Origin of the sequence: Kitasatospora sp. NPDC058190, from assembly GCF_042883685.1 — a bacterium.
GTDB lineage: Bacteria > Actinomycetota > Actinomycetes > Streptomycetales > Streptomycetaceae > Kitasatospora.
The window spans coordinates 1-49,323 of sequence record NZ_JBHVVI010000072.1; the positions used below are offsets into that span (position 1 = coordinate 1).

Genomic DNA, 49,323 nt, shown 5'->3' on the forward strand with positions numbered 1-49,323 from the left:
CCAAGCACACCTGCTCGAACTCCTCAGCATTGACGAAACCCGACCCCGCTGGCTGGAGACCTAAAACCCCATGTGCGAAGTCCGGGACTAGCCGGTCGTCGTTCGCAGCGGGTGCGCGGTCGGCGTGCGCCACCGACCGCCGTTCCGACCGCCGTTCGCAATCCGTGAGGACGCCGCAGCACCTCCCGGCGGGCTCGGCGCGCTTCGATGGACGGGTGGATTCCAAGCCCTCCGGTGCCCTGCGCCGCCTCGGTCGTCGGCTCGACCGTCAGCTCGACCGCCCGCTCCCTCCCCCGCCCGCGTTCCTGCGGCGCGGCCCGTTCCGCGACGGCGTGTTCACCTCGCCCTTGCACGAGCCGCGCACCGCCGTCGTGCTCGGCCGGTGGCTCGGGGCAGCCCTGCTGATCTGCTTCCTGACCGGCCTGACCAGCCGCCTCCTCCAGGACCGGCCGCACTGGCCGACGACGTGGCTGCCCTCCCGCCCGGTGAACGGGTACCGGATCACCCAGGGCCTGCACGTGATCAGCGGCACCGCCGCGATCCCGCTGACCGGCGCCAAGCTGTGGACGGTCCACCCCCGGCTGTTCGCCTGGCCGCCGGCCCGCACGGTGCCGCACGCGCTGGAGCGGCTGGGCATCGCGGTGCTGGTGGCGGCCGTACTGCTGGCGCTGTTCACCGGGCTGCCGAACACCCTCCAGTGGTGCCCCTGGCCGTTCCCGTTCCGTCAGACGCACTTCTGGCCGGCCTGGCCGGCAACCGGCGGTCTGCTGCTCCACCTGGCCGCCAAGGCACCGCTCATCGACCGGCACTGGCGCGGGGAGCGGGCCCCGGCAGTGGCCGGACGCCGGGGCTTCCTGGTCGCCGTCGGGGCGGCCGTCGGCGCGGTGACGCTCACCACGGCCGGGCAGACCGCGCCCTGGCTCCGGGCGGTGGACCTGCTGGCCCCGCGCCGCCCGGGCCCGGGTCCGGGCGGTCTGCCGGTCAGCCGTACGGCCGCCCAGGCCAGGACGGTCACCGTGCCCGCCGACTGGCGGCTGGTGGTCGACGGCCCACGGCTGTTCCGCCTCACCCTTGCCGAGCTTCCCGAACTCCCGCAGTGCGAGGCCGAGTTGACGATCGCCTGCGTGGAGGGCTGGAGCGTGAGCGCCCGGTGGGGCGGAGTCCGGGTGACCGACCTGCCGAGCGGTGGCTGAGGTCGAACCCGTACCTCGTCGGTACCCACAAGCCGGGCTCCGTTGACAGTGCCACGACAGGCTCCTAGCGTGACGCAGTCGATTACCCGCGAGTAGGGATTGTTGATGGCCGAGCCCCGCCCGTACGGCCTCGTCCTGTTCGGTGCCACCGGGTTCACTGGCGGGCTCACCGCCGGGTACCTGGCCCGAAGCGTGCCCGAGGGCTGCCGCTGGGCACTCGCCGGGCGGGACGAGCGCAGGCTCGCCGCCGTCCGGGCGAGGCTGGCGCGGATCGACCCGCGCTGCGCCGAGCTCCCGCTGCTGGTGGCGGACGCCGCGGACCGCGGGGCGTTGCGTGACGTGGCCGGCTCGGCCCGGGTGGTGGTGTCCACGGTCGGCCCGTACCTGCGGCACGGCGAGCCGCTGGTGGCGGCCTGCGCGGACACCGGCACCGACTACGTGGACCTCACCGGCGAGCCGGAGTTCGCCGACCGGATGTACCGCCGCCACCACGAGCGGGCGGTGGCCACCGGCGCCCGGCTGGTGCACGCCTGCGGCTTCGACTCGGTGCCGCACGACCTCGGCGTGCTGTTCACCGTCGAGGAACTGTTGCGCCGCGGCGGCCCGGCTCTTCGCCGAGGGCTTCGTCCGTGCCGGCGGCACCATCTCGGGCGGCACCTTCGCCTCGGCCATGACGGCCTTCTCCCGACCGCGGGCGACGGCCCGGGCGGCCCGGGCACGCCGTGCGGTCGAGCCCGGGCCGGAGGGACGGCTGGTCCGCACCCCCGCCGGCCGACCGCACCGGTCCCGGGCGGCCCGCGCCTGGGCGGTACCGATGCCCTCGATCGACCCACAGGTGGTGTCCCGTTCGACCGCCGCACTGGACGAGTACGGCCCGGACTTCGGCTACGCCCACTACGCGGCGGTGCGACGGCTGCCGGTCGCCCTCGGCGGAGTCGCCGCGGTGGCGGCGCTCGCCCTCGCCGCCCAGCTCCCGCTGCTGCGCCGCGCCCTGGGACGGCTGCGCAGGCCCGGCGCCGGACCGAGCGAGGCGCAGCGGGCCCGGTCCTGGTTCGCCGTCCGGTTCGTGGCCCGGGCGCAGGACGGCCGAACGGCGGAGCGGGCCTGAACCTGCTCCACGTGGTGATCGGGGTCTTCCTGAAGGATCCCTACCCCCGCTATTACACGGGGAGCAGCGCTCCGGCGTTCAAGCCACCCCGGTCGTAACACATGCCGCCCCCTGGATCCTCGCCCTGATCTGCGCCTCCCTCGGCCGGTGGACGCCGGCCCGGCTGCTGGTCCTGCTGGGAATCCTCGTGCGGATCGGCGCCGCGCCGGCGTTCGCCCCCGCCCGGCTCGGCGACGAACGGTTCGACGGGACCCCGCTCTTCCTGCTGGTGGTGCCGTTCGGGATCGTGGCCGGCATCGTGCTGCTTCTCGCCCCGCCCGACGCCGTCGACCTCTCGCCACGAGGCCGCAACGAGACCGTGCTCACCGCCCTCGCCCTCGCGGTGCCGCTGAGCGCCTTTGCCGTCCTCCGGAACCAGTATCCCTTCACCTCCTACGTGCCCCGCGCCTTGAGCGACCTCGAGCACACCGTCGCCTGGCCGGTCGCGGTGCTGAGCCTCGCCCTGCTGCTCCACCTCGGCGCCCGGCGCCCCGACCGTCTGCGCACCGTGGGCATCGCGCTGGCAGCCCTCCCCCGGGCAGCCATCATCCCCACGATCTCCTACCGCGTGATCACCCCGCCCTACCTCTGGATACGCTCGATCCGCTACTACCTTCCGGGCAACATCCGGGTCGTCCTCGTCGTCCTCACCGCCGCCACCCTGCTGGCCGCCCTCCGCCACGTCCTCCGCCGCTCCCGCCGCACCGACCCACCCGGGCCTGCGTGACCGGGAGACCATCGAGGGCCCGGTCCGGCAGATGGGTGTTTGCTGGAGGTATGCCGTTGATCGTCGGTACCTCGGGTTGGCAGTACGACGACTGGCGCGGGGTGCTCTACCGGGAGGGGACGCCCAAGCGGCGCTGGCTGGAGGAGTACGCCGAGCGGTTCGCCACGGTGGAGAGCAATGCAGCCTTCTACCGCCTGCCCTCGCCGGACACCTTCGCCGACTGGCACGCCCGCACCCCCGAGGGTTTCGTGTTCGCGGTGAAGGCCAGCCGCTACCTCACCCACATCAAGCGCCTGCACGAGCCCGCCGAGCCGGTCCAGCGGCTGCTCGCGGCGGCACAAGGGCTCGGGGAGCGGCTCGGCCCGGTGCTGCTCCAGCTGCCGCCCACGCTGCACGCGGACGCCGAGCTGCTGGACGGCTGTCTGGCCGCCTTCCCGGCGGGCGTGCGGGTCGCCGTCGAGCCGCGGCACCCGTCCTGGTGGACGCCGGAGATCCGTGCGGTGCTGACCGGCCGGGCCGCCGCACTGTGCTGGGCGGACCGGGAGTCCCACCCGGTCACCCCGCTGTGGCGGACCTGCGCATGGGGCTATCTGCGCTGCCACGCCGGTCGGGCTCGGCCCCGGCCACGGTACGGCCGGCAGGCGCTGGCCGGCTGGGTGGGCCGAATCGCCGACAGCTGGGCGGACTCGGCCGACGTTCACGTGTACTTCAACAACGACCTGGGCGGTGCGGCGGTGCTCGACGCCAGCGCGTTCGCGGCGGCCGCCACGCGGGCGGGCCGTACCGTGACCCGGACACCGTAGGGAGTGGACGATGATCCGCAGCCGAGTGATCGTCTCCGGCGAGGTGCAGGGGGTTTTCTACCGCGACACCTGCCGTCACGAAGCAACCGCGCACGGCGTGCGGGGCTGGGTGCGGAACCTGCCGGACGGCACCGTCGAGGCCGTGTTCGAGGGGAATCCGGCCGCCGTCCAGCGCCTGGTCGAGTGGACCAGGCAGGGGCCGCCACTGGCCATCGTGGACCGGGTCCTCGTCCGGGAAGAACAGCCCGAGGGCCTGACGGGCTTCGAGATCCGCGCAACGCCCTGGCACGGCTGAGCGCCCTCCGGAGGTCGGAGACCGGCGCTTCTGCGCCGCGACCACCCGCTCCACCGCCGTAACCCGCGCCCCCGCCGCCGCGCTCGCCTACACCACCTCGACCCGCCCGCCGGCACCGCCGCGGGTCGCCCTCGCCGGCCCGGCCCGCTGACGCCCACGAACCCCTTGGAGGACGCCGTGTCCGAGGCCACCGCCTTCGGCCACGCGGACGCGATGATCGAGAAAGCCTGGGGACGCCCGATCGCCGAACTGGAGAAGGCCGCACCCCGTCTACCCGTCGAGGACCCGATGCTGCGCTCGGCCGTGCACCACCGGTCCCACCTCGTCGTCGTCTCCAACTCCGCTGCCTTGCACCAGGAACGGCTACACGCCCTCGCCCGGCCCGGTCACGTCCCCGCCTTCTACGACCTCGACCAACCTAGGCCAGGCAGCGAGATGGCTCGCCACCGATCTCGGTGGCGGCCAGGTCCGCCGCTGGACCTCCTGGCACCGCTGGACCACCCTGGCCATGCTCGCGCAGGCCTTCCTCGCGGTCACGGCCGCCATCGAACGGACTGGTACGACGCCACCGCCAGGGCTCACCCCGCTGACGCGCAGCAAGATCCGACGCCTCTTCACGGCATTCACCACCCAGCCCGCCCGCGGCCTCGCACACCGACTCCGTTGGTCGGACTGGCGACGACGACACCAAGTCCGCGCCCGCACCAGCCACTACCGGCGACAGGCCGCCCAACAGCCGTGATCAAGATCTACAGCTGGAGTATCGGACTGGCGCACTGCCGTTATTCGTGCGCTGCCGTATTCCAGTGGCGGCCACCGACGGGAAGCCTCCAGATCCTCTGAAACCGCCCCTGACTGTCAGTCCGGAGCAGCACCATTGGTCCATGACCGCACTCAGCTCCGTTGAGCGTCTCGCCGACCACGTCCGGACCGTCCTCGGTGATGGCCCGTTCCCCCCGCCCGGTGGTTGGACCCACATGGGCGTGGTGATCTGCGATGCCAGCTTCCAAGCGCGACGCAAGTACGAGCTGCAGATCCGGCCACGGCTCCTCCAGCTCGGAGCAGCGTGGCCCGACGCTGCCACGGTCCGTGGCTTCCAGGCGCGACTCACTACGGAAGATCTCGCCGTCGCCATGAACTTCAACAGCCCCCGTAGGGTCGCGACAGCCCACGACATCACCGATCTACTTGCTGCCAACGGAGTTGATACCCGCGATGACCTACATGCATGGCTCGGAGACCAGGCCAACCGAGTCGCCCTTCGGGAGGTGAAGGGCGTGGGGCCGAAGACCGTGGATTATATCGGCAATCTCGTCGGCCGCTCGCACGTCGCCGTGGATATACATCTACGCACGTTTGCCGCGGAGGCCGGCATCTCGAACCTCGGTTACGAGGAATTGCGAGCCGTGTATGAGGGGACCGCCGCCGCCCTCGGTCACGATCGTGGCGGACTGGAGCACGCCGTTTGGCGGTTCAAATCGCAGACCCCCTAACCGCATTGATCGGATACCCTGACCGGATTGTCAGCGTGCCGAAGCAGATAGGGCGAGGTCACACCAGCCAACCGGTTCATACGCCATACGCCCCAGCCCTCTCACAGCACCCCAACCCCGACGGCGGAACCCGCGCACCGCCACCCGCCTGGCCGTTTCACACTCATGCGCCATCACCTGGTGGATGGGGATCATCCGCTGGTGCTATCGGCTGCTGCGCCATTGATCCGCGCTGCCCGACATGAGGTGGGACTCCCAGGCCCAGGCGGTGATCTCGCTGCGGTTGCGGGCTCCGAGTTTGTTCTGGATCGCGGCGAGGTGGCCCTTCACAGTACTGACGGAGATGAAGAGGGCGGCGGCGATCTCCTGGTTGGTGCGCCCCCGGGCGACGGCGCGGACAACGTCGGTTTCCCGGTCGGTGAGCGGGGGGTTGGGCTGACGCGCGGAGGAGGTCTTGGTGCGGGCGAGGTCGCGGAGCAGGCGCAGGGTGATCGACGGGGAGATCAGGGCGTCCCCGACGCTGGCGGCCCGCACGGCGGCGGTGAACAGGGTGGGGTCGCCGTCTTTGAGGACAAATCCGAGGGCTCCGGCCTGGAGGGCGCCGTAGACGTACTCGTCGAGTCCGAAGGTGGTGACGATGACGACCCGCAGCGGGTCGGCGATGCCCGGGCCGGCGAGTGCGCGGGTGACGTCGATGCCGTCGAGGAGGGGCATGCGGATGTCGACGAGGCAGACGTCGGGCCGCAGTTGGCGGGCGAGGGCGACGGCCTCGGCACCGTCGCGCGCTTCCGCGACGACGGTGATGTCGGGCTCGTCCTCCAGGATGAGACGCAGGCTGGTGCGGATCATGGCCTGGTCGTCGGCGACCAGCACGCTGATGCTCATCGGTGGTCTCCGGCTTGCAGGGGCACAGTGGCGCGGACCGACCAACCGGCACCGGGCCGCGGACCGGCGTCGAGCGTACCGCCCAGTGCCTCGACGCGCTCGCGCATGCCGACCAGGCCGTAGCCGCCGCGCGGGGAGGAGCGGATCGGGGGGTGCGGCGGAGCATCGTCACCGATCTCGACGGTGATGTCCGTACGGTCCTGGGCGATGGTGACGGTGGCCGCGCGGGCTCCGCGGGCATGGCGGGCGATGTTGGTCAGGGATTCCTGAACGACCCGGTACACGGTGGCGGTGACCACGGGTGGCCAGGTCGGAGCCCCGGTGGGCAGCCGGAGGTCGACGGCCGGTCCGTGCTCCTCGAACCGGCGGACCAGGTCGATCAGTTGCTCCGGCCCCGCGGTGACGGCAACGCCGTCCTCCGCGTCGCGGAGCAGTGCGACCACCCGTCGCATGGCATCCATGGCGTGGGTGCCCGAGCGCTCGATGTCCGCCAGGGCGGCGCCGAGGTGGTCGGGCTGCTTGCGGAGCATGATCTGGGCGGCATGGGTGTGCATCACGATTCCGGACACGTGGTGGGCGACGACATCGTGCAACTCCCGCGCCAGGGCCAGGCGTTCGTCTCTCCGCACCGCCTCGACGGTGGCCTGGCGGCGATGCTCCAGGAAGCGTAGGACGAGCCCCGTTCCGAGGCCGACCAACCAGCCCTGGACGCCCACGTGGAACGAGCCGACGGCAGCTGAGGTGGTGACGGGCACGCCCTTCGAAGCCATCGGCGAGTACCCGGCCGGTGCCTGGTTCCACGGCGTCATGTTCGACGCCAGGCAGCGGGGAATCACCCCGACCGGCGGCGAGGCCGTCCTCAGCATCGCCTTCCTGCTGCTCATGGCGCTCGCCGCCCTCGTGATGACCCAGCTCGTGCTCACCAGGAGGAGCCCGTCATGACCGCGCCCAACGTGACCATCACCGATCTGACCGTCACCTTCCGGCGCGGACAGGTCCGCGCCCTCGACGGCATCAATCTCCGCCTGCCCACCGGCATGGTCGGTCTGCTCGGCCCCAACGGAGCCGGCAAGACCACCTTCATGCGGGTCCTGACCGGGGCGCTGCTGCCGACCTCGGGCACCGTCGCGGTGGACGGCACCGAGCTCACGTCGCGCAGCCAGCGTCGAGAGGTCAAGGCCACCACCGGCTACCTCCCCCAGGAGCTCGGCCTGTACCCGGACTTGACGGCCAGCCAGTTCCTCGACTACATGGCGCTGCTCAAGGGCATCACCGACCGGCGCGCCCGCCGCGCCCGCGTCAAGGAGGTCCTCGAACTGGTCTCGCTCAGCGATGTCGCCAACCGGAAGGTGAAGGGCTACTCGGGCGGCATGAAGCGCCGCGTGGGCATCGCCCAGGCCATCCTGAACGACCCCCGGCTGCTGATCGTCGACGAACCCACCGTGGGACTGGACCCCGAGGAGCGGCTGCGGTTCCGCAGCCTGCTCGCCAGGCTGGCCGGCGACCGGACGGTGCTGCTCTCCACCCACATCGTCGACGACATCGTGCAGACCTGCCCGAACGTCGTGGTGATCGAGCGCGGGCACGTCGCCTTCCAGGGCGCCATCGGCGACCTCGCCACCCGTGCCGAGGACATGGTGTGGCACCTCACCCAGCCGGCCACCGCCGTGCCGCCCACCCTGCCCACCGTCAACGTCACACCCAGCATGACCGGCACCACCTACCGGGTCATCAGTTCCGGTGCGCCCGCCCCGGACGCGGAACGCGTCAGCGCCACCGTCGAGGACGGCTACATCGCCCTGATGCACGACACCGCCCCGGAGCGGGCCCAGCACCCCGGCCCCAACCTCCGCGCCGTCTGACCCAATTCCCGTCAACACCCAAGGACCAGCAGATGCCCCACCAGCCACTCACCGCCGTCCTGGCCGCCGCCGACACCACCGGCTTCCACCCCGGCCCCGCCTTCTTCGCGTTCTGGATCCTCATCATCGGCGCCATCATCGGCGGTCCCATCTACGTCGTCCACCTGATGCGCAACCGCCGCAACCGCCGTTGAGCACGCCTGAGCACACGGCGGTCGGCGCCTCCACGCTCCGACTGTGCGACCAGGTCTCCTCCGCGCGCTTGGGCCACCGCCACGCTGCCGGAGGCGGTGATGGCCTGGCGGTAGGTGCGGTCCACGACGTCGTCGGCGCCGAACACGCCCTCGATGTTGGTCCGGGTCGAGGGGGACTCGACCTTGAGGTAGCCCTCGGCGTCGAGGTCCAGCCGACCCTTGAACAGCTCGGTGCGCGAGTCGTGGCCGATCGCGATGAACAGACCGGCGACGTCCAGCTCCGCCAGGATGCGCCTCAACGACCTGCTCAGCGCCATCCCGATGCTGGACCGCAACATCGAGCAGGCCGCCGAGCAGCACCGGGCGATGGTCCGGGCCATCCTCTCCGGCGACGACGACGCCGCGCGCCGCGCCACCGAGGACCACCTCGCCGCCACGGCCGCACTCCTCCGGGGCTTCCTGGCGTACCCTCCGGCCGCGAATTCCGGGATGCCATAAGTCGACGGAAATGATTATCCGCCAGTACTTTCCGCCGCGCATCGAAATGATCATTCGACTTCGTTATCCGATTCACAAACACTTCACAGAATTCGGGTTGTCAGCCCGATCGCAAGCATGTGCAAGATGATGCCCGTTTGCCACCCGTGATCGCCCTGGAGAGTATTCGCCGTGAGCTTCCGCACCACCGATGCCGGCCTGTCCGACCGGGACATCGCCCTGGTCAAAGCCAGTGTGGCCGTGGTGGAGCCGCATGTCGCGGATCTCCCGAGGTACTTCTACGACAAGCTGTTCCGCCGCTATCCGGGAGTGCGTGAACTTTTCCCGCCGAACCTGGACGTCCAGCACGACAAGCTGGTGCGGGCACTACTGCTCATTGTCGATCTTGTCGACGATCCGGCGTATCTGGCGCGTTTCTGTGCGGATCTCGGGCGGGACCACCGGAAGTTCGGAACGTTGAGCGCCCATTACCCGGCGGTCGGCGAAAGCCTGCTCGCCACCCTCGAACACTTCGCCGGCCCGGCCTGGACGCCGGACATCGCCGCCGCCTGGACCCGGGCCTACACCACCGTCGCGGACGCCATGGACCAGGCCGCCACGGCCGACGCCGAGGTACGGCCGGCGGTGTGGGAGGCGCGGATCGTCCGACACGTCCGACGCGGCCCGGACCTGGCGGAGATCACCGTGCGGACCGACCAGCCGTACCGGTTCACCGGCGGCCAGTTCGTCAGCCTGGAGACCCCGTGGTTCCCGAAGATCTGGCGCTACTACTCACCCGCCAACGCCGCCCGGCCCGACGGCACCCTCACCTTCTACGTCCGAGCTGTCCCCGGCGGCGTCATCAGCAACCTGCTGGTGTTCCGGGCGGAGGTCGGCGACGCCCTCCGGCTCGGCAGGCCGCTCGGGGACCTGGCGATCGATCCGGCCTCGACCCGGGACGTGGTGTGCGTCGCCGGCGGCACCGGGATCGCGCCGATCCGCGCGCTGATCGAACAGGCCGTCCTGGACGGGGCGGAACGCCGGGTCGAACTCTTCGCAGTCGCCCGCACCGGCGATGCGCTGCACGCGGCGGAGGACCTCCTGCGGCTGTCCGAACGGCACCACTGGCTCAGCGTCCGGGCCGTCCTCACCGACGCCGACCGCCCGCTGCCCGAGTTGCTGGCGCAGTGCGGGCCGTGGCCCCGGCACGATGCCTACCTGTGCGGGCCCGGCCCGATGATCATCGACTCCGCCCGGGTTCTGCACCGCGGGGGCGTCCCGGTCGAACGCATCCACCACGACCCCTTCGTCCGGCCCGACCTGTTCCAGGCGTAGGAACCGGCTGGCGCCCTCCCCGCCCGACACCAAAGGACCGCCGGTGGGCGGACCGGTCGGATGACCGGGCCACACACCGGCGGTGTCGTTCAGTGGGAAGGATCAGTCGTCCGTCTCGTCGTACCGGCCGTGGCCGAGGCGGCGCAGGTCGAAGGGCCAGATGCCGCGCCCGAAGGTGGCGGCGTAGAGCTTGCCGTCGGGGCCGAGCTTGAGCTGCTGCACCGAGGTGGCGGGCAGGTTGCGGCCGAGGACGTGCCAGTCGGTGGTGCCGGGGGCGCGGTAGAAGGCGGCGAGGTCGGCGCCCAGGGCCAGGCCGTCGTTCGGCAGGATGTGCGCGGGTCAGGACGACCAGGCCGGGTCTACCCGCCGGTGCGGGTGCCGTGATGCCACCCTGCGTCAACGCGGTGCCTCATGCCCGCGTCCGGCCGAGGAGGAGCACGGCACGTGGACCTTCGCAGTCGGCATCCCCTCACTCAGCGGCCGCAGGCGCACCGTGCGCCGCGGCGGCTTCGAGGACGCGTGGACCGCCGGAGCCGGCGGTGGGTGCGCACGGCAGGTTCGGCGCAGGCACCCTCGAACAGGGCGCGCCCGGCCGATCGCTCTCCGATGGAACGATCTCACCAAGGGCTGATGACCGGCCGGTTCGTCCCGTCAAAGGGCTGGCGGATGGCTCCACATGGGCGGACGGACTGCCCGTGCGCGGCGGCGGGGCCGTCAGCGCAGCCGGACGGGGGCGAAGCGGACCGGGGTCCCGGGGGTGGCCTGGGCAGCGGCGGGGAGGGCGGCGGTGGGGACCACGCCGATGACGGGGTAGCCGCCGGTGGTCGGGTGGTCGGCGAGGAAGACCACCGGGCGGCCGTCGGGCGGCACCTGGACGGCGCCCAGGACCATGCCCTCACTGGGCAGTTCACCCTCGCGGGCGCGCTCCAGCGGCGGGCCGTCCAGGCGTAGGCCGATCCGGTTGCTGGTCGTCGAGACGTGGTAGTCGGAGCGCGCGAGGGCGCCGAGGGCCCCGGCGGTGAACCAGTCGTCGCGCGGGCCGAGCATGAGCGGGAGGACCAGCCGGGCGGGCGGGGCGGCCCAGGGCAGCACGTCCACCCCGGCCGACGGGCCGACCGGCTCGCCGAGCGGCAGGCGGTCCCCGGCGGACAGCGGCGCGGGGCCCAGTCCGGAGAGCAGGTCGGTCGAACGGCTGCCGAGGACCGGGTCGGTGGCGATGCCGCCCGCGAAGGCGAGGTAGCTGCGCACCCCCCAGGTCGCGGAGCCGACGTCGAGCCGCGCCCCGGCGGGCAGCCGGACCGGGGCGCCCCAGGCGGCGGGCCGACCGTCGACCCGTACGGCGCAGGGCGCCCCGGTCACGGCGACCGTCACCGGCCGGTGCACCCGGAGCGCGCAGCCGAGCACCGTGGTCTCCAGGGCGGCCGCCCCGGCGGGGTTACCGACCAGCCGGTTGGCCAGCCGGTGTGCCGACCGGTCGAGCGCACCGGAGCGCGGCACGCCCAGGTGGGCGTGGCCCGGTCGGCCGAGGTCCTGGACGGTCGTCAACAGGCCCGCGCTGATGACGGTGACGGTCACGGCTCCCCCGGGAACGTCCTCTCCTGTCACGGCTTCTCCGCTCGCGGCTTCGGACACGGCTCCCCCGATCATGCTTCCTCGATGACGAACCGCACCCGCGTCCCCGGGACGAACAGGGCGGCGGGCTCGCGCGCGGCGTCCCACAGCGCGGCCTCGGTGCGACCGATCAGCTGCCAACCGCCCGGGGACGAGCGCGGGTAGACGCCGGTGTACGGTCCGGCCAGGGCCACCGAACCGGCCGGCACGGCGCTGCGGGGCACTGCCCGCCGCGGGACGTGGTACCGGTCGGCGAGGCCGGTGAGGTAGCCGAAGCCGGGGGCGAACCCGCTGAAGGCGACGCGGAATTCGGTCGCGGAGTGGATGCGCGCGACGGCGTCCTGCGCGACGCCCCAGAGCACGGCGACCTCCGAGAGGTCCGCGCCGTCGTAGCGGACCGGGACGGTCACCACCGGGCCGGTCCGCTCCGGGGCGGGCGGCACGCGCCAGGTGGCGAGTTCGGCGGCCAGGGCGCGCGGGTCCGCCACCCCGTCGAGCAGCACGGTCCGCTCGGCCGGGACGATCTCCTCCACCGGCGGCAGCCCGGACACCGCGCGCCTGCGCAGGATTTCGGCGTGGAAGGCGGCGGTCCGGTCGGCGTCGGCGAGCTCGACCAGCAGGGCGTGCGGGCCGACCCGCAGCACTCTCATGCGAACGCCTCGACGCGCACCCCGGCCGCTCGCAGCGCCGTCCGGACGCGGCGGGCGAGGTCCGCGGCCCCGGGGGTGTCACCGTGCAGGCACAGCGAGCGGGCGCGCAGCCGGATCCGCTCGCCGGTGTGTGCGGTGAGCAGGCCGTCGCGGGCGATGCCGACCGAGCGGCGGACCACGGCGTCGGGGTCGTGGACGAGCGCGCCCGGTTCCCGGCGGGAGAGCAGCGTGCCCTCCGGGGTGTAGGCGCGGTCGCCGAACGCCTCGGCGACCACCGGCAGTCCGGCCCGTTGGGCCGCCTCGTGCAGTCGCGAGCCGGGCAGCCCGAGCACCGGCGGCGCCGGCGTTCCGGGGAGGGCCAGGCGCACGCCGCGGACCACCGCCGCGGCCTGTTCCTCGTCGTGCACCGTGCGGTTGTAGAGCGCGCCGTGCGGTTTGACGTAGGCGACCTCGACGCCGGCTGCCTGCGCGAACACCTTCAACGCCGCTATCTGGTAGGCGATTTCGTCGACCAGCTCGTCCGGGGGGACGTCCATCGCCCGCCGCCCGAAGCCGGCCAGGTCCCGGTAGGAGACCTGCGCGCCGATCCGCACCCCGCGCTCGGCGGCCAGGGCGCACACCCGCCGCATGGTGGACGGGTCCCCGGCGTGGAAGCCGCAGGCGACATTGGCGCTGGTGACCACCGACAGCAGGGCGGCGTCGTCGGTGAGCGTCCAGCGGCCGAAGCCCTCGCCGAGATCGGCGTTCAGGTCGATCACCGGCTCCAGCGCGGCCGCCGTCCCCGCCCGGCCGCCCGTCACTGCCGGTCTCCCGGGAGGTGCCCGGCTCCCGCGACGTCCTCGGTTCCCGGGGCCTGCCCGCGCTCCGCCATGGCGCGGACGATCACCGCGCGCGCGTCGTCCAGGTACCTGGTCAACTCGACCTCGGCGTCGTCGATCTCGCCGGACTCCAGCAGCCCCGCGAGGGCCTGGTTGCGTCGCAGGAACGGTTCGTGCAGCGCGCGTGCGGAGGGGACGGCGGCGAAGGCCAGGCGCAGTTCCGCCATCAGCCGCGTCATGCACTCGTCGATCCGCCCGCTGCCGGCCAGCCCGGCGACGGCCTGGTGGAAGTGCAGGTCCGCGGTGCCGACGGCGGCCCAGTCGCCCAGCAACTCGGCTGCCTCCGCCCGCGCGAGCGCGGCCCGCACCGCGGCCAGCCGTTCCGGCGCCGCGCTGTGCAGCGCGCGCACGCCGGCCATCTCCAGGGCCAGGCGCAGCGTGTAGATGTCGGCGACGTCCGCCGGTTCGAGGATCCGGACGAACACCCCGCGATTGAGCTCGTGGACGACCAGGCGCTGGTCGGCCAGCTGCCGGAACGCCTCGCGGAGCGTGTTGCGCGACACCGCGAGCGCGTCGCCCAACGCCTCCTCCGACAGGCGCGTTCCGGGGGCGAGCCGGCCCTCGGTGATGTGCTCGCGCAGCACCTCGGCCACCCGCTGGGCGGCACTGGCCCGTTCGAGCCGGCCCCGGTCGGCCGCGAGTGCGTCGAAAACCCCGGTCAAGTCCTGCCTCCTACCGCCCCACGTTCCGTCAAAAGCGGAATCATCCTGAACTCTTGTCGGATTGTTCCACAATCCCCTAGCCTCTCGGCAATCCCCCGCGAGGTCGCGGCCCACCAGGCCGGAACCTCCCGCGCCTGTGGCGTCACAGATGACCGCCTACACCGCGTGGACCCCTCCGAAAGGCGGCCAGGAACATGATCGTTCTTGTCGGCATCCTCATCGTGGTGGCCGGATTCGCCACCCGGCGAAATCCGCTCCTCGTTGTCGGCGCCGCCGGCGTCGTCACCGGCCTGCTGGGCGGACTCAGCCCGGTGAAGGTCCTGGAGACGTTCGGGACGGGCTTCGCCTCCAGCCGCTCGGTGACGCTCTTCGCCGTCACCCTGCCGGTCATCGGCCTCCTGGAGCGCCACGGCCTGCAGGACCAGGCCCGCACCCTGATGAACCGGCTCGCGAAGGTCAGCGCCGGCCGCCTGCTCGCGTGCTACCTGGTGATCCGGCAGCTCGCCGCCGCCCTCGGGCTCACCGCGCTCGGCGGACATCCCCAGGCGGTGCGGCCGATGATCGTGCCGATGGCGGAGGCCGCCGCCCAGCGCCGCCACGGCACCCTGACCGAGAAGGCCCGCGAACATCTGCGCTCCTTCGCCGCGAGCGCCGACAACGTCGGCCTGTTCTTCGGCGAGGACTGCTTCCTCGCCATCGGCTCGATCCTCCTGATCACCGGCTTCGTCAACGCGACCTACCACACCAGCCTGGAGCCGGTGCAGCTCGCCCTGTGGGCCATCCCCACCGCGATCTGCGCCACCCTCATCCACGGCGTGCGCCTGCTGCGCCTGGACACCACCCTCGCCCGGGACCTGCCCGCCGCGTCCGGCACCCTCACCGCCCCCCGCCCCGCCGGCACCGTCACCGTGGAGGACAGCAAGTGATCAAGGTCGAATGGCTGTACTGGCTCGTCGGCGCCGTCTTCCTCGCGATGGCCGTGCAGATGGCAGCCGACCGCAGCAACCCCAAGCGGCTCGGCAGCGCCGCCTTCTGGGGTCTGTTCGGCGCGAGCTTCGTCTACGGCACGTGGGTCGCCGACAAGAGCGCGCCCGCCGCACCCCTGGGTGCGGCCGTCCTCGCCATGATCTGCCTGGGCGGCCTCGGCTTCACCGGCCGCGGCAGGCCCACGACCACCACCCCCGAACAGCGGGCCGCCTCCGCCGCCCGTCTCGGCAGCCGACTGTTCATCCCGGCACTCACCCTGCCGCTGGTCGCGCTGACCTGCGCCACCCTCCTCAAGGACGTACACCTCGGCGGCGGCCTGCTGCTCCAGTCCGGCAGCGAGGCCCTGCTCGGGCTCGGCATCGGCACGCTCGTCGCCCTGGCCGTCGGCCTCGCCCTCACCCGCGAGCGCAACCCCGTCGTCGCCCTGCACGCCGGCCGCACGCTGGTGGAGGCCATGGGCTGGTCACTGCTGCTGCCCCAACTCCTCGCCGTGCTCGGCTCGATCTTCCAGCGCACCGGTGTCGGCACCCAGGTCGGCAGGATCACCACCCACTTCCTCCCCGACGGCAACACGTACGCGGCGGTGGCGCTCTACTGCCTCGGCATGGCCCTGTTCACCGTCGTCATGGGCAACGCCTTCGCCGCCTTCCCCGTCATGACCGCCGCCATCGGCTGGCCCGTCCTGATCACCCAGCTGCACGGCAACCCGGCCGTCATCCTGGCCGTGGGCATGCTGGCCGGCTTCTGCGGCACCCTCGCCACCCCGATGGCCGCCAACTTCAACCTGGTCCCGGCCACCCTGCTCGAACTCAAGGACCAGTACGGGCCGATCAAGGCCCAACTGCCCACGGCAGGCGCTCTGTTGGTGTGCAACATCGCCATCATGTCGCTGTTCGCGTTCTGACCACCCGTATTCCGGCCACTGCCGTTCCAGCCACCCGCATTCCGAACACCCCACCAGAAAGGCCCTGCCCGCCCATGACCCGGGTCCTGCTCACCGGCTTCGAACCGTTCGACGGCGCCACCCTCAACCCGTCCTGGGAGGTCGCCCGCCTCGTCGCCGACGAGCCGCCCAAGGGGCTGGAGGTCACCCCCGTCCGGCTGAGCTGCGTCTTCGGGCGGGCGGCCGAGGAACTGCGCACGGCGGTGCACGGCAGCGACCCTGACGTCGTGGTCTGCCTCGGCCAGGCGACCGGCCGCCCCGACATCAGCATCGAGCGCATCGCCGTCAACATCGACGACGCGCGTATCCCGGACAACGCGGGCCGACAGCCGATAGACCGGCCCGTCGTCCCGGGCGGCCCCGCCGCCTACTTCGCCACCCTGCCGGTCAAGGCGTGCGTGGCCGCCGTCCGGGAGGCCGGCCTGCCGTCCTCCCTGTCCCACAGCGCCGGGACGTTCGTCTGCAATCACGTCTTCTACGCCCTGATGCACCTGCTCGCCACCGAACGCCCCGCCGCCCGCGGCGGCTTCGTCCACGTGCCCGCCCTGCCCGAACAGGTCCTCGACCGGGCCCAGCCCTCCCTGCCCGCCGCCACGGCGGCCCACGCCCTGCGCGCCCTGCTCACCGCCTCGACCCGCCCCACCGACCTGCGCACCCCGGAGGGGACCACCCACTGACGCGCCGAGCGACGGCCACGCCCCCACCCCGGACAAGGAGCAGCCGCCGCCCGTCCACGCCCGCATCCCTCCCGGCACCCGGGGCCCCACTACTCATGACGCCGACCACCCGCAACTCCCCCAGTCAGCACAGGAGTAGACGCAACCTGTCGGTCCGCCCGCCTCGCCGCCATCCTCGCCGAGACCGGCGCTCCGGCCACCGCCTCGGTCACCCAGGCCTTCGCCACCGACACCGCCGGCCCGCACCACGAGCCTCTGAGTGAAGTCCCGGTGAACAGCGGCGGCCCGCCGGTCGAGCAAAGGCAGACTGCTAGCCAACTCTTGTGCGGAACCATGATTTTCCATGCAGGTTCGAACTACGGTCCTCCCTGCCACGAGCCGTACGGCGATCCCTCGGGCGCGCCGAGCCATCCCCTGGCCGGGTGCCACCAACGGCTCCGGAATCCGCTCCACTCCCCAGGGAAGGCCCCATGAACCGACTCCTGGCCCATGGCCGCCGCTTCGGCGCGCTGCTGGCCACCGCGCTCGCCGCCGCCAGCGTAGTGGCCGGGCCGACCACCAGCGCCCACGCCTCCACCGCGCTGCCGACGCCTGACCACGTGGTCATCGTGATGATGGAGAACGAGGACTACACCTCCATCATCGGCAACACCGCCCAGGCGCCCTACATCAACTCGCTGGCGCAGCAAGGCGCGTCGTTCAGCGACTCGCACGGGGTGTGGCACCCGAGCCTGCCGAACTACTACGCCCTGCTCTCCGGCTCCACCCAGGGCCTGACCAACAGCACACCCCCGCCGGTCGGCTCGATCAACGCCGACAACCTGCCCAACGAGCTGGCCCAGCACGGCTACAGCTTCGGCGACTACTCGGACGAGGCGACCCCGGCCGCCTGGCTGCGCTTCGCCGACCTGCCCGGCACCGCCACCGCGCCGAACCCGCTCGACAAGTGGCTGCACTGCCCGTCCCCGACCGCCGGCCAGGACTGCGGCTTCCCGACCGACCCGACGGGGTACGCCGCACTGCCGACGGTCACCTTCGTGCACGGCAACCAGTACGAGTCGATGCACGACGGAAACATCCTGGAGGGCGACACCTGGGTCAAGAAGACCCTCGGCGGATACGCGGCCTGGGCGAAGACCCACAACAGCCTGCTGGTCGTCACCTGGGACGAGGACGAGTTCACCCCGGCGAACCACATGCCCACCGTCTTCTACGGCGCCGACGTCAAGCCCGGCAGCTACGGCGAGACGATCAACCACTACAACGTCCTGCGCACCGTCGAGGACATGTACGGCCTGCCGTACCTGGCCAACTCCGCCGCTGCCGCCCCGATTTCCGACGCGTGGGGCTCGACCACCTTCGGCACCGGCCGCGGCCCCGGCCCGGTCGGCGGCTACAACAACTGGTGCCTGGACGACAAGGGCGGCTCAACGGCCGACTTCAACCCCGTCGAGCTCTACCCCTGCACCGGCAAGGCCAACCAGTCCTGGACCATGCCCGGCGACGGTACCGTCCAGGTCTTCGGCAAGTGCCTCGATGTCCTGCACAGCGGCACCACCGACAGCACCCCCGTCCAGCTCTACCACTGCAACGGCGGCGGCGCCCAGCAGTGGATCGCCCAGGCCGACGGCACCCTGATGAACCCCCAGTCCGGCAAGTGCCTGGACGACCCCGGATCCAGCCTCGCAAGCCCCCAGCTGATCATCTGGGACTGCAAGGCCTCGGCCAACCAGATCTGGCGCCTCCCCGCCTGATCCTGGCAACCCAGGAGCCACTGTCAGGAGAGTTGCGTGGTGGCCCGCCCCGCGAACAGGAGCGGGCCCCCTGCGAGTTGCGCCCCCGACGCACGCCCCGCCGACGACGGTCAGGCCGCGTGCCGTGGCGTCGGCGAGGTATTCGTCGACATCCCGGCGCGGGTCGACGATCACGGCCTGGCCGGTGGTCTCGTCGGCGATCAGGTAGGAGGCCTGGGAGAGGCAGTCTAGGTACTACTGGCTGAAGATCACGGGATTGTCTCCTCGTCGGGGTCTGGCGGGCTGACTACACACTGAAGCTTACCCCCGGGGGTATCTAATCCGACCGGGCCGAGGCAGGCGCGGCCGGCCAGGCAACCCCTCCTGGGCAGCGCCTGGCGCCGGGCGTGGTCACGGATGCCGTGACACCTCCACCGGTATATCCACCAGCATGCGACCTCCAGGGCCGATACGGGCCGGGGCATCGACGAACAATTTCGATAATACCCCCGGGGGTACTATGGTGGGCGTCGAGGGGAAACCGGCCGCCGCCGGACCGGGCACCAGCTCGTACGGGCGGAGCCGAGGAGAGGCCCGCGCCACCGCCACCGCCCGTACGGGCTCAGCGACGCGAAGATCGCGGCACCCCCGACGCGCCGGACCGCAGCGGTCCGGCCCGCACCACTGGAGAAACGCATGCCCCAGCTGCCGCCCGCCCCCGGGCAGACCACACCCGTCCAGGCCCATGAACTGGCCCGCACCGGCGCCGCCGTGCTGCTCGACGTCCGCGAGGCCGCCGAGTACAGCGCCGGACACGCCCCCGGCGCCCTGCACCTGCCGCTGATCGGCCTGGCCGCCGGAGTCGAGCTGCCGCCCGAGGCCGCCGACCGGACCGTCCTCGCGATCTGCCGCTCCGGCAACCGCTCCCAGCGCGCGGCCGAACTGCTCGCCGCGCGCGGCGCCGAGGTGCTGAACGTCGCCGGGGGCATGGGCGCCTGGGCACAGGCGGGCCTGCCGGTCACCACGCCGCACGGCGGCACCGGGCGCGTCATATGACCACGCTGATCCTGGCGCTCGCCGCCGGCGCTGTGGTCGGACTGGCACTCGGCGGGCTCGGTGGCGGCGGCAGCATGCTGGCCGTACCCGCCCTGGTCTACCTGCTCGGCTTCTCCCCGGCGCTGGCCACCACGGCGAGCCTGGTGATCGTCGCGGCCACCTCACTGACCGGGCTGCTCGCCCACGCCCGGGCCGGACGGGTGCGCTGGCGCACCGGCGCGCTGTTCGCCGCCGCCGGACTACCCGCCGCCGCGGCCGCCGGGGCGCTGTCCGCCCACCTACCGGGCACGCTGCTGACCGGCGCCTTCGCGGTGCTGGCGGCGCTCGCGGCCTGGCGGATGCTGGTGCCGCCCAAGGCGGAACAGCAGGAACGATCCGCCGCCGGACCTGGCCGCTCCACGGCGGCCGGCGCCGGACTCGGCGCGGTCACCGGACTGCTCGGCGTCGGCGGCGGCTTCCTCGCCGTGCCCGCCCTGGTCTCGGTGCTGGCCTTCACCATGGCCGAGGCGGTCGGCACCAGCCTGCTGGTCATCACCGCCAACTCCCTCGCCGCCCTGCTCCCCCGCCTCGGTGCGACCGGCTCGATCGACTGGGCCGTCGCCGCGCCCTTCACCGGCGCCGCGATCCTCGGCGCCTGGGACGGCAAACGGCTCGCCGACAAGCTCAGCGGACGCACGCTCCAGCGGGCCTTCGCGATCGCCCTGCTCGCCGTCGCCGTCCTGATGCTGGTCACCACCCTGAGCTGACCGGCTCTCCCGTCCCCTTCCACTTCCCCGGCCAGGGCCGCCCGGTCGCGCCGGTACCCCATCCCGAGAGGACCCCCGCTCCCATGACCACGTCGCTGACCGTCGAGCAGCTCAAGCCCCGCCTCGGACAACTCACCCTCATCGACGTCCGCTCCCCGGCGAGTACGCCGGCGGCCACATCCCCGGCGCCCTGAACATCCCGCTCGACCAGCTCCAGCGCGCCCTGCCCGCACTGCGCTCCGCCGCCGGGAAGACCGAGCTCGCCGTGGTCTGCGCCGCCGGACAGCGCGCCCAGACCGCCTGCCGGCAGCTCGCCGAGGCAGGAATCACCGCCCTGGCGGTCACCGGCGGAACCAACGCCTGGACGGGCGCGGGCCACATCGTCGCGCCGGAGCCGGAGCCCGCGAGCTGAGCAGCCGTGCGGCGGGCGGCGTCCAGATCGCGGTCGGCGATCACCAGCTCCCGGCCGCCGGGGAGCCCGGCGACGACCCGGGCGGCGACGCGGCCCATCCCACCAGCTCCGCCGAGGGCGAGCACCTTCATCGTCGTCATCCCTTCCGCTGGTTGATCGAGGTCAGGACCGTCTGCATCGCGTCGTACTCCGGCCCCAGCCATTGATCTATCGTTTTATGAACGACCGTAGCACTAATGAACCATATGCGGTGGCGCCCAAACCCCCGGTGGTCACCGCCCGGCTGCGGCGGGCACCGCCTCCTCCTCCGGTGCGGCGGGCTCCGGCAGGGTGCGGAACAGCGCCCAGCTCAGCACCGGCATCGCCACCAGCGGCAGCAGCGCCGTCCGCAGCGAGGTCGCGTCCGCGAGGGCGCCGATCAGCGGGCTGACCAGGCCGCCGACACTGACTGTCAGCCCGAGCGTGATCCCGCTCGCGGTGCCGATCCGGCTGGGCAGGTAGTCCTGCCCGAGCGTGACCTGCAGCGAGAACGGCACGTACAGGCCCGCCGAGGTGAGCGCCACGAACAGGTACAGCGCCGGGCCCGGCACCAGCAGCACCCCGGCCACTGCCACCGCCCCGACCAGGTACGACCAGCGCGCGACCGCGACCCGGCCCCACCGGTCCGCCAACGCGCCGCCCAGCACCGAGCCCACCGCGCCGCCCGTGTACAGCACCACCAGCGCGGCGGTGCCGGCCGCCGTGCCGCCGCCGAGGCGCTGGGTGGCGAACAGGGAAAGGAAGGTGCTCAGGCCGACGAAGGCGATCGAGCGGCACACCACGGCCAGCGACAGCTTCACGAAGGAGGCCCGGTCGTCTCGGCCCACCTTCCGCACCGCGCCCGCCCCGGCGACCCGCCGCCGCGCGAGCTCGCGCAGCACCGGCAGGCACAGCGCGGCGCCCGCCAGGGCCGGCAGCGCGAGCAGCGGGGTCAGTCGCAGCCCGCCGGCCTCGACCACCACGGCGACCAGCAGTGGCGCCGCCGCGAAGCCCAGGTTGCCGCCCAGCGAGAACCAGGCCATCCCCCGGTGCCCGGCCCCCTGCCCGACCGAGCGGGCCACCCGCGCCGACTCCGGGTGGTACGCGGCCACCCCGACGCCGGACAGCGCCACACAGGCCAGCGTCGGCCCGTACGAGCCGCCCACCCCGCTGAGCCCGATGCCCGCGCCGGCCAGCAGCGTGCTGACCGGCAGCAGCCAGGGCAGTGGCCACCGGTCGGTGAGCGCCCCGAACAGCGGCTGCGCCACCGAGGACAGCAACGAGGCGGCCAGCACCACACCGGACACGGCGGCGTATCCGTAGCCGCGCTCGGCCACCAGGAAGGGCACCAGGGCGGCCACCGCGCCCTGGTAGACGTCCACGCAGGCGTGTCCGACGGACAGCAGCGTGATCGCCGAGTTGTACGGCGATACGGTCGGCTTCCCCGACTGGTTTTCTGACGGTAGTTTCAGCACCCCGCCATGCTGGAGTCCGCACCCCTTGTCGGACTTCCGATAATCTGCCAGCCAATGTCGAAGATCCGCCACGATCCCGTCGCACCGACCCGCGCCCAGCTGCTGCCCTCCGGCACCGGGATCGACGCCCACCGCCACGACGACCACCAGATCGCCTACGCCGCCCGGGGCGTGGTCGCGATCACCACCGACGCCGGCTCCTGGGTCGCCCCCGGCCACCGCGCGCTCTGGATCCCGGCCGGCACCATCCACTCCCACCAGGCGCACGGCGAACTCGAACTCCACCTCGTCGGCCTGCCCGCCACCGAGAACCCGCTCGCCCTCGACCGGCCCACCGTCCTCGCCGTCGGCCCACTGCTGCGCGAACTGATCGTCGCCTACACCCGCGCTCCCGAGGACGACGGCCCCGAACGCGCCCGGCTGCGCGCCGTCCTGCTCGACCAGCTGCGCGCCTCACCCCAGCAGCCGCTGCACCTGCCCACCCCGACCACGCCCCTGCTCCGGTCACTGTGCGAGCTGCTGCACGCCGATCCCGCCGACCGCCGCACCCTCGCCGAACTCGGCCGGGCCGTCGGCGCCAGCGACCGCACGCTCTCCCGGCTGTTCCGCGCCGACCTGGGGATGACCTTCCCCCAGTGGCGCACCCAGCTGCGGCTGCACCACGCGTTGGTGCTGCTCGCCGAGGGGCAGCCGGTCACCGCCGTCGCGCACCGCTGCGGCTGGGCCTCCGCCAGCGCCTTCATCGACGTCTTCCGCCGCACCTTCGGCCACACCCCGGGCCACGGCGGCCACACCCCGGGCGGCCACCCGGCGCGCTGAAAGCTCCGGTTGTCCGTGCCGGGTGGCAGGCTTGGGGGCATGTGCGGCCGCTTCGTCTCCACCACCACACCCCAGGACCTCGTCTCGCTGCTCGGAGAGCTCCGCTGGGACCCGGCCGAAACCTTCGCGCCGAGCTGGAACGTCGCCCCCACCGACCCGATCCCGGCCGTGCTGGAACGCCTCGACCGGGACACCGGCGAGCTGCTGCGCCAACTGCGCCCGCTGCGCTGGGGCCTCGTCCCTTCCTGGTCCAAGGACCCGTCCGGCGGCGCCCGGATGATCAACGCCCGCTCCGAGACCGTCGACACCAAGCCCGCCTTCCGCAAGGCCTTCGCCTCCCGCCGCTGTGTCATCCCCGCCGACGGCTACTTCGAGTGGCGCGAGGTCCCCGCCACCGCCGACCGCAAGAAGTACAAGCAGCCGTACTTCCTCAGCACCGGCGGCGTGATGCTGATGGCCGGCCTCTACGAGTTCTGGCGCGACCGCACCCGCGCCGACGACGACCCGCTCGCCTGGCTCGCCACCGCCACCATCATCACCACCGACGCCACCGACTCGGCCGGCCGCGTCCACGACCGGATGCCGCTCACCATCGCCCCCGACGACGTGCCCGTCTGGCTCTCCCCCACCCACACCGACCCCGCCGAGCTCCACCACCTGCTGCGCCGCCCCGCCGACGGCGCCCTGCGGGTGCGCGCCGTCCCACCCACCGTCAACAGCGTGCGCGCGCCCAACGGCCCGCAGCTGCTCGACACCGCCCCCGATCCGCTGGGCCTGGCCGACTGACTCCCCTTCAGGGATTCCACTGACAGCCCGTTCGGTCGGCACGACAGTGGGCGGGCGGCGCCGAACGCGGGGGTGGGGGCGCCGAAGTGCTGATGTCCATGCGGTCTTCGGGGTAGCCGTGGAGCGCGCCGAAGCGGGTGCTGGCGGACCGCCAGTTCCCTGCGCCGAATTCCCGCGAAGATCGCCGCCCGACTGCGTCCGTCAAGCGAGCGCAGCGGACGGCCAGGCCCCGTGCAGCGCGTCGATCAGGTCTTCACGTACGTCAGCGCCGTCGTATCCCTGGAGTGCGGGCGGCAGCGCGCAGGCCTCCGGTCCCACCGCCCACGGCCGGGTTTGCTGAATCGGCAAACGGCCTCGCCTTTTCAACGAGGGCTTCCGCATGATCGACGTCGGGTCGACGAAGACGGCGGAAGGGCGCCGTCCGGGGGCACCGCCGACTCACGATCCTGGAGGAGACGCATGTCGCAGCACGTCACGGAGATCACCCACCGGCTGGTCCCCTCGCCGGGAGGCCGGATCCACCTCGCGGAGCAGGGCGCCGGACCGCTGGTCCTCCTCCTCCACGGCTTCCCTGAGTCCTGGTACTCCTGGCGCCACCAGCTGCCGGTCCTCGCGGCTGCGGGATACCGTGCGGTCGCCATCGACGTCCGCGGCTACGGCCGCTCCTCCAAGCCCCTCGCGACGGACGCCTACCGAATGCTCGACTTGGTGGAGGACAATGTCGCGGTGGTCCACGCCCTGGGCGAGGAGTCGGCGGTGGTCATCGGCCACGACTGGGGCGCGACCATCGCCGCCACCTCCGCCCTGCTCCGCCCCGATGTCTTCCGCGCCGTGGGGCTGCTGAGCGTTCCCTACACCCCGCCCGGCGGGCCCCGCCCGAGCGACGTCTTCGCCCGGTTGGGCGGGGACGAGGAGTTCTACGTCTCGTACTTCCAGGAGCCGGGCCGTGCCGAGGCCGAGATCGAGCCCGACGTGCGCGGCTGGCTCGCGGGCTTCTACGGGGCCCTGTCGGCCGACACCATGCCCGCACCCGGCGCCCCCGATCCACACTTCGTCAGCAACGGCGGAACGCTGCGCGACAGGTTCCCGCTCGGCCGGCTGCCCGCCTGGCTCGACGACAGCGACCTCGACGTCTACGCCGGGGAGTTCGAACGCACCGGTGTGACCGGAGCACTCAACCGCTACCGGAACATGGACCGCGACTGGGAGGACCTCGCCGCCTTCCACGGCGCCCCCGTCACCCAGCCGTCCCTGTTCGTCGGGGGCAGCATGGACGCTTCCACAACCTGGCTGGCCGACGCGATCAAGGCGTACCCGACCACCCTGCCGGGGCTGGTCTCCTCCCACGTCGTCGACGGCTGCGGCCACTGGATCCAGCAGGAACGCCCCGCCGAGATCAACCGGCTCCTGACCGACTGGCTCGCCGCCCTACCCGTCTGACCTGCCCGCCCTCACATCCCGGTGAAGGGCTGCCGATGCGCTGTGAGGCAGCCCTTCACCGGGTGAGCGCCGCTCCCACGTCCGATCGGCCACGGCCGGTCGGACATGGGAGCGAGCCGCGTGCGGACAGTCCGCACCCACCGAGCGGGTGCTTGCCGTGGTCCCGGGCGTGGGTCCTGGCCGGCTCGCCCTCGTGGACGACCTGGCCCGTGGTCGCGGTGGTACGGAGAGTCCGGGTTGTGTGCGTCAGGACCGGCGAGTCAGGCCGGTGCGTTTGACGGTGGCCAGGAGTGGGGTGGTGTCGAGGGTGGTGATCCCGTTCAGGGAGCCGACGGTGGTGATGAGGAAGCTGTAGAGGGCTTCGAGGTCTGCTGCGGCGAGGGCGATGAGGAGGTTGGCGGGGCCGGTGGTGGCCGCGGTGAACCGGACCTGTGGGTGGACGCTGAGAGTCTTTGCGGTCTGCTCCAGGGCGCCGGGCCGCACGTTGATCCACAGCAGGGCTTCGGCGTGTGCGCCGAGCAGCGTGAGGTCGACCTCGGTGGCCAGGCGCAGAGCCTGGCCGCGTACGAGTGCATCGAGGCGCCGGCGGGCGGTGAGCGCGGTGGTCTCGGCGCGGCGGGCGAGGTCGGTGTAGGTGGCACGGCTGTCCTCGGTCAGGGCCGTGATCAGGGCGGTGTCGATGTCGTGGGACGTGGGCGGCGTGGGCCGCGTGGGCGGCGGGTCGGGGGCGAGCCGGGCCGTTTCCTCGCGGGTGAGTAGGCCGGCGGTCCAGTGGAACGCGGTCGGGAAGACGCGTAGCAGGGTGTGGGCGGTCCAGGAGTCGACGGCGTCGGTGGCGGGCAGGTCGCGCAGCAGCAGCGCGTTTCGGGCATCGGGGCCGTCGAGGAAGAAGATCGCGGAGATCTCGTCGCCGCCGCCGAGGATGTCGACCCAGAGAGTGTCGGGGCGGCGGGCGAGAGCACCGGCGACCTGGCGGATCTTCTGGGGGCGGCAGCGGATGCGCAGGGCCATGGGGATCAGGTGGGGGAAGTGCGCGGGGTTGCGGACGGCGGTGGCGCGCAGGGTGCCGTCGGCGTACAGGGGGGTGGCGCGGCGTACGACGGTGCGTTCCGACAGGCCGAGGCAGCGGCTGATGTCGCGCCAGGAGGCGCGGGGCGAGGCGAGGAGGGCGGCCACGATCCGGCGGTCCGTCTCGTCGAGCATTTGGCGCATGATCTGCATGGTAGGCCGCGTTCGTGGCGTGTTTCTGCCCGAAGAGCCGCCAAATCTGGGGGAAAGTGCTGAACTCCCCTACAACGGTCTGGTCAGCGGATGCGCGGAACAACGGTGGGCCGGTCGCCTGTCCGGCCCACCTGTCCCGTGGCCCGCTGCGATCCAGAACGTCGAGCTGATGCGGGAGCAGACCATGACGGAACACGGTGCCGATCTGTTGATCCGGGCCGCGGCGGTTCACACGCTGGCGCCTGGCCAGGGCCCGCAGCGGGCGCTGGCTGTGCGGGGTGATCGCATCGCCGCCCTCTCTCCCGACCCGAACGGTCTCGACCACCTGGTGACCGCGCGCACCACGGTCCACGATCTGCCCGAGGCCGCCGTCCTGCCGGCCTTCGACGACACCCACACGCACCTGATCTTCGCCGGGCTCGGCGCGCACGACGTCCCCGTCCACCAGGCGCGCACCATCCCCGAGTTCCTGGACCTGATCCGCCGCCGGGCCGCCATCACCCCCGAGGGCCAGTGGATCCGCACGACCACCAACTGGCAGGAACTCAACCTGGCGGAGCGGCGCATGCCCACCGCCGCCGAACTCGACCAGGCCACCGACCGCCACCCCGTCCTGGTCAAGCGCGGCGGCCACAATGACGTCGTCAACACCTACGCACTGCGCCTGGCGGGCATCACCGAGGACACCCCCGTCCCACCCGGCGGCGTGATCGGGCGCGACGCCGACGGCCGGCTCAACGGCCGGCTGATCGACAACGCCCTCGGGCTGGTGGAGCGGTTCGTTCCCGCGCAGGACCGGGCCCAGCGCATCGACGGGCTTCGCCTGGCCAGCAGCCAGTACGCCGCCACCGGGATCGGTACCGTGCGCGACTGCGCGGTCTCCCTGGAGGACTACGCGACGTTGCTGGCCGCCCGCGAGGCCGGCGCACTCAGCACCCGGGTCCGCGCCCTGATCGCGACGTTCGGCCTGACCAGCGCGGCGCAGGTGGAGGACCTGCTCGACGCCATGGAGGACTGGCGTTGCAGCGCCGACCCTTGGCTGCGGGTGTGGGGGGTGAAGTTCGGCTTCGACGGCGGGTTGGAGGCCGCGGCGACCGAAGAGCCCTACGCCTGCGACCACGCCTTCTCCGGAACGCTGACCTGGGAGCCCGACGCACTCGTCGAGGCGGTCGAGGCCGTCGTCCGCCGCGGTTGGAAGGTCGGCACCCACGCCTTCGGCGACCGCGCGGTGCGCGTCCTCCTCGACGTCTACGAACGCGTTCTGCAACGCATTCCCGGCCTGCCCGCCGGCACCCTCGTCCTGGAGCACGGCGGCCTGGCCGGCTTCGAACAGCGCGCACGCGCCGCCGCTCTGGGCATCCCCGTCACCATCCAGCAGCCGCTGCTGCACGACACCGCTGAGGTGGAACTGGGCTTCTGGGGCCCGGAACGCGTCGCCGCGGTCTTCCCCGCCCGGGGCTGGCTCGACCAAGGCGCCCTGGTGACCGCCGGATCCGACTTTCCCGTCGGCCGGTTCGGCGCCATGCGCTCGGTATGGGGCATGACGACCCGCCAAACCGTCATCGGGGTCCAAGGGCCCGAGCACGCCATCACCTACGACGAGGCCATCGCCCTGCACACCACCAACGCCGCCCGCCTGCTCGGCGAGGACCACCTGCGCGGCGCCCTCACCCCCGGCCGCCTCGCCGACCTCACCATCTGGGACCGCGACCCCGCCCACTGCCCCGCCGACGCCCTGCGCGACCTCAACCCCACTCACACCCTCCTCGGCGGCCTGCCCGTCCATCACCCCGAGCCGATCAACTGATGCCCGCCAGCTGATGCAGGGCACAGGAGTCGCAACCGGGCCGGGTGCCCATCAGCACCCGGCCCCGGTCCCGATCCGACCCGCCCGCTCGCTCGCTCGCCGTCAGCGCTGGCGCACCGCGGTGAAGCCGCAGACGGGCGTACAGAGGGTGACGATCCCGCTGTAGCGGTAGGTGGTCCGCCCCCGGGAGATGCTGTGCACGGTCAACTTCTCCCGCAGGGTCGGCTGGTGGCAGCGCGGGCAGGCCGCGGCGACCGGCTTGCCCCAGGGGCGGTTCGGGTTGAGCTTGGTGGCCGCCACCAGCATCAGGACCACGGCGAGGCCGGCGCCGCCGAAGCCGACCACCCGCCACACGCCGTTCGAGGACTCCCGGCGGTCGATCATCTCGTCGTAGCTGTAGGTGCCCCCGCCACCGTGGTTGGACCAGATCCGGCACTCGCTGTCCCGGGTCATGGTCTTGCCGTCACAGGTCGGGGCACTGGTCGGGTCGGACTTGCCGACCACCAGCGCCAGGAACAGGCCGAAGGCGGCGAGGAGCCCCAGCACCACCAACGCCGTCGTCCGGCTACGGCCGTTGTGGAGGCGCGTGCGTTCTTTCACCGCCGTATCGATCACAGCGTGCGCCATGTTGCTGCCGTCGACCGCCACCACATGTCTCCTGTTATTCGCGTTCTGTGCCCACATGTTCCCCCGGTCGGCCGGGGTTGACCCGAACCCACCATGATCTGGGCGCTTTCGCAGGGGACTTGGCGATTTCTTGACCTCTGATCGCGCCTCCGCCGGACCAGCGGTCAGCCCTGCGACGCCACCGAGGCCAGATAGGCCTCCGCCTTCCCGGGGTCGAGGAACCACTCCTCCAGGTCCGCCGGGCCGTCGAAGGAGTTGGCGAACCGGTCCGCCACGGCCGGGACTTGACCGCCCGCGACGAGCAGGTCGAGGACGTGCGGGGGCGGCGGCATGAGCATCGCGTTGGTCCAGGCGGTGGTGACGCGCCCGCAGGTCGTCCAGAATCGGTCGAAGGCGGCCTGCTGGAAGTCCCGGTCGAAGGGCTTGTCGCCGTGGGTCAGGATCGCCTCCAGGTAGGCGGCGGCGCACTTGGCGGCGTTGTTGGAACCCTGGCCGGTGATCGGGTCGTTGGTGACGACCACGTCCGCGACGCCCAACACCGACTCGCCGCCCGGAAGTTCGCCGATCGGTCGGCGGACCGTCGGGGTGAACCTGCCCACCAGGGTGGCGCCGGAGTCGGTGAGCTCGACGCCGGAGCGGGCCCGGTCGTGCTCCCAAGGTGTGAAGGTCTTCATCAACTCCAGCGTCACCCGTAGGTGTTCGGCCGGGTCGCGGAGCCCGTCGAAGGCGTCCGCCGGGCCGCCCGGGACGGCCTCCCAGAGCACGGCGTCACAGGGCCCGGCGGCGGTCAGCACCGGCATGACGAACAGCTCGCCGATGCCGGGCACCACGTTGCAGCGCACCGCCGGGAAGTCGTGCTCGGGGCGCGGCGCGAGTCCGTACACATAACTCGCGGCCAGCGCCCGTTGCGGCCGCGTGTACGGGGACCGCTCCTCGTCGCGCTCGAACAGCGAGGCCAGCGAGCCCTTGCCGGCCGCGACCAGCACCAACTCGTACGAGCGGGCGAGGTGTTCGAGGTCGGCGGCGCTCACCTGCCGCAGTTCCACCCGGCCGCCGCGCTCGGCGAACAGCTCCAGCCAGGCGGACATCTTCAGCCGCTGGTCGACGGACTGCGCGTAGGCCCCCAGCTGCCCGACCCAGTCGATCACTCGCGCCGACTCCGGCCCGGAGACCGACACGCCGACCCCCTCGATCCGGGGCGCCTGCTCGGCCCACCGGTCCAGGCCGAGGGCGCGCTCGGTGCGCAGCGCGGAGTCGAACATGCACTGAGTGGACAGCACCCGCCCGTCCCGCACCTCCTGCGCGGTGCGGTCGGTCAGCAGCGTCACGTCGTAGCCGTGGGACTGCACCCCGAGGGCCAGTTGGAGGCCGGACTGCCCGGCGCCGACGATCAGAATTCTGCGCATCGCCCCTGCTTTCTTGGTGGTCCGTCCGGGCCCGGCCGCCCACCCCGCCCGGTTGCCAGTGGTCTGGATATCAGTCCTGGGCGCCCGCGTCCACGGCGCCGACACGCCTGGGTGACACCGATCCCCCGGGGCGCCCTCGGGATGTCGATTTGAAAAATTCTTCAAGTTCATAGAGGGTGACCTGTCGCCGACAACCCGCGCCGACGGCCCGGGCAGCACAGACAGGACACCAGAGCGAATGAGCGACAACCTCCCCCCGTGCCCCTCGTGCTCCAGCGAGTACACCTATGAGATGAACGCCCTGATGGTCTGCCCCGAGTGCGGCCACGAGTGGGTGCCCGCCGAGGGCGGCGCCGAGCAGGCGGCCGGCGCCGGCGAGCGGGAGATCCGGGACGCGGTCGGCAACGTGCTCAGCGACGGCGACACCGTGACCGTGGTCAAGGCGCTCAAGGTCAAGGGCAGCGCCTCGGGCATCAAGGCGGGCACCAAGGTCCGCAACATCCGCCTGGTGGACGGCGTGGACGGCCACGACATCGACTGCCGGATCGAGGGCTTCGGCGCGATGCAGCTCAAGTCCAGCGTGGTGAAGAAGGTCTGAGGCCGAAGCCCGAACGGCTGAACGGCCGTACGGCTGCCCAGCTCGGCGAGTTCCTCCGGACTGAGCCAGAACGTGCCCTGCCGACAGGACACCCCCTGCACCACCGGCTCGGCGTCCTCCCGGTCCGGGTAGGCGCAAAGCGGGCCGGCGCCTGTGCCCGCGCGTTTCGCGCGGGCACAGGCCCTCGTGGGTCACCCCGCTCTCGTGCCGTTCCCCGGCCGTCCGGACGACCCGGCACGGGCCCCGGAGCCATCACGTTCGACTACATGTCGATCGGTTCGCCGTCCGTCAACGGCGTCACCGGTTGGACCACGGCTCCGTTGGGGCGCTGAGGCCGTCCGGTGCGCCGGTCCACGGGGAACGGCAGCGGGGCCAGGGGGTGGCGGCGGATGTGCCAGGCCTGGTAGGCGATCAGGGCCAGGAGCACGGCGCTCAGCGCCGCGGTGCCGCCCGCCGTGCCCCAGCCCAGGCCGCCTTCGGACGCAGGCTTGGTCAGCGCGTCGCCGCCGGCCGCGCCCAGGGGGCGCGTGAGGATGAACGCCAGCCAGAACAGCACCATCCGATTGATCGACGTCAGGTAGTACGCGGCCACGATCAGCGCCATGACGCCCACGATGGCCAAGAAGGCGTTACGAAAGCCCAGGCCGGTGTCGTCCGAGAGCCAGTCGCCGCTCGAGGTGCCCAGGGTGTTGGAGACCAGGATCGCGATCCAGTACAGGATCTCGCCGGTGCGGCTGGAGATGTTCTCCACGTCGTACGTCTGCCCGGTGCGCCACCAGACGAGGAAGACCAGCGCCAGCACGGCGGCGAGGACCGTGGCGCCGGAGGCGTAGCCGATGCCGTCAGGGGCGCTGCCGTGGCCGAATCCGCGGTTGAGGAAGTCGGACACCTCGGTCCCGACCATGCTCGTGCCCAGCACCACCGACCAGTACAGCGCCGGGTGGAACCGCTCCGCCCGCACCTGGGCCACCACGACGACCAGGAAGAACGCGAGGAAGAGGAGCGCGGTGGTGACGTAGCCGAGCCGGAAGCTGATGCCGAGCAGGTCTCCGGCGGACTCTCCGAGAGTCACGGCAACCGTTTTGAGCATCCAGAACAGCACCGTCACCTGCGGGAGCTTGCGCAGCACCATGGTCATGCCGTCCAGCGGCGCGTGTGCGCGAGTGTTCCAGGTCATCTGCCGTCCGTCCGTTGGCCATCAGCATCGGGCGCGCCATCGTGCAGGCGCCGACGGATCCGCCGGGCCGTTTCCGGCCGGTGGCGGCCGATCGCCACTCGAAGGAGCTGCTCGGGAGGACCGTATGGAGTGCCGGCTCTTCGTCGACGGCGGCCTCAACCGCGGCACGGGTCCGGGAGCAGGTGATCCGCACCGCTGCCTCTGCGCGACCGGACGGTTACCCATCGCTATGATGTCGATCATGTTCATTCTTGAGCTGACCTACATCGCGCCGCTCCAGCGCATCGAAGCGGCCCACCCCGAGCACGTCGCCTGGCTCGACTCGCACTACGCATCCGGCGTCTTCATCGCATCGGGCCCCAAGGACCCCCGCGATGGCGCGGTCATCGTGGCGGTCGGTGTCGACCGGGCGCAGATCGAGGACATCGCCAAGGGCGACCCGTACTCGGTGGCGGGGTTGGCCGAGTACACCATCACGAACTTCCGCGCGATGCGGACGTCGCCGGCGCTGGAGGAGTACCGGCACCAACGGCCGGCGTAACGGGACGCTCCGGGTCTCAACCCCTGCCGTTGCCGGGCGCGAGCGAACTGGTGACCTCGGCGGTCGCCTCCGGGGACGGCTTGACCCGGTCACCGCTCCCGGCGGACGGCGAGCAGGGCCGCGTCGTCCGTCAGCCCGGCGCCGACGTACGCCCGCACGTCCAGGAGCAGCTCGTCCAGCAGGGCGTCCGGCTCACCGTGCGGCAGGGCGGCCAGGCGCTGGGCGAGCGGGTAGAACCGGCTCGCCGCGTCCCGGGCCTCGGACACGCCATCCGTGTACAGCAGCAGCAGGTCGCCGCGGTCGAAGGCGAGCGACCCGGCGTGGTAGTCCCCACCGACCAGGCCGAGCAGCGCCAGCGGGGGTGCGTCGACGGCCGGTTCCACCGGGCTGACCTGACCGTCATGGCAGAGCAGCGGCGGCGGGTGCCCGCAGTTGACCACGACCGCCGGTCCCGGTGTGTCGGGGATGCTGACCAGAACCGCCGTGACGAACTCCTCGCTCGCCGGACGACGAGCGAGCGCCGAGTCCAGCCGCCTGGCCACCTCCGCCAGGTCCGGCTCGGCCCGCGCGGCCTCACGGAACACCCCCAGCACGTCGGCCGCGGTCTCCACTGCCGCCAAGCCCTTGCCGCACACGTCGCCGAGGAACAACCGCACCCCGTACGGGGTCGGCATCACCTCGTACAGATCCCCGCCGATCCGTGCCTCGGCCTCCGCCGCCACGTAGCGCACCGCGACCACCAGCGGCCCCATCCGCCGGGGCACCAGGCGCAGTAGGGCGCGCTGCGCGGCCTCGGCGACCGTGTGGACCCTGGCCAGCTCCCGCTCCTGGGCCGTCACCACCACGACGTTGACGCAGCTGAAGAAGGTGACCATGACCACTGTGGCCGCCGCGGTCGCCATCACGACATCGGGCACGTCGGTGTCGAAGGCCGCCATGCCGACGATGATCGCGCTGGCGACCACCCCGGCCGTCAGCGGAACCGCGGCCCGGCGGGCGCCCACACCGGCCAGTACGGGGAGGGCCGCGAGCATCGGGGCGAACGTGATACCGGGCCCGCTGGCGAAATCCAGCGCCACCGCGGCCGCGACCAGCACATAGCCGCCGATCGTGACCCGGTGCGACCACCTGGGCAGGAATCGCGGCGAACGCCACGCTCTCGTGTTCGAGACATCAGCCACCGGACTGCCCTTCTGTCCCGGCGTCCCCACAACCGCGTCGTTTTCCCCACTCCACAGTTAAGCGCCTCTCCCCTCCTGGATCGACCGGCGGCGCCACATCGACACCTCCGGCGCCGCCTTGTGGACGGGGAGACCGATCGGCGGGGACGCCGCTCGCGGTCGGCCCGGTCGCGGTCGTCAGCCCTCGGCGGGCAGGGCCTGCTGGGCCCAGATGATCTTGCCCTCCTCGGTGTAGCGGGTGCCCCAGCGCTCGGTGAGCTGGGCGATGATGTACAGACCGCGCCCGCCCTCGTCGTCCCGGGCGGCCTGGCGCAGGTGCGGCGAGGTGTGCCCGGTGTCGGAGACCTCGCAGATCAGGCTGCGGTCCCGGATCAGCCGGACCCGGATCGGCCCGGGGGCGTACCGGATCGCGTTGGTGACCAGCTCGCTCACGATCAGTTCGGTGGTGAACACGAGCTCCGCCAAGCCCCATTCGTCGAGCCGCCCGGTGACCAGGCGACGCGCCCGGGCGACCGCCGCCGGGTCGGGCGCCAGCTCCCAGTCGACGACCTGCCCGGTGCCGAGCCGGCGGGTGCGGACCAGCAGCAGGACGGCGTCGTCGTCCACCGGCCCGGGCAGCAGAGTCGCCAGCGCCTCGTCGCACAGCCTCTCCAGCGGCTGGCGGAGCCCGGCCAGCGTCTCGGTGAGCCCGCGCCGGCCATCCACGGCCTGTACCAGGCCGTCCGTGTACAGGGCGATCAGGCTGCCGGCCGGCAGGTCCAGCTCGGCGCGCTGGAACGGCGAACCGCCCAGCCCCAGCGGCCGCCCGGCCGGCAGCTCCGCGTAGCGGACGCCGCCCTCCGGGTCGGCCACGACGGGCGGCGCGTGGCCTGCCCGGGCCAGGCTGCACCGGCCGTTGACCGGGTCGTACACCGCGTACAGGCAGGTCACGCCGCCGCGTGGCCTGCGCGGGTCGTCCTCCTCGCGCACCACGTCGTCCAGATGGGTGAGCAGTTCGTCCGGATCCAGGTCCAGTCGGGCCAGCACCCGGATGCCGGCCCGCAGCCGGCCCATCGCGGCGGCGGCCCGCACGCCGTGGCCGAGCACCTCGCCGACCACCAGACCGACCCGGCAGCCGGACAGGGGGATGACGTCGTACCAGTCCCCGCCCACCCCGGTGCGGCTGTCGGCCGGCAGGTAGCGGCTGGCCGACTCGACCGCGCTCAGTGCCGGCAGCCGATGCGGCAGCAGACTGCGTTGCAGCCGCAGTGCCGCGGTGTGCTCCCGGGTGACCACCGGCATCAGCGCCACGCCGATCAGCAGCGCGCCCAGCCCCAGGACGGTCACCCCGCTGACCCGGCCGAGCAGCGGCAGCCGGACGGAGGTCGCGCCGTAGTCGGGGGCGGCGTAGACGTGGAAGGCGGCGTAGCAGAACAGGAAGAGCATGATCAGCCCGCCGATCCCGGGCAGGACGCCCTTGAACAGCAGGTCCCGGAGGCTGCGGGTGAGCACCCGGCGGTGGTACCAGACGCAGGCGAAGCCGGTCAGACCGTAGTAGAAGGCGATGGCCAGGCCCACCGAGTCGATGGAGTCGGCCAGCACGTCGCGGCTGATCGAGGAGAGCAGCACCAGGAAGACGATCGACACCAGCCCCATGCCGACGGTCGACCAGGTCGGGGTCAGGAACCGGCGGTGCAGCCGGGCGAAGCCGGACGGCACGGTCTTGTGCGCGGCCATCGAGAAGACGGTGCGGGCGGTCGGCAGGATGGTGGTCTGGGTGGAGGCGACCGCCGAGGTCAGCACCATCAGGATCAGCAGTTTGGTGAGCGCGGGGCCGAGCCCGGTGGTGCCGAACACCGCCCCGCCGAGGCCGGAGAGCACGTCGCTGGAGTTGTCCGGGTTGGCCAGCCCGATGCCCGTGGTGCCGGCCCCGGCGAAGGCCTGTGCCGCGGTGGCGACCAGACCGTAGATGACCAGCAGCAGAACGGTGGACAGCACGGCGGCCCGCCCGGGGGTGTGCCGGCTGTCCGCGGTCTCCTCGTTGACGGTGAGCGCGGTGTCCCACCCCCAGTAGATGAACACCGCGGCGAGCACCCCGGTGGTCAGCGCCTGGGGGGAGGGGACGTTCAGCGGATTGAACCAGGAGGCGGAGACGTGCGTCGCGGTCGGCGGGCCGCCGGTGTAGACCTTGACCAGGGCGGTCACGGCGAGAAGCACCAGGGTCGCGACCTCCAGGCAGACCAGCCAGCGCTGCAGGGCCGCCGACACCTCGATGCCCACGTAGCAGACCGCCGTCATCAGGGCGATCCAGGCCACCCCGGCCAGGGTGGTCCACAACCGGCTGGCCGCCAGCGACTCCAGTCCGACCAGCCGGAAGCCGTAGATGCCGGCGATCTCGGCGAGGTTCGCCATGGTGATCACGTCGGCGATGATCAGGCCCCAGCCGCCCATCCAGCCGGCGTGTGGACCGAACGCTCGGGTGGCCCAGGCGAAGGTCGTCCCGCAGTCGGCGTTGACGGCGTTCAGTTCCCGGTAGGCGTACGCGATCAGCAGCATCGGCACGAACGCCAGCATGATGACGATCGGGGCCTGCAGCCCCACCCGGGCCACGATCACGCCGAGTGCCGCCGCCAGGCTGTACGCCGGCGCGGTCGAGGAGAGCCCGATCGCCACCGACGAGAACAGCCCCAGGGCGCCCGCCCTGAGCCCCTTCTCACCGGCGCCGGGCCCGGGTGCGAGCGGCGTGGCGGACTCGGCGGGGCGAGGGGAGCTCTTCACACCAGTTACCAACTCCGCAGTTCCCGACTCCGCGTGTCGCGGCGGCAAGCCTTGCGGTCACCATTCTCCCCGCCCGCCGGGACGGCTGCCAGACGGGCCCGCCCGGCAGCGAACCGGCGTGATCCGGGCAAGGGTGCCCGCGGTACCCACGGCAACGGGGCTCACGGGCCCCAGGGGGCGAGCGTGGTCCTCCGGCCGGTCCGTGCCGCCTCGCGGATCTGTTCCAGCATGCGGTGGCGCCGGACGGCGTGCCGGAAGTCGGGAACACCGTCCTCGCCCGGCGCGAGGCTCCCGGTGATCTGCTCGCGCAGCAGCGCGTACTCGTGGGCGACGTTGTGAGCGGGCTCGGCGGCCCGCTCAATCCAATGGGTCAGCGACCGCTGGTAGCGGGCGGGGACCGGGAGCTCGAGCGAGCCGCCGTCATCGCCCCGGGCGCCGTACAGCCGCAGCCGCCCCATCCACCACAGGTCGTGGTCGGCCTTCACGACGAGGTCGCCACGGGTGCCGTTGATCTCCCAGTGGAAGCCGGTGGCGCGGGATGTACCGCCCCGGAAGTGCATTGTGGCCACGGCTCCCGATTCGAGCAGACCGGTCACGGCGATCTGGTCCTCGGTGCTCTCGGCGACCGCTCCGCTGGTCACGTGGGTGACCGTGCGCTCCCCCGCCAACGATCGACAGACGGTGGAGGACACGGCGTGGCGTCCGTGACGGCGGTCCAGGGCCGTCTTCTGGGTGAGCGTCCCGATCGGTGTCGCCGGGACCCTCTGGTCGTACCGCAGTCTGCGCGAGATCGGCTCACGGAAACCGGGGCGCATCGACTGGCTCGGCAACCTCACCTTCGCTGCGGGGGCCGGCGCCCTCCTCGCCTCGATCACCTACGGCATCCAGCCCTACGGCGGCCACTCGACCGACTGGACCAACCCCTACGTGCTCGGCGGCCTGGCAACGGGCACCGCGCTGCTCGTCGCGTTCTGCGTCGCACAGACCAAGGTCGCCGACCCGATGTTCCAGCTCGGCCTGTTCAGGATCCGCGCGTTCGCCGCCGGAAACCTCGCGGCACTGCTCATCGCGATCGCCCGCGGCGGCATGCAGTTCATGCTCATCATCTGGCTGCAGGGCATCTGGCTGCCGCTGCACGGCTACGCCTTCGACCGCACCCCGCTGTGGGCCGGCATCTTCCTGCTGCCGCTGACCATCGGGTTCCTGCTCGGCGGCCCCGCCTCCGGCGTCCTCTCCGACCGCTACGGCCCCAGGCTGTTCGCCACCACCGGCCTGATCCTGGTGGCCACCGCCTTCGTCGGCCTGCTGGCCCTGCCGGTGGAATTCCCGTACCCGGCGTTCGCGGGCCTGCTGCTGCTCAGCGGGCTCGGCCAGGGCATGTTCTCGGCGCCGAACACCTCGGCGATCATGGGCAGCGTGCCGCCGGAGCAACGCGGCGCGGCCTCCGGCATGCGCGCGACGTTCCAGAACTCGGGCATCGCCCTGTCGATCGGCCTGTTCTTCTCACTGATGATCACCGGCCTGGCCACCACGCTTCCGCACACCCTCGACAGCGGCCTGCGGGTGCAGGGAGTGCCGGCCGAGGCGGCCGGCCACCTGGCCGGGCTGCCGCCGGTGAGCACCCTGTTCGCCACGTTCCTCGGCGACAATCCGATCGGCCACCTGCTGGGGCCCAGCGGTGTCCTGAGCACGCTTCCCGCCCGCAACGCCCAGCCCCTGACCGGGACGCGGTTCTTCCCCGAACTCATCGCCGGCCCCTTCCACCACGGACTCGTCATCGCCTTCAGCACGGCCGCGGTGATGGCCCTGGTGGCCGCCTGCGCCTCCGCGCTGCGCGGTCGCCGGAGCGGCACCGCAACCCGTCGACCGGCCGGCTCCACGAAGGAACGGCCGAGACCTGCTCCTGCGCCCGGCCGCGCCCCGCGCACACCGGACCCCGGTCCCGACGCCGTACGGCAGCGAACATCCGAAGGACGGCGAGCCATGGGCACCACCTCGGCATCCGGCACCGGTGCGCCGCAGGCTGCGGCACCGCACGTTCCCGTGCCCGAGGTGGCCGGCCGCCCGTTCAACGCGCCGCCGGCCCGCGGACCGGTCGAGCGAATCGCGGCGGCCGTGACCGCGCGTGCGACGGACGGCTGCGTGCTGGTGACCCTCGACGGCCGGGCCGGAGCGGGGAAGTCGACGCTCGCGGCCGCGGTGGCCGCCTACCTGGGCGGGCCAGGACACGCGGTCGTGGTGCACGGCGACGACTCCTTCCACCCGATGCCCTGCCACGAACGCCTCTCCATGGAACCGGAAGAGGGCTACCACCGGCTCTTCGAGTGGCAGCGGCTACGCGATCAGGTCCTCGTCCCGCTCTCCGACGGCCGGCCGGCTCGCTACGAGCAGTTCGACCGGGACGCGAACGCCCCTCGGGCCGGCGAGCCGCGCAGCGTGCCGCCGGGGGACGTGGTGATCGTCGAAGGGGTGCTGACCGCCCGGCCGGAGCTGGCCGGTTTCTACGACCTGACCGTCTTCGTCGACACCCCGAGCGAGCTGTGTCTGCGCCGGGTGTACGCCCGTCCCGACCTGCGGCCCCAGCACGAGGCCTGGCTCACCCACTGGCGGGCCGTCGAGGAGTACTACCTGACCGCCACGGACATGCCGGCGCGTGCCGATCTCACCGTCCCCGGAGACTGACGGCGACGCCATGCGCGTCGTCCCCGGCTCGAAGGGCCGGTGGAGGCCGTTCTCCGAGCCTGCGTGAGATCGGTGAAGTGCCTTTTCGGGCAAGAGGGTTGAGGAGATGTCAACGCTGCTCCTCGGGGCGGCCCTCGACCTCCCAGCGGGTGTGGAAGATCCCGTCCCGGTCGACCCGGCGGTAGGTGTGCGCGCCGAAGAAGTCCCGCTGTCCCTGCACCAGTGCGGCCGGAAGACGCTCCGCCCGCAGGCTGTCGTAGTAGGCGAGCGCGGTTGCGAAGCCGGGGGCGGGCACCCCCAGTTGGGCCGCCACCGAGACGACCCGTCGCCAAGCCGACTGCGCGGAACCGAGCGCCTCCCGGAAGTGCGCGTCGGTCAGCAGCGTGGGACGCTCCCGGTCCGCCTCGTACGCGGCCCGGATCCGGTCCAGGAACCGAGCCCTGATGATGCAACCGCCGCGCCAGATCGCGGCCATCTCGCCGGGGTCGATCTGCCAGGAGTACTCCGCGCTGCCGGCCTGGATCTGGTTGAAGCCCTGGGCGTAGGCCACCATCTTGGAGGCGTACAGAGCCTGCTCGACGTCGTCCGCGAACCGGTCCGCCGCCGCGCTGTCGAGCCACGTCTCGGTGGGGCCGGGCAGCCCCCGTCCGGCCTGCCGGAGCGGCACGCTGCCGGACAGCGCCCGGGCGAAGACCGCCTCGGCGATCCCGCTCACGGGCACGCCGAGCTCCAGCGCGCTCTGGACCGTCCAGCGGCCGGTGCCCTTCTGCTCCGCCTGGTCCAGCACGACGTCGACGAAGGGCTTCCCGGTCGCCGCATCGGTGTGGGCGAGGATCTCGGCGGTGATCTCGATCAGATAGGACTCCAGGCGCCCGGCGTTCCAGGTCCGGAAGACCTCGGCGATCGCGTCGGGCTGCAGTCCCGCCGCGTGCCGCAGCAGGTCGTACGCCTCGGCGATGAGCTGCATGTCGGCGTACTCGATCCCGTTGTGGACCATCTTGACGAAGTGACCGGCGCCGTCCGGTCCGACATGGGTGCAGCAGGGCTTGCCGTCGACCTTGGCCGCGATGTCCTCCAGCAACGGCCCCAGGACCCGGTAGGCCTCCGCGGTACCGCCGGGCATGATGCTCGGCCCCTCCAGCGCGCCCTGCTCACCACCGGAGATCCCGCTGCCCACGAAGTGCAGTCCGCGTTCCCGCAGGGCCGCCTCCCGCCTCCTGGTGTCGAGGAAGTGCGCGTTCCCGCCGTCCACCACCACGTCGCCCTCGTCGAGCAGCGGCACCAGCTCGTCGATGACCGCATCGGTCGGTGCCCCGGCCTTGACCATGATCACGATCAGGCGGGGGCGTTCCAGGGCCGCGACGAACTCCTCCGTGGTCCCGGCCGCCACGAACTCGCCTTCATGCCCGAACTCCTCCAGCAGCGCCGTGGTCCGCGCCTGCGTGCGGTTGTGCACAGCCACGCGGTATCCGTGACGGGCGAAGTTCCTGGCCAGGTTGCGGCCCATCACGGCCAGTCCGGTGACGCCGATCCGGGCGGGTGACTGCTCGGTCATGGCGGGAATCTCCAAAGGTCTCGGGGGCCTGGGGCTGTCGGGGTCGAAGACGTCAGGTACCGGGTACGCCCGTCGCCCCGTCCCTACTCCGCGGAGAGCGCGAGGACCTCGTCCTCGGGAAGCTCGACGTACGCCTGCCCCTCCACCTCGATCTCCGATCCGGAGAACCTGTTGAAGAGGATCTTCTCGCCGACCTTGACGTCCACCGGGTGCGGCTTGCCGCTCCCCAGCTGCCGGCCGGGCCCGACCGCCACCACCTCGCCCTTCCACCTCTCCGGGTCCTGCGGTGTCGCGCCCCCGATCGGCTTGATGATCAGGTGATCGTGCTTCGGGTGGAAGTCGGGCATGGCATGGTCCTCTCACGTAGACACCCGCGGCGCAGCCGGGGCCGTCCCCCACACATCGATTCTCCCGACGTTCGAGGTTCCCGCACCCGGACGGAAACGGGGGGCACGGTCGGACGGGACCCGTCACGAGCCGCGGGACAGGACGAACGGGTCCAGCGTTTCGCCGCCGATCCGCGTCCGCGTCACGGCCGGTGCCGGCGGCCGCCGGTGCCCCGGCCGAGCCCACTCTCAGGGCCGATCATCATGGAAGACGACCGCGCCATTAGGCTGGTCCGGGCCCGAACGACCCCTCACCCGACCACAGGGTCCGGGCGTGGGGGCGGGGGCGGGCCCGTGACCAGGACATACCCAGGGGGGACAGAGCAGGATGCACGAGGAGCAGGAGCACACCGGCTTCACCGACCACACCGACCACGCCGATGACGGGGACTACCCGGAGCACGAGGACGAGCCCCGGCGCCGCTCGACCACGCGGAGGGTCGTGCTGGTGGCGGTCGGCGGGGTGTTCGCCGCGTTGGTCGGGGTCGGCGGGTACGGCGCGTACAACCTGGTGAACGCCGTGTCGGGCGGATCCTCCGGGGACGGTGGCGGTGACACGGCCGCGGCCGCGACCCCGTCGCCGCAGCAGCCGCCGAGCACCGAGCAGGCCGAGGCGGTCGCCAAGGACTTCCTGTCGGCCTGGGGCCGGGGGGACTTCACGGCCGCCGCCGGTCTGACCGACCGTCCGGAGGCCGCCCGAACGGCGCTGACCGCGTTCCATGACGGGGTGCCGACCACGTCGCTCGCGCTGACCGGGACGGGCCCGGCCTCCTCCGGCACCCCGAGCGAGCCCGCCGTCGGCTTCAAGGTGCGGGCGGAGTTCGACGGGGCCACGGAGGCCTGGGAGTACGACAACGTCCTCGGCGTGATGCGGGCCGCGGACGGGCGGACGCTGGTGCGGTGGGCGCCGAGCGTGGTCCACCCCAAGTTCTCCGCGGGCAGGACGATCGCCGTGCGGCCGCTGCCCAACCCGGTGTCGAAGCCGACCGACCGCAAGGGCCGGCCGTTGGACTCCTTCCCGTCGTTGCGCGGCGTGCTGCCCCAGATCGCCCCCGCCGACGGCGCGAAGGTGGTCACCGGGCAGGCCGTGGTGCTGTCCGGCGGCGGAGGACCACAGGATCCGGAGCAGTTGTTCGTCCTCACCCCGCCGAGTGCGCCGCAGGTCACGCTCACCCTGGACGCCGACCTCCAGCAGGTCGCCGAGGAGGCGGTCAAGCAGCAGTCGGCGGGCGGCAAGCCGGCTTCGCTGGTGGCCGTCCAGCCGAGCACCGGGCAGATCCTGGCGATGGCCTACGCCCCGCAGGGCGGCTTCAACCGCGCGGTCGGGGGCGGGCAGGCGCCGGGCTCGACGATGAAGGTGGTCACCTCGGCCGCGCTGCTGGAGGCCGGGGTGAGCCCGGACACCGTGGTGCCGTGCAAGGAGACCACCTACTCCCCCAGGGCCTGGCACAACGACGAGCCCGGAGACTTCCCCGCCTACACGCTCGCCGACGACTTCTCCCGCTCCTGCAACACCGGCTTCATCGACAAGGGCCTGGAGAAGCTGCAGCCGGGCACGCTCGCGACGGTGGCCCGCGACCAGTTCGGCCTCGGCCTGCAGTGGCACATCGGCATCCCGAGCCGGGACGCCACCATCCCGGTGCCGGGCAGCAAGGACGAGGCGGCCGCCGAGTACGTCGGCCAGGGCCAGATCCAGGTGAACTCGCTGCTGATGGCCTCGGTGGCCGCCACCGTGCAGAGCGGAACGTTCCGTCAGCCCGTCCTGCGGGAGGACGTCAAACGCGTCTCCGCGACCGGAAAGCTGCCGGCCGACGTCGCCCGCGATCTGCGCGCGATGATGGCCAAGACCGCGACCCAGGGCACCGCCCGCACCCCGATGTCCGGGCTGAGCGGCCAGGTCGGCGCCAAGACCGGCACCGCCGAGGCGGGCTCCGGCCAGGCCACCAACAGCTGGTTCATCGCCTACCGCAACGACCTCGCCGTCGCGGCCGAGGTCGAGGGCGGCGGCCACGGCAACAGCGCGGCCGGTGTGGCGGCGGCCCAGGTGCTGAGGGCGGGCGGCGGCAAGGGCTGACGGAGGGTCTCCCCCGGCGGCGGCCCCGAGGTCAGGGGCCGCCGAGGTCCAGGCCGAGCAGGCGTGCCAGGCGTCCCGCCGTCCCGGGCAGACCGTCCGCCAGCAGGGTGGTGATGCCGAGTTCGGCCGCCGGGACCAGGTTCGCCGGCTGGTCGTCGACGAACACGCAGGAGCTGGCGGGCAGGCCCATCCGGTCCAGGACCGTGCGGTAGATCACCGGGTCCGGCTTGGCGATGCCCTCGCGCTCGGAGACCACCGCGACGTCGAACAGCTCCCAGACGCCGGTCGCCGCGTACGGGTCGTACGGTTCCAGGCCGAAGCTGTTGGAGAGCAGCGCGACGGTGTACCCGGCGCGGCGGGCCTCGCGGGCGAGCCGGACCATGTCGGCGGCCGGGCGGACCACCGCCCAGGCCCGGCCCATCAGGTTGTCGCCGTCGATCCCGAGGACGGCCCCGGTGCGGGCGTTCCACTCCGCCTGCCCGAGCCGGCCGTGCTCCAGCTCGGTGTAGAGCTGCCGCACCACGGGGTCGGTGGTCAGGGTGCGGCGCCAGGCCTCCGCGTCGAGCCCTTCGACCACGGCCCAGGCGCCGGTCGCCTCGCGGACGCCCTCGGTGAGGACGCCAACGAAGTCGAGGATCAGGCCGCGGTAGCCGGGCGGCAGTTCCTCGTCGGCGGTGCGCTGGTGCATGGCGGGTGTCCTTCCTCCGTGGTCCCACCGCGACGGTACCGGGAGGGCCGGGAGGGCCGGGAGGGCCGAAGGTACGGGTACGGAAAAATCGCTTGCCCGGACCGGGGGCAGCTGCCATCATCTGAGCGATGATCAAGAGAATCGAGCCGGCCGTCCGCTGGTGAGCGCCGCCACCGGGCAGTACGCGCCCGAACGTCAACTGGCCCTGTACGACTACGCGGTGCTGCTGCACCGCCGAAATCCCGACCGACCGCTCCCCCGTGACGGGTCACCGTACCCGGACGAGGAACTGCACCGCGGTCCGTCCCGCCCCGAACACCCCGGGGAGCGAAGCGCCTTGGGGCTGCGGTCTGCCGCATCCTGGACGAGTGCGGGCCTTCGCGGACTGGGCGGCGGCTCTCGACGGCGCGGAGCGGGTGGAGCTCCGGCCAGGGAACTGAGCCCCCGGGGTCCGGGCCGACCGGCATCATGGCAGGATGCCTGAACTGATCGATCCGACGGTCCGCCTGCGGACCTCGTTCCTGGCGGCGGTGGCCGAGTTCCACGGCGAACCCGGCCGCCCCGTCCCCTGGTTCGTCACCGACGTCGACCCGCCCGCGTTGACCGATCCCGCCGCCTTCGGCGGCTACGTCGCGCGGGTCATGGCCGAGCGCACCGAGGCGGGCATGCGCGCGGACGCGGCGGTGCCGATGACGACGCTCTGGTGGGCCGACGGCGACCAACTGCTGGGCCGGATCGCGATCCGCCACCGGCTGACCCCGAGGCTGAAGCGGGTCGGCGGGCACATCGGCTACGACGTACGGCCGAGCGCCCGGCGCCGGGGCCACGCGACCGCCATGCTCGCCGCCGCCATGCCGGTCGCCGCCGCGCTCGGCATCTCCCAGGTGCTGCTGACCTGCGACGAGTCGAACACCGCCTCACGGCGGGTGATCGAGGCCAACGGCGGCCGTCTGGTCGGCACCGACGGCGGCAAGCTGCGCTATCTGCTGCCGACTCCCGCTCAGTCGCCCGAGATCCGGAAGACCGGGTAGCCGGGGGCGATCCGCAGCAGTTCCTCGGTGGGCGCGTCGGCGCCGATGCCGTCGAAGAAGTAACTGACCTCCCACTTCCAGCGGCGCAGGTAGGCGCGCAGCACCTCGGGCTTGTCGGCGTCGGGCAGTTCGGTGGCGTGGAAGCTCTCGACGCGCCGGCCGACGCGCAGTTGGCCGGTGCCGGCGACCCGCAGGTTGCGCACCCACTGGACGTGGCCGCGCGGGGCGACCAGGTAGCGCTCGCCGTTGTGAGTGAGCAGGTTGACGGGGTTGGTGCGCCATTCGCCGCTCTTGCGGCCGCGTACGGCGAGGACCCGGGAGCCCCAGAGGCTGAGGCCGGCCTTGGTGAGGCCCGCGACCATCCGGTGGACGACGTTGTTGGCGGCGGTGCCGAGCCGGGTGGTGGGCTTGATCTCGCGGGTGGCGGGGTTGGGCGACTGCGCGGGCTGGGACATCGGACTCCCTCTATTCCGTGACTGCCGCTTCTATTCGAGAGCACTGCTCTCGGCGACGTCTTCAGCATGACAGCGGGAGACCCGCAAAGCAAGAGCAGTGCTCTCGCCCATGTGCGCCGCTCCGAATCTGTGGCAGGCTGTCCCCATGCCAGCGATCCGGACTGCCCGCGAACGGGCCCGCGAGGAACTCACCCGCGAGATCAAGCAGGAGGCCCGTCGGCAACTCGCCTCGGCGGGTGCCCAGCAGCTGTCCCTGCGCGCCGTCGCCCGCGAGCTGGGCATGGTCTCCTCCGCCCTGTACCGCTACTTCCCCAGCCGCGACGAGCTGCTCACCGCGCTGATCATGGACGCCTACACCGAGCTCGGCGACGCCGCCGAGCAGGCCCTCGCGGCCACCGCCGACGCCCCCGCCCGCGAGCGCTGGCGGGCGCTCTGGCAGGCCACCCGCGACTGGGCCCGCGCCAACCCGCATGAGTTCGCCCTGATCTACGGCACCCCCGTGCCGGGCTACGCCGCCCCGAAGACCACGATCGAGGCCGCCGCCCGGCTCCCGCTCGCCCTGCTCGGCCTCGTCCGCGAGGCCCCCCTCAACCCCACCCCGCCCGGCCCCACACCCCGGGGCGCCCTGCCCGAGCAGCTCACCCGCCTCACCGCCACCCTCGCCCCCGGGCTCCCCCAGCACACCCTCGCCCGCGCCGTCTCCGCCTGGGTCCAGCTCATCGGCCTGATCGGTTTCGAACTCCACGGCCACCTGGTCGGCTCCTTCGACCCCGCCGCCGACTTCTTCGCCTGGACCGCCGAACAGACCGCCGACAGCCTCGGTCTCTGACGGGACGTTTCCCGCCGGTCAGTCGCCGAGCAACCGTCGCGCGGCGAGGGCGAGCCTGGCGCGGGTCGGGCTGGCGGGGTCGGTGGGGTCGAACTCCAGGACCTTGGCGATCTGTTCGAGCCGACGGGCGACGCTGCTGCGGTGCAGGTGGAGGAGCTCGGCGGCGCGGCGCAGGGCGCCGGTGGCGCAGTAGGTGCCCAGGGTCTCCGGGTCCTCCGGACCGGCGGCGAGCCGGGCGATGGCGGTGACGTCGGCGCACGGGTCCGCCAGAGCGCACGACCACGAGAAACCGCCGGACATCGGCGGGCCGCCCGATGCCCGGGCACCGGTCAAGCGGTGTGCCTGGTTACGAGGGGGTGCTGCCGCGCCGCACCTCGGTGAGGCCGTAGCCGAGGTTGTCCAGGGCGACGGTCTCGAAGCCGCGGGCGGCCAGCGGGGCGCCCAGGATCAGGGACATCTGGCGGCCGTTGGTGCCAACCCCGTGGTGCAGGACGACCTTGGCCTTCGCCTCGGGGTTGCGGTAGCGGTCGAGGTGGACGCGGTGTCCGCGCCAGTTCCAGAACTCCTCCTCGGGCACGGTGGCGTCGGTCAGCCGGAGCCGGGCGGGCAGGAACTGCTGCAGGTCGCGCCAGGCCTGCTGGTCGCGGTAGTACGCGGGGGCGGTGATGCTCATGGGGGCGGTGGCCTTTCGGATACGGCCTGCCGGTGGGTCAGGCCGTGGTGGCTGCAGGGCGGTCGAGCGCCCCGCGGGTGATGATGCGCACGCCCGTGGCGAGGTCGCGGTGGGCGGCGTCGGCGTCTCGCAGGTCGTCCTCCAGTCCCCGGGTGAAGGTGAGCAGGACGGTGGCGGCCTGGTGCGCGGTGTTCGGGGCGGCCCCGGCCAGGGCGGCGGTGAGCAGCTCGGCCAGTCCGTCGGTGTAGGTGGTGATCAGCCCGGGCGCCTGGGCGGTGGCAGCGGAGAGCAGCTCCTGGGCGTATGCGGGGCTGTCCTGCCAGAGCCGGACGGCGACCTCCAGCTTCACCGCGAGCACGGCGAGGATCTTCTCCTCGGGTGCGTCCGCGGCCGCGGCGGCCTCCTGCGCCGCCGTCAGGGAGCGCTCCAGCAGGGACTCGACGACCTTGACCACCGCCTCGTCCTTGTTCCCGACGTACTTGTAGACGGTCGGGCGGGACATCCCCGCCTCTTCGACGATGTCGGAGATCGTGGTGCGGCGGTACCCGTTGCGGGCGAAGCAGCGGTAGGCGGCGTCGAGCACGAGCTGTGCGGCTGGAACCTTCGGCATGGCTACAAATTTGACACTCGCCGCAAAATGTGTAAACCAGCGCCGGTGGCCGAGCCCCTCGAAGCCGGCGCGAGGCGAAGCGGGCAAGGAAGCGCGCAAGGAAGCCGGAAAACGAAAAGGCAAGGAGGTCAGCGACTCCTTGCCACTACCAAAGTACCGCGCTCGGGGGGCCTTGCGGCAAGGCCCCCGTCATGGCGCAGAATCGTCGCCCGAGGCTGGAACACACGAAATCTTCGGTTCGCGACATACAGACGGGTTTGTCCTGCGTACGGGCCTCGCGCGAACCTCATGGGGGAAGTACTGATGATCGACGTGATCGTGGTCGGCGGCGGGCCGACCGGTCTGATGCTGGCGAGCGAACTGCGGCTGCACGACGTGCGGGTGGTGGTGCTGGAGCCGCTGACCGAGCCGACCGACCAGTCCCGCGGCCAGGGCCTGCACGTGCGCAGCGTGGAGATGATGGACCAGCGCGGGCTGCTGGAGCGCTTCCTCGCGGTGAGCGGGAAGTTCTCGGTCGGCGGTTTCTTCGGCGGCATCTACAAGCCCTGGCCGGAGAGCATGGACACCGCCCACCCGTACGGGCTGACCACCCCGCAACCGGTCACCGAGCAGCTGCTCAACGAGCACGCCCTCGAACTGGGCACCGACATCCGGCGCGGCCAGGAGGTGGTCGGGCTGAGCCAGGACGAGGACGGGGTGAGCGTCGAGCTGGCGGACGGCACCCGGCTGCGCTCACGCTACCTGGTCGGCTGCGACGGCGGGCGCAGCACGGTGCGCAAGCTGCTCGGGATCGGCTTCCCCGGCGAGCCCTCGAAGGTCGACACGCTGCTGGGCCAGCTGTCGCTGACCGAGGACCCGGCGACCATCGAGGCCGTCGTCACCGAGGTCCGCCGGACCCAGATGCTCTTCGGTGCGATCCCCCAGGGGGACGGGTTGTACCGCGTGATCGTGCCCGCCGAGGCCGTGGTCGAGGACCGCGCCACCGCGCCCACCCTGGAGGAGTTCCGGCAGCGGCTGCGGGCCGTCGCGGGCACCGACTTCGGCGCCCACTCGCCGCGCTGGCTCTCCCGCTTCGGCGATGCCACCCGGCAGGCCGAGCGCTACCGGGTCGGCCGGGCCTTCCTGGCCGGCGACGCGGCGCACATCCACCCGCCCACCGGCGGCCAGGGCCTCAACCTCGGCATCCAGGACGCCTACAACCTGGGCTGGAAGCTGGCCGCCGAGATCCAGGGCTGGGCCCCGGCCGACCTGCTGGACAGCTACCACAGCGAACGCCACCCGGTGGGCGCCCGGGTCGTGGAGAACACCCGCGCCCAGATGACCCTGCTGGGCACCGGGTCCGGCCCCGCGGCGCTGCGCGAACTGCTCTCGAAGCTGGCCGACTTCGAGGAGGTGAACCGGTACATGACCGAGATGGTCACCGCGGTCGGGGTCCGCTACGAGCTCGGCGAGGGCCACGAGCTGCTCGGCCGCCGGCTGCGGGACGTCCGGCTCGGGCAGGGGCGCCTGTACGAGCTGATGCGCGGCGGGCGGGGGCTGCTGCTCGACCGGACCGGCGGCCGGCTCGCGGTCACGGGCTGGGCGGACCGCGTCGACCATGTCGTCGACGCGACCGAGGAGTTGGACGTCCCCGCCGTCCTGCTGCGGCCCGACGGGTACGTGGCGTGGGTCGGCGAGGACCGGCAGTCCCTGCTCGACGCGCTGGCCCGGTGGTTCGGCGC

49 protein-coding genes and 2 pseudogenes are annotated in these 49,323 nt (G+C 72.4%); 29 read left to right on the plus strand and 22 right to left on the minus strand.

Annotated elements, in window-relative coordinates; genetic code table 11:
* The first annotated feature begins 215 nt into the window (after positions 1-215).
* From ACFVWU_RS28395 to ACFVWU_RS28420, 6 genes and pseudogenes are all read left to right on the plus strand, one after another.
* Positions 216-1,193 carry a molybdopterin-binding protein gene (locus ACFVWU_RS28395; RefSeq protein WP_387626200.1) on the plus strand — a complete coding sequence of 326 codons (978 nt, stop codon included), beginning with the start codon at positions 216-218 and terminating at the stop codon, positions 1,191-1,193.
* Positions 1,194-1,298: 105 nt separating this feature from the next.
* Positions 1,299-2,262: pseudogene (locus ACFVWU_RS28400) on the plus strand (saccharopine dehydrogenase family protein); the annotation flags it as partial.
* A 226-nt stretch (positions 2,263-2,488) separates the two neighbouring features.
* Positions 2,489-3,067, plus strand: coding sequence for a hypothetical protein (locus ACFVWU_RS28405; RefSeq protein WP_387626202.1), 579 nt, complete (start codon positions 2,489-2,491; stop codon positions 3,065-3,067).
* A 50-nt stretch (positions 3,068-3,117) separates the two neighbouring features.
* Positions 3,118-3,870 (plus strand): DUF72 domain-containing protein, encoded by a 753-nt coding sequence (locus ACFVWU_RS28410; protein WP_387626204.1) that lies wholly within the window; start codon positions 3,118-3,120, stop codon positions 3,868-3,870.
* 10 nt (positions 3,871-3,880) lie between these two features.
* Complete coding sequence (locus tag ACFVWU_RS28415) at positions 3,881-4,165, plus strand: acylphosphatase (RefSeq protein WP_387626205.1); 285 nt, start codon at positions 3,881-3,883, stop codon at positions 4,163-4,165.
* 884 nt (positions 4,166-5,049) lie between these two features.
* Positions 5,050-5,658: a hypothetical protein gene (locus ACFVWU_RS28420; protein WP_387626207.1), complete on the plus strand. Its 609-nt coding sequence runs from the start codon at positions 5,050-5,052 to the stop codon at positions 5,656-5,658.
* A 204-nt stretch (positions 5,659-5,862) separates the two neighbouring features.
* Here ACFVWU_RS28420 and ACFVWU_RS28425 read toward each other — a convergent pair whose 3' ends face one another.
* Both ACFVWU_RS28425 and ACFVWU_RS28430 read right to left on the minus strand, forming a co-directional pair.
* Positions 5,863-6,543: a response regulator gene (locus ACFVWU_RS28425; RefSeq protein ID WP_387626209.1), complete on the minus strand. Its 681-nt coding sequence runs from the start codon at positions 6,541-6,543 to the stop codon at positions 5,863-5,865.
* Positions 6,540-7,298, minus strand: coding sequence for a sensor histidine kinase (locus ACFVWU_RS28430; RefSeq protein ID WP_387626211.1), 759 nt, complete (start codon positions 7,296-7,298; stop codon positions 6,540-6,542). Before ACFVWU_RS28430 ends, ACFVWU_RS28425 begins: the two co-directional genes overlap by 4 nt.
* On the opposite strand from ACFVWU_RS28430, the gene ACFVWU_RS28435 reads away from it, so the two are divergent.
* Genes ACFVWU_RS28435 through ACFVWU_RS28445 form a run of 3 tightly spaced genes read left to right on the plus strand, consistent with a single transcriptional unit; the run spans position 7,288 to position 8,599 of the window.
* A complete protein-coding gene (locus ACFVWU_RS28435; protein ID WP_387626213.1) occupies positions 7,288-7,485 on the plus strand; it encodes a hypothetical protein in 198 nt (65 codons plus the stop codon). The two genes, ACFVWU_RS28430 and ACFVWU_RS28435, sit on opposite strands and share 11 nt — an antisense overlap.
* Positions 7,482-8,405, plus strand: a complete 924-nt coding sequence (locus tag ACFVWU_RS28440; RefSeq protein ID WP_387626215.1) for an ABC transporter ATP-binding protein — start codon at positions 7,482-7,484, stop codon at positions 8,403-8,405. The genes ACFVWU_RS28435 and ACFVWU_RS28440 overlap by 4 nt, the downstream gene beginning before the upstream one ends.
* 32 nt (positions 8,406-8,437) lie before the next feature.
* Positions 8,438-8,599, plus strand: a complete 162-nt coding sequence (locus ACFVWU_RS28445) for a hypothetical protein (RefSeq protein WP_387626217.1) — start codon at positions 8,438-8,440, stop codon at positions 8,597-8,599.
* Here ACFVWU_RS28445 and ACFVWU_RS28450 read toward each other — a convergent pair.
* Positions 8,557-8,886 (minus strand): annotated as a pseudogene (locus tag ACFVWU_RS28450) (hypothetical protein); the annotation flags it as partial. The gene ACFVWU_RS28445 and the pseudogene ACFVWU_RS28450 sit on opposite strands and share 43 nt — an antisense overlap.
* A 1-nt stretch (position 8,887) precedes the next feature.
* Here ACFVWU_RS28450 and ACFVWU_RS28455 point away from each other — a divergent pair.
* Entirely contained in the window at positions 8,888-9,097 is a 210-nt protein-coding gene (locus tag ACFVWU_RS28455; protein WP_387626219.1) for an FCD domain-containing protein, read from the plus strand.
* A gap of 171 nt (positions 9,098-9,268) precedes the next feature.
* Entirely contained in the window at positions 9,269-10,411 is a 1,143-nt protein-coding gene (locus ACFVWU_RS28460) for a globin domain-containing protein (RefSeq protein ID WP_387626221.1), read from the plus strand.
* 714 nt (positions 10,412-11,125) lie between these two features.
* On the opposite strand, the gene ACFVWU_RS28465 is transcribed toward ACFVWU_RS28460, so the two are convergent.
* From ACFVWU_RS28465 to ACFVWU_RS28480, 4 genes are all read right to left on the minus strand, one after another.
* Positions 11,126-11,986 (minus strand): biotin-dependent carboxyltransferase family protein, encoded by an 861-nt coding sequence (locus ACFVWU_RS28465; protein WP_387626223.1) that lies wholly within the window; start codon positions 11,984-11,986, stop codon positions 11,126-11,128.
* 68 nt (positions 11,987-12,054) lie between these two features.
* On the minus strand, positions 12,055-12,672 hold the full coding sequence (locus tag ACFVWU_RS28470; protein WP_387626225.1) for an allophanate hydrolase subunit 1: 618 nt from the start codon (positions 12,670-12,672) through the stop codon (positions 12,055-12,057).
* A complete protein-coding gene (locus ACFVWU_RS28475; RefSeq protein WP_387626288.1) occupies positions 12,669-13,430 on the minus strand; it encodes a LamB/YcsF family protein in 762 nt (253 codons plus the stop codon). The genes ACFVWU_RS28470 and ACFVWU_RS28475 overlap by 4 nt, the downstream gene beginning before the upstream one ends.
* A gap of 38 nt (positions 13,431-13,468) precedes the next feature.
* Complete coding sequence (locus tag ACFVWU_RS28480) at positions 13,469-14,212, minus strand: GntR family transcriptional regulator (protein WP_387626227.1); 744 nt, start codon at positions 14,210-14,212, stop codon at positions 13,469-13,471.
* Positions 14,213-14,406: 194 nt separating this feature from the next.
* On the opposite strand from ACFVWU_RS28480, the gene ACFVWU_RS28485 reads away from it, so the two are divergent.
* The 7 genes from ACFVWU_RS28485 (at position 14,407) to ACFVWU_RS28515 (ending at position 20,766) form a co-directional block, all read left to right on the plus strand.
* A complete protein-coding gene (locus ACFVWU_RS28485; RefSeq protein WP_387626229.1) occupies positions 14,407-15,138 on the plus strand; it encodes a DUF969 domain-containing protein in 732 nt (243 codons plus the stop codon).
* Positions 15,135-16,103, plus strand: coding sequence for a DUF979 domain-containing protein (locus tag ACFVWU_RS28490; RefSeq protein WP_387626231.1), 969 nt, complete (start codon positions 15,135-15,137; stop codon positions 16,101-16,103). Before ACFVWU_RS28485 ends, ACFVWU_RS28490 begins: the two co-directional genes overlap by 4 nt.
* A gap of 74 nt (positions 16,104-16,177) precedes the next feature.
* Positions 16,178-16,819 carry a pyroglutamyl-peptidase I gene (pcp, locus tag ACFVWU_RS28495; protein WP_387626233.1) on the plus strand — a complete coding sequence of 214 codons (642 nt, stop codon included), beginning with the start codon at positions 16,178-16,180 and terminating at the stop codon, positions 16,817-16,819.
* 470 nt (positions 16,820-17,289) lie between these two features.
* A complete protein-coding gene (locus ACFVWU_RS28500) occupies positions 17,290-18,573 on the plus strand; it encodes an alkaline phosphatase family protein (protein WP_387626235.1) in 1,284 nt (427 codons plus the stop codon).
* A gap of 675 nt (positions 18,574-19,248) precedes the next feature.
* Complete coding sequence (locus ACFVWU_RS28505) at positions 19,249-19,608, plus strand: rhodanese-like domain-containing protein (RefSeq protein WP_387626237.1); 360 nt, start codon at positions 19,249-19,251, stop codon at positions 19,606-19,608.
* Positions 19,605-20,354 (plus strand): sulfite exporter TauE/SafE family protein, encoded by a 750-nt coding sequence (locus tag ACFVWU_RS28510; protein WP_387626239.1) that lies wholly within the window; start codon positions 19,605-19,607, stop codon positions 20,352-20,354. Before ACFVWU_RS28505 ends, ACFVWU_RS28510 begins: the two co-directional genes overlap by 4 nt.
* 196 nt (positions 20,355-20,550) lie before the next feature.
* Complete coding sequence (locus tag ACFVWU_RS28515) at positions 20,551-20,766, plus strand: rhodanese-like domain-containing protein (protein ID WP_387626290.1); 216 nt, start codon at positions 20,551-20,553, stop codon at positions 20,764-20,766.
* A gap of 272 nt (positions 20,767-21,038) precedes the next feature.
* Here the strand turns inward: ACFVWU_RS28515 and ACFVWU_RS28520 are convergent, their stop codons facing one another.
* Positions 21,039-22,259, minus strand: a complete 1,221-nt coding sequence (locus ACFVWU_RS28520; protein ID WP_387626241.1) for an MFS transporter — start codon at positions 22,257-22,259, stop codon at positions 21,039-21,041.
* A gap of 54 nt (positions 22,260-22,313) precedes the next feature.
* Here ACFVWU_RS28520 and ACFVWU_RS28525 point away from each other — a divergent pair, with 54 nt between their 5' ends.
* The 3 genes from ACFVWU_RS28525 to ACFVWU_RS28535 all read left to right on the plus strand — a co-directional run bounded on the left by ACFVWU_RS28525 (position 22,314) and on the right by ACFVWU_RS28535 (position 25,304).
* Positions 22,314-23,078 carry an AraC family transcriptional regulator gene (locus ACFVWU_RS28525; protein ID WP_387626243.1) on the plus strand — a complete coding sequence of 255 codons (765 nt, stop codon included), beginning with the start codon at positions 22,314-22,316 and terminating at the stop codon, positions 23,076-23,078.
* A 39-nt stretch (positions 23,079-23,117) separates the two neighbouring features.
* Entirely contained in the window at positions 23,118-23,864 is a 747-nt protein-coding gene (locus ACFVWU_RS28530) for an SOS response-associated peptidase (RefSeq protein ID WP_387626244.1), read from the plus strand.
* A gap of 459 nt (positions 23,865-24,323) precedes the next feature.
* A complete protein-coding gene (locus tag ACFVWU_RS28535) occupies positions 24,324-25,304 on the plus strand; it encodes an alpha/beta fold hydrolase (RefSeq protein ID WP_387626246.1) in 981 nt (326 codons plus the stop codon).
* Positions 25,305-25,550: 246 nt separating this feature from the next.
* On the opposite strand, the gene ACFVWU_RS28540 is transcribed toward ACFVWU_RS28535, so the two are convergent.
* Entirely contained in the window at positions 25,551-26,525 is a 975-nt protein-coding gene (locus ACFVWU_RS28540; protein WP_387626248.1) for an Lrp/AsnC family transcriptional regulator, read from the minus strand.
* A gap of 184 nt (positions 26,526-26,709) precedes the next feature.
* Here ACFVWU_RS28540 and ACFVWU_RS28545 point away from each other — a divergent pair, with 184 nt between their 5' ends.
* Positions 26,710-28,332 (plus strand): amidohydrolase, encoded by a 1,623-nt coding sequence (locus ACFVWU_RS28545; RefSeq protein ID WP_387626250.1) that lies wholly within the window; start codon positions 26,710-26,712, stop codon positions 28,330-28,332.
* Between the two features lie 102 nt (positions 28,333-28,434).
* Here the strand turns inward: ACFVWU_RS28545 and ACFVWU_RS28550 are convergent, their stop codons facing one another.
* Both ACFVWU_RS28550 and ACFVWU_RS28555 read right to left on the minus strand, forming a co-directional pair.
* Positions 28,435-28,932 (minus strand): hypothetical protein, encoded by a 498-nt coding sequence (locus tag ACFVWU_RS28550; RefSeq protein ID WP_387626252.1) that lies wholly within the window; start codon positions 28,930-28,932, stop codon positions 28,435-28,437.
* A 191-nt stretch (positions 28,933-29,123) separates the two neighbouring features.
* A complete protein-coding gene (locus ACFVWU_RS28555) occupies positions 29,124-30,365 on the minus strand; it encodes a styrene monooxygenase/indole monooxygenase family protein (RefSeq protein ID WP_387626253.1) in 1,242 nt (413 codons plus the stop codon).
* Positions 30,366-30,603: 238 nt separating this feature from the next.
* Here ACFVWU_RS28555 and ACFVWU_RS28560 point away from each other — a divergent pair, with 238 nt between their 5' ends.
* Positions 30,604-30,963 (plus strand): zinc ribbon domain-containing protein YjdM, encoded by a 360-nt coding sequence (locus ACFVWU_RS28560; protein ID WP_387626255.1) that lies wholly within the window; start codon positions 30,604-30,606, stop codon positions 30,961-30,963.
* A gap of 262 nt (positions 30,964-31,225) precedes the next feature.
* Here ACFVWU_RS28560 and ACFVWU_RS28565 read toward each other — a convergent pair whose 3' ends face one another.
* Entirely contained in the window at positions 31,226-32,140 is a 915-nt protein-coding gene (locus ACFVWU_RS28565) for a hypothetical protein (protein ID WP_387626257.1), read from the minus strand.
* 241 nt (positions 32,141-32,381) lie between these two features.
* Between ACFVWU_RS28565 and ACFVWU_RS28570 the strand changes: the two genes are divergently transcribed.
* Positions 32,382-32,681 carry a YciI family protein gene (locus tag ACFVWU_RS28570; RefSeq protein WP_387626258.1) on the plus strand — a complete coding sequence of 100 codons (300 nt, stop codon included), beginning with the start codon at positions 32,382-32,384 and terminating at the stop codon, positions 32,679-32,681.
* Between the two features lie 89 nt (positions 32,682-32,770).
* On the opposite strand, the gene ACFVWU_RS28575 is transcribed toward ACFVWU_RS28570, so the two are convergent.
* From ACFVWU_RS28575 to ACFVWU_RS28585, 3 genes are all read right to left on the minus strand, one after another.
* Positions 32,771-33,862 carry a PP2C family protein-serine/threonine phosphatase gene (locus ACFVWU_RS28575; RefSeq protein WP_387626260.1) on the minus strand — a complete coding sequence of 364 codons (1,092 nt, stop codon included), beginning with the start codon at positions 33,860-33,862 and terminating at the stop codon, positions 32,771-32,773.
* Positions 33,863-34,039: 177 nt separating this feature from the next.
* On the minus strand, positions 34,040-36,619 hold the full coding sequence (locus tag ACFVWU_RS28580; RefSeq protein WP_387626262.1) for a SpoIIE family protein phosphatase: 2,580 nt from the start codon (positions 36,617-36,619) through the stop codon (positions 34,040-34,042).
* A 161-nt stretch (positions 36,620-36,780) separates the two neighbouring features.
* Entirely contained in the window at positions 36,781-37,260 is a 480-nt protein-coding gene (locus tag ACFVWU_RS28585) for a hypothetical protein (protein ID WP_387626264.1), read from the minus strand.
* A gap of 91 nt (positions 37,261-37,351) precedes the next feature.
* Between ACFVWU_RS28585 and ACFVWU_RS28590 the strand changes: the two genes are divergently transcribed.
* Complete coding sequence (locus tag ACFVWU_RS28590; RefSeq protein ID WP_387626266.1) at positions 37,352-39,301, plus strand: MFS transporter; 1,950 nt, start codon at positions 37,352-37,354, stop codon at positions 39,299-39,301.
* Positions 39,302-39,410: 109 nt separating this feature from the next.
* Here the strand turns inward: ACFVWU_RS28590 and gndA are convergent, their stop codons facing one another.
* Both gndA and ACFVWU_RS28600 read right to left on the minus strand, forming a co-directional pair.
* Entirely contained in the window at positions 39,411-40,856 is a 1,446-nt protein-coding gene (gene gndA / locus ACFVWU_RS28595; protein WP_387626268.1) for an NADP-dependent phosphogluconate dehydrogenase, read from the minus strand.
* 83 nt (positions 40,857-40,939) lie between these two features.
* The gene (locus ACFVWU_RS28600; protein WP_387626270.1) at positions 40,940-41,203 is read right to left on the minus strand and encodes a co-chaperone GroES; all 264 of its coding nucleotides are present in this window, start codon (positions 41,201-41,203) and stop codon (positions 40,940-40,942) included.
* Between the two features lie 367 nt (positions 41,204-41,570).
* On the opposite strand from ACFVWU_RS28600, the gene ACFVWU_RS28605 reads away from it, so the two are divergent.
* Positions 41,571-43,316: a penicillin-binding transpeptidase domain-containing protein gene (locus ACFVWU_RS28605; RefSeq protein ID WP_387626272.1), complete on the plus strand. Its 1,746-nt coding sequence runs from the start codon at positions 41,571-41,573 to the stop codon at positions 43,314-43,316.
* Positions 43,317-43,347: 31 nt separating this feature from the next.
* Here the strand turns inward: ACFVWU_RS28605 and ACFVWU_RS28610 are convergent, their stop codons facing one another.
* On the minus strand, positions 43,348-44,004 hold the full coding sequence (locus tag ACFVWU_RS28610) for an HAD-IA family hydrolase (RefSeq protein WP_387626274.1): 657 nt from the start codon (positions 44,002-44,004) through the stop codon (positions 43,348-43,350).
* Between the two features lie 476 nt (positions 44,005-44,480).
* Between ACFVWU_RS28610 and ACFVWU_RS28615 the strand changes: the two genes are divergently transcribed.
* The gene (locus tag ACFVWU_RS28615) at positions 44,481-45,035 is read left to right on the plus strand and encodes a GNAT family N-acetyltransferase (RefSeq protein ID WP_387626276.1); all 555 of its coding nucleotides are present in this window, start codon (positions 44,481-44,483) and stop codon (positions 45,033-45,035) included.
* On the opposite strand, the gene ACFVWU_RS28620 is transcribed toward ACFVWU_RS28615, so the two are convergent.
* Complete coding sequence (locus tag ACFVWU_RS28620; RefSeq protein ID WP_387626292.1) at positions 45,005-45,397, minus strand: nitroreductase family deazaflavin-dependent oxidoreductase; 393 nt, start codon at positions 45,395-45,397, stop codon at positions 45,005-45,007. The two genes, ACFVWU_RS28615 and ACFVWU_RS28620, sit on opposite strands and share 31 nt — an antisense overlap.
* 238 nt (positions 45,398-45,635) lie before the next feature.
* Here ACFVWU_RS28620 and ACFVWU_RS28625 point away from each other — a divergent pair, with 238 nt between their 5' ends.
* Complete coding sequence (locus ACFVWU_RS28625) at positions 45,636-46,319, plus strand: TetR/AcrR family transcriptional regulator (RefSeq protein ID WP_387626278.1); 684 nt, start codon at positions 45,636-45,638, stop codon at positions 46,317-46,319.
* A gap of 18 nt (positions 46,320-46,337) precedes the next feature.
* On the opposite strand, the gene ACFVWU_RS28630 is transcribed toward ACFVWU_RS28625, so the two are convergent.
* Genes ACFVWU_RS28630 through ACFVWU_RS28640 form a run of 3 tightly spaced genes read right to left on the minus strand, consistent with a single transcriptional unit; the run spans position 46,338 to position 47,602 of the window.
* Positions 46,338-46,619, minus strand: a complete 282-nt coding sequence (locus tag ACFVWU_RS28630) for a helix-turn-helix domain-containing protein (protein ID WP_387626280.1) — start codon at positions 46,617-46,619, stop codon at positions 46,338-46,340.
* 46 nt (positions 46,620-46,665) lie between these two features.
* Positions 46,666-46,992 carry a hypothetical protein gene (locus ACFVWU_RS28635; RefSeq protein ID WP_387626282.1) on the minus strand — a complete coding sequence of 109 codons (327 nt, stop codon included), beginning with the start codon at positions 46,990-46,992 and terminating at the stop codon, positions 46,666-46,668.
* Positions 46,993-47,029: 37 nt separating this feature from the next.
* Positions 47,030-47,602 (minus strand): TetR/AcrR family transcriptional regulator, encoded by a 573-nt coding sequence (locus ACFVWU_RS28640; protein ID WP_387626284.1) that lies wholly within the window; start codon positions 47,600-47,602, stop codon positions 47,030-47,032.
* A 303-nt stretch (positions 47,603-47,905) separates the two neighbouring features.
* Between ACFVWU_RS28640 and rox the strand changes: the two genes are divergently transcribed.
* Positions 47,906-49,323 (plus strand): rifampin monooxygenase (gene rox / locus ACFVWU_RS28645; RefSeq protein ID WP_387626286.1); only part of this gene is annotated, 1,418 nt, incomplete at its 3' end.

Coding starts and splice junctions, on each gene's coding strand:
- ACFVWU_RS28455 (WP_387626219.1), top strand. CDS start 8,888: ATGCGCCTCAACGACCTGCTCAGCGCCATCCCGATGCTGGACCGCAAC.
- ACFVWU_RS28410 (WP_387626204.1), top strand. CDS start 3,118: ATGCCGTTGATCGTCGGTACCTCGGGTTGGCAGTACGACGACTGGCGC.
- ACFVWU_RS28570 (WP_387626258.1), top strand. CDS start 32,382: ATGTTCATTCTTGAGCTGACCTACATCGCGCCGCTCCAGCGCATCGAA.
- ACFVWU_RS28635 (WP_387626282.1), bottom strand. CDS start 46,992: ATGAGCATCACCGCCCCCGCGTACTACCGCGACCAGCAGGCCTGGCGC.
- ACFVWU_RS28425 (WP_387626209.1), bottom strand. CDS start 6,543: ATGAGCATCAGCGTGCTGGTCGCCGACGACCAGGCCATGATCCGCACC.
- ACFVWU_RS28630 (WP_387626280.1), bottom strand. CDS start 46,619: ATGTCCGGCGGTTTCTCGTGGTCGTGCGCTCTGGCGGACCCGTGCGCC.
- ACFVWU_RS28625 (WP_387626278.1), top strand. CDS start 45,636: ATGCCAGCGATCCGGACTGCCCGCGAACGGGCCCGCGAGGAACTCACC.
- ACFVWU_RS28525 (WP_387626243.1), top strand. CDS start 22,314: ATGTCGAAGATCCGCCACGATCCCGTCGCACCGACCCGCGCCCAGCTG.
- ACFVWU_RS28445 (WP_387626217.1), top strand. CDS start 8,438: ATGCCCCACCAGCCACTCACCGCCGTCCTGGCCGCCGCCGACACCACC.
- ACFVWU_RS28555 (WP_387626253.1), bottom strand. CDS start 30,365: ATGCGCAGAATTCTGATCGTCGGCGCCGGGCAGTCCGGCCTCCAACTG.
- ACFVWU_RS28420 (WP_387626207.1), top strand. CDS start 5,050: ATGACCGCACTCAGCTCCGTTGAGCGTCTCGCCGACCACGTCCGGACC.
- ACFVWU_RS28470 (WP_387626225.1), bottom strand. CDS start 12,672: ATGAGAGTGCTGCGGGTCGGCCCGCACGCCCTGCTGGTCGAGCTCGCC.
- gndA (WP_387626268.1), bottom strand. CDS start 40,856: ATGACCGAGCAGTCACCCGCCCGGATCGGCGTCACCGGACTGGCCGTG.
- ACFVWU_RS28415 (WP_387626205.1), top strand. CDS start 3,881: ATGATCCGCAGCCGAGTGATCGTCTCCGGCGAGGTGCAGGGGGTTTTC.
- ACFVWU_RS28530 (WP_387626244.1), top strand. CDS start 23,118: ATGTGCGGCCGCTTCGTCTCCACCACCACACCCCAGGACCTCGTCTCG.
- ACFVWU_RS28440 (WP_387626215.1), top strand. CDS start 7,482: ATGACCGCGCCCAACGTGACCATCACCGATCTGACCGTCACCTTCCGG.
- ACFVWU_RS28620 (WP_387626292.1), bottom strand. CDS start 45,397: ATGGTCGCGGGCCTCACCAAGGCCGGCCTCAGCCTCTGGGGCTCCCGG.
- ACFVWU_RS28540 (WP_387626248.1), bottom strand. CDS start 26,525: ATGCAGATCATGCGCCAAATGCTCGACGAGACGGACCGCCGGATCGTG.
- ACFVWU_RS28485 (WP_387626229.1), top strand. CDS start 14,407: ATGATCGTTCTTGTCGGCATCCTCATCGTGGTGGCCGGATTCGCCACC.
- ACFVWU_RS28560 (WP_387626255.1), top strand. CDS start 30,604: ATGAGCGACAACCTCCCCCCGTGCCCCTCGTGCTCCAGCGAGTACACC.
- ACFVWU_RS28600 (WP_387626270.1), bottom strand. CDS start 41,203: ATGCCCGACTTCCACCCGAAGCACGATCACCTGATCATCAAGCCGATC.
- ACFVWU_RS28505 (WP_387626237.1), top strand. CDS start 19,249: ATGCCCCAGCTGCCGCCCGCCCCCGGGCAGACCACACCCGTCCAGGCC.
- ACFVWU_RS28535 (WP_387626246.1), top strand. CDS start 24,324: ATGTCGCAGCACGTCACGGAGATCACCCACCGGCTGGTCCCCTCGCCG.
- ACFVWU_RS28615 (WP_387626276.1), top strand. CDS start 44,481: ATGCCTGAACTGATCGATCCGACGGTCCGCCTGCGGACCTCGTTCCTG.
- ACFVWU_RS28510 (WP_387626239.1), top strand. CDS start 19,605: ATGACCACGCTGATCCTGGCGCTCGCCGCCGGCGCTGTGGTCGGACTG.
- ACFVWU_RS28605 (WP_387626272.1), top strand. CDS start 41,571: ATGCACGAGGAGCAGGAGCACACCGGCTTCACCGACCACACCGACCAC.
- ACFVWU_RS28500 (WP_387626235.1), top strand. CDS start 17,290: ATGAACCGACTCCTGGCCCATGGCCGCCGCTTCGGCGCGCTGCTGGCC.
- ACFVWU_RS28610 (WP_387626274.1), bottom strand. CDS start 44,004: ATGCACCAGCGCACCGCCGACGAGGAACTGCCGCCCGGCTACCGCGGC.
- pcp (WP_387626233.1), top strand. CDS start 16,178: ATGACCCGGGTCCTGCTCACCGGCTTCGAACCGTTCGACGGCGCCACC.
- ACFVWU_RS28545 (WP_387626250.1), top strand. CDS start 26,710: ATGACGGAACACGGTGCCGATCTGTTGATCCGGGCCGCGGCGGTTCAC.
- ACFVWU_RS28565 (WP_387626257.1), bottom strand. CDS start 32,140: ATGACCTGGAACACTCGCGCACACGCGCCGCTGGACGGCATGACCATG.
- ACFVWU_RS28640 (WP_387626284.1), bottom strand. CDS start 47,602: ATGCCGAAGGTTCCAGCCGCACAGCTCGTGCTCGACGCCGCCTACCGC.